Annotated in this window: 59 protein-coding genes, 2 tRNA genes and 2 pseudogenes (2 of these 63 cut by a window edge); 44 read left to right on the forward strand and 19 right to left on the reverse strand. The window is 64.8% G+C overall.

Annotation, left to right across the window (positions count from 1 at the left end):
• On the reverse strand, positions 1-980 hold the 5' portion of the coding sequence (locus IVB28_RS02680; RefSeq protein ID WP_247524511.1) for an O-acetylhomoserine aminocarboxypropyltransferase. The gene continues 316 nt to the left of window position 1, outside the view; only the first 980 of its 1296 coding nucleotides appear in the window; its start codon is at positions 978-980; its stop codon lies beyond the left edge, outside the window.
• 81 nt (positions 981-1061) lie between these two features.
• Positions 1062-1853 carry an IclR family transcriptional regulator gene (locus IVB28_RS02685; protein ID WP_247524512.1) on the reverse strand — a complete coding sequence of 264 codons (792 nt, stop codon included), beginning with the start codon at positions 1851-1853 and terminating at the stop codon, positions 1062-1064.
• 128 nt (positions 1854-1981) lie between these two features.
• Between IVB28_RS02685 and IVB28_RS02690 the strand changes: the two genes are divergently transcribed.
• The 6 genes from IVB28_RS02690 to IVB28_RS02715 are packed head-to-tail and all read left to right on the forward strand — an operon-like array spanning position 1982 to position 6586.
• Positions 1982-2944 carry a tripartite tricarboxylate transporter substrate binding protein gene (locus IVB28_RS02690; protein ID WP_247524513.1) on the forward strand — a complete coding sequence of 321 codons (963 nt, stop codon included), beginning with the start codon at positions 1982-1984 and terminating at the stop codon, positions 2942-2944.
• Positions 2945-2947: 3 nt separating this feature from the next.
• A complete protein-coding gene (locus tag IVB28_RS02695) occupies positions 2948-3565 on the forward strand; it encodes a flavin reductase family protein (protein WP_247524514.1) in 618 nt (205 codons plus the stop codon).
• A 43-nt stretch (positions 3566-3608) separates the two neighbouring features.
• Positions 3609-4469: a fumarylacetoacetate hydrolase family protein gene (locus tag IVB28_RS02700; RefSeq protein WP_247524515.1), complete on the forward strand. Its 861-nt coding sequence runs from the start codon at positions 3609-3611 to the stop codon at positions 4467-4469.
• A 3-nt stretch (positions 4470-4472) separates the two neighbouring features.
• Positions 4473-5276, forward strand: coding sequence for a 2-oxo-hept-4-ene-1,7-dioate hydratase (hpaH, locus tag IVB28_RS02705; RefSeq protein WP_247524516.1), 804 nt, complete (start codon positions 4473-4475; stop codon positions 5274-5276).
• Positions 5277-5301: 25 nt separating this feature from the next.
• Positions 5302-5697: a RidA family protein gene (locus IVB28_RS02710; RefSeq protein WP_247524517.1), complete on the forward strand. Its 396-nt coding sequence runs from the start codon at positions 5302-5304 to the stop codon at positions 5695-5697.
• A 13-nt stretch (positions 5698-5710) separates the two neighbouring features.
• On the forward strand, positions 5711-6586 hold the full coding sequence (locus IVB28_RS02715) for an amidohydrolase family protein (protein ID WP_247524518.1): 876 nt from the start codon (positions 5711-5713) through the stop codon (positions 6584-6586).
• Positions 6587-6694: 108 nt separating this feature from the next.
• Here the strand turns inward: IVB28_RS02715 and IVB28_RS02720 are convergent, their stop codons facing one another.
• Positions 6695-7690, reverse strand: coding sequence for an LLM class flavin-dependent oxidoreductase (locus IVB28_RS02720; protein ID WP_247524519.1), 996 nt, complete (start codon positions 7688-7690; stop codon positions 6695-6697).
• A 548-nt stretch (positions 7691-8238) separates the two neighbouring features.
• Here IVB28_RS02720 and IVB28_RS02725 point away from each other — a divergent pair.
• The 7 genes from IVB28_RS02725 (at position 8239) to IVB28_RS02755 (ending at position 13037) form a co-directional block, all read left to right on the forward strand.
• Positions 8239-9381: a hypothetical protein gene (locus IVB28_RS02725; protein WP_247524520.1), complete on the forward strand. Its 1143-nt coding sequence runs from the start codon at positions 8239-8241 to the stop codon at positions 9379-9381.
• 3 nt (positions 9382-9384) lie between these two features.
• Complete coding sequence (locus tag IVB28_RS02730; protein ID WP_247524521.1) at positions 9385-9669, forward strand: hypothetical protein; 285 nt, start codon at positions 9385-9387, stop codon at positions 9667-9669.
• An 80-nt stretch (positions 9670-9749) separates the two neighbouring features.
• On the forward strand, positions 9750-10295 hold the full coding sequence (locus tag IVB28_RS02735) for a hypothetical protein (protein ID WP_247524522.1): 546 nt from the start codon (positions 9750-9752) through the stop codon (positions 10293-10295).
• A 12-nt stretch (positions 10296-10307) separates the two neighbouring features.
• A complete protein-coding gene (locus IVB28_RS02740) occupies positions 10308-11069 on the forward strand; it encodes a metalloprotease (protein ID WP_247524523.1) in 762 nt (253 codons plus the stop codon).
• A 127-nt stretch (positions 11070-11196) separates the two neighbouring features.
• Entirely contained in the window at positions 11197-11700 is a 504-nt protein-coding gene (locus IVB28_RS02745; RefSeq protein ID WP_247524524.1) for a Twin-arginine translocation pathway signal, read from the forward strand.
• A 12-nt stretch (positions 11701-11712) separates the two neighbouring features.
• On the forward strand, positions 11713-12351 hold the full coding sequence (locus IVB28_RS02750; RefSeq protein WP_247524525.1) for a ferric reductase-like transmembrane domain-containing protein: 639 nt from the start codon (positions 11713-11715) through the stop codon (positions 12349-12351).
• Between the two features lie 209 nt (positions 12352-12560).
• Complete coding sequence (locus tag IVB28_RS02755; protein ID WP_247524527.1) at positions 12561-13037, forward strand: cyclic nucleotide-binding domain-containing protein; 477 nt, start codon at positions 12561-12563, stop codon at positions 13035-13037.
• Between the two features lie 1172 nt (positions 13038-14209).
• Here the strand turns inward: IVB28_RS02755 and IVB28_RS02760 are convergent.
• Together IVB28_RS02760 and IVB28_RS02765 are read right to left on the reverse strand one after the other, a co-directional pair.
• Complete coding sequence (locus tag IVB28_RS02760) at positions 14210-14560, reverse strand: RidA family protein (protein WP_247524528.1); 351 nt, start codon at positions 14558-14560, stop codon at positions 14210-14212.
• Between the two features lie 64 nt (positions 14561-14624).
• Positions 14625-14699 (reverse strand) — tRNA-Thr (locus IVB28_RS02765).
• A 314-nt stretch (positions 14700-15013) separates the two neighbouring features.
• On the opposite strand from IVB28_RS02765, the gene IVB28_RS02770 reads away from it, so the two are divergent.
• The 5 genes from IVB28_RS02770 (at position 15014) to IVB28_RS02790 (ending at position 19277) form a co-directional block, all read left to right on the forward strand.
• A complete protein-coding gene (locus IVB28_RS02770; protein ID WP_247524529.1) occupies positions 15014-15202 on the forward strand; it encodes a hypothetical protein in 189 nt (62 codons plus the stop codon).
• A 124-nt stretch (positions 15203-15326) separates the two neighbouring features.
• The gene (locus IVB28_RS02775; protein WP_247525326.1) at positions 15327-17033 is read left to right on the forward strand and encodes an FAD-dependent oxidoreductase; all 1707 of its coding nucleotides are present in this window, start codon (positions 15327-15329) and stop codon (positions 17031-17033) included.
• A gap of 226 nt (positions 17034-17259) precedes the next feature.
• Positions 17260-17568: an EthD family reductase gene (locus IVB28_RS02780; RefSeq protein ID WP_247524530.1), complete on the forward strand. Its 309-nt coding sequence runs from the start codon at positions 17260-17262 to the stop codon at positions 17566-17568.
• 220 nt (positions 17569-17788) lie between these two features.
• On the forward strand, positions 17789-18298 hold the full coding sequence (locus IVB28_RS02785; RefSeq protein ID WP_247524531.1) for a hypothetical protein: 510 nt from the start codon (positions 17789-17791) through the stop codon (positions 18296-18298).
• A 154-nt stretch (positions 18299-18452) separates the two neighbouring features.
• Entirely contained in the window at positions 18453-19277 is an 825-nt protein-coding gene (locus IVB28_RS02790) for an alpha/beta hydrolase (protein WP_247524532.1), read from the forward strand.
• A 6-nt stretch (positions 19278-19283) separates the two neighbouring features.
• On the opposite strand, the pseudogene IVB28_RS29475 reads toward IVB28_RS02790, so the two are convergent.
• Positions 19284-19385, reverse strand: a pseudogene (locus IVB28_RS29475) (TetR family transcriptional regulator); the annotation flags it as partial.
• Between the two features lie 99 nt (positions 19386-19484).
• Between IVB28_RS29475 and IVB28_RS02800 the strand changes: the two are divergent.
• The 12 genes and pseudogenes from IVB28_RS02800 to IVB28_RS02855 all read left to right on the forward strand — a co-directional run bounded on the left by IVB28_RS02800 (position 19485) and on the right by IVB28_RS02855 (position 27943).
• The gene (locus IVB28_RS02800) at positions 19485-20144 is read left to right on the forward strand and encodes an epimerase (RefSeq protein ID WP_247524534.1); all 660 of its coding nucleotides are present in this window, start codon (positions 19485-19487) and stop codon (positions 20142-20144) included.
• A gap of 82 nt (positions 20145-20226) precedes the next feature.
• Positions 20227-20676, forward strand: a complete 450-nt coding sequence (locus IVB28_RS02805) for a DUF2948 family protein (RefSeq protein WP_247524535.1) — start codon at positions 20227-20229, stop codon at positions 20674-20676.
• Between the two features lie 145 nt (positions 20677-20821).
• Positions 20822-22117 carry a histidinol dehydrogenase gene (gene hisD / locus IVB28_RS02810; RefSeq protein WP_247524536.1) on the forward strand — a complete coding sequence of 432 codons (1296 nt, stop codon included), beginning with the start codon at positions 20822-20824 and terminating at the stop codon, positions 22115-22117.
• Positions 22114-22611 (forward strand): UPF0262 family protein, encoded by a 498-nt coding sequence (locus IVB28_RS02815; protein WP_247524537.1) that lies wholly within the window; start codon positions 22114-22116, stop codon positions 22609-22611. The genes hisD and IVB28_RS02815 overlap by 4 nt, the downstream gene beginning before the upstream one ends.
• A gap of 133 nt (positions 22612-22744) precedes the next feature.
• The gene (locus IVB28_RS02820; RefSeq protein WP_247524538.1) at positions 22745-23212 is read left to right on the forward strand and encodes a low molecular weight phosphatase family protein; all 468 of its coding nucleotides are present in this window, start codon (positions 22745-22747) and stop codon (positions 23210-23212) included.
• Positions 23213-23492: 280 nt separating this feature from the next.
• Positions 23493-24125, forward strand: a complete 633-nt coding sequence (locus IVB28_RS02825; RefSeq protein ID WP_247524539.1) for a Maf-like protein — start codon at positions 23493-23495, stop codon at positions 24123-24125.
• Positions 24126-24271: 146 nt separating this feature from the next.
• On the forward strand, positions 24272-24454 hold the full coding sequence (gene yacG / locus IVB28_RS02830) for a DNA gyrase inhibitor YacG (protein WP_247525327.1): 183 nt from the start codon (positions 24272-24274) through the stop codon (positions 24452-24454).
• 185 nt (positions 24455-24639) lie between these two features.
• Positions 24640-24715 (forward strand) — tRNA-Phe (locus IVB28_RS02835).
• A 282-nt stretch (positions 24716-24997) separates the two neighbouring features.
• The gene (locus tag IVB28_RS02840; protein ID WP_247524540.1) at positions 24998-25246 is read left to right on the forward strand and encodes a hypothetical protein; all 249 of its coding nucleotides are present in this window, start codon (positions 24998-25000) and stop codon (positions 25244-25246) included.
• Between the two features lie 405 nt (positions 25247-25651).
• A pseudogene (locus IVB28_RS02845) lies at positions 25652-25900 on the forward strand (FABP family protein); the annotation flags it as partial.
• 51 nt (positions 25901-25951) lie between these two features.
• Complete coding sequence (locus IVB28_RS02850) at positions 25952-26662, forward strand: dihydrofolate reductase family protein (protein WP_247525328.1); 711 nt, start codon at positions 25952-25954, stop codon at positions 26660-26662.
• A 9-nt stretch (positions 26663-26671) separates the two neighbouring features.
• On the forward strand, positions 26672-27943 hold the full coding sequence (locus tag IVB28_RS02855) for an NAD(P)/FAD-dependent oxidoreductase (RefSeq protein ID WP_247524541.1): 1272 nt from the start codon (positions 26672-26674) through the stop codon (positions 27941-27943).
• 65 nt (positions 27944-28008) lie between these two features.
• Here the strand turns inward: IVB28_RS02855 and IVB28_RS02860 are convergent, their stop codons facing one another.
• From IVB28_RS02860 to IVB28_RS02885, 6 genes are all read right to left on the reverse strand, one after another.
• Complete coding sequence (locus IVB28_RS02860; protein ID WP_247524542.1) at positions 28009-28326, reverse strand: hypothetical protein; 318 nt, start codon at positions 28324-28326, stop codon at positions 28009-28011.
• 254 nt (positions 28327-28580) lie between these two features.
• On the reverse strand, positions 28581-28928 hold the full coding sequence (locus IVB28_RS02865; RefSeq protein WP_247524543.1) for a DUF3088 domain-containing protein: 348 nt from the start codon (positions 28926-28928) through the stop codon (positions 28581-28583).
• Positions 28929-28987: 59 nt separating this feature from the next.
• Positions 28988-29581, reverse strand: a complete 594-nt coding sequence (locus tag IVB28_RS02870; protein WP_247524544.1) for a hypothetical protein — start codon at positions 29579-29581, stop codon at positions 28988-28990.
• A 196-nt stretch (positions 29582-29777) separates the two neighbouring features.
• Entirely contained in the window at positions 29778-31091 is a 1314-nt protein-coding gene (locus tag IVB28_RS02875) for a tetratricopeptide repeat protein (protein ID WP_247524545.1), read from the reverse strand.
• A gap of 15 nt (positions 31092-31106) precedes the next feature.
• Entirely contained in the window at positions 31107-32129 is a 1023-nt protein-coding gene (locus IVB28_RS02880; RefSeq protein WP_247524546.1) for an aldo/keto reductase, read from the reverse strand.
• 143 nt (positions 32130-32272) lie between these two features.
• Positions 32273-32698 (reverse strand): PaaI family thioesterase, encoded by a 426-nt coding sequence (locus tag IVB28_RS02885; RefSeq protein ID WP_247524547.1) that lies wholly within the window; start codon positions 32696-32698, stop codon positions 32273-32275.
• A 71-nt stretch (positions 32699-32769) separates the two neighbouring features.
• On the opposite strand from IVB28_RS02885, the gene IVB28_RS02890 reads away from it, so the two are divergent.
• Both IVB28_RS02890 and IVB28_RS02895 read left to right on the forward strand, forming a co-directional pair.
• Positions 32770-33393 carry a CoA pyrophosphatase gene (locus tag IVB28_RS02890; protein ID WP_247524548.1) on the forward strand — a complete coding sequence of 208 codons (624 nt, stop codon included), beginning with the start codon at positions 32770-32772 and terminating at the stop codon, positions 33391-33393.
• 72 nt (positions 33394-33465) lie between these two features.
• On the forward strand, positions 33466-34695 hold the full coding sequence (locus IVB28_RS02895) for a hypothetical protein (protein ID WP_247524549.1): 1230 nt from the start codon (positions 33466-33468) through the stop codon (positions 34693-34695).
• Positions 34696-34826: 131 nt separating this feature from the next.
• Here the strand turns inward: IVB28_RS02895 and IVB28_RS02900 are convergent, their stop codons facing one another.
• The gene (locus tag IVB28_RS02900) at positions 34827-35129 is read right to left on the reverse strand and encodes a hypothetical protein (RefSeq protein WP_247524550.1); all 303 of its coding nucleotides are present in this window, start codon (positions 35127-35129) and stop codon (positions 34827-34829) included.
• A gap of 194 nt (positions 35130-35323) precedes the next feature.
• Between IVB28_RS02900 and IVB28_RS02905 the strand changes: the two genes are divergently transcribed.
• From IVB28_RS02905 to IVB28_RS02925, 5 genes are all read left to right on the forward strand, one after another.
• Positions 35324-35800 (forward strand): hypothetical protein, encoded by a 477-nt coding sequence (locus IVB28_RS02905; RefSeq protein WP_247524551.1) that lies wholly within the window; start codon positions 35324-35326, stop codon positions 35798-35800.
• Between the two features lie 191 nt (positions 35801-35991).
• A complete protein-coding gene (locus IVB28_RS02910) occupies positions 35992-36945 on the forward strand; it encodes a TAXI family TRAP transporter solute-binding subunit (protein ID WP_247524552.1) in 954 nt (317 codons plus the stop codon).
• Between the two features lie 149 nt (positions 36946-37094).
• Complete coding sequence (locus tag IVB28_RS02915; protein ID WP_247524553.1) at positions 37095-39206, forward strand: TRAP transporter permease; 2112 nt, start codon at positions 37095-37097, stop codon at positions 39204-39206.
• Positions 39167-39580, forward strand: a complete 414-nt coding sequence (locus IVB28_RS02920) for a DUF1850 domain-containing protein (RefSeq protein WP_247524554.1) — start codon at positions 39167-39169, stop codon at positions 39578-39580. The genes IVB28_RS02915 and IVB28_RS02920 overlap by 40 nt, the downstream gene beginning before the upstream one ends.
• A gap of 59 nt (positions 39581-39639) precedes the next feature.
• Positions 39640-40446 (forward strand): glucose 1-dehydrogenase, encoded by an 807-nt coding sequence (locus tag IVB28_RS02925; protein ID WP_247524555.1) that lies wholly within the window; start codon positions 39640-39642, stop codon positions 40444-40446.
• Between the two features lie 71 nt (positions 40447-40517).
• On the opposite strand, the gene IVB28_RS02930 is transcribed toward IVB28_RS02925, so the two are convergent.
• Together IVB28_RS02930 and IVB28_RS02935 are read right to left on the reverse strand one after the other, a co-directional pair.
• Positions 40518-41288 carry a hypothetical protein gene (locus IVB28_RS02930; RefSeq protein ID WP_247524556.1) on the reverse strand — a complete coding sequence of 257 codons (771 nt, stop codon included), beginning with the start codon at positions 41286-41288 and terminating at the stop codon, positions 40518-40520.
• A gap of 77 nt (positions 41289-41365) precedes the next feature.
• Positions 41366-42943, reverse strand: a complete 1578-nt coding sequence (locus IVB28_RS02935; protein WP_247524557.1) for a sodium:proton antiporter — start codon at positions 42941-42943, stop codon at positions 41366-41368.
• A gap of 103 nt (positions 42944-43046) precedes the next feature.
• Here IVB28_RS02935 and IVB28_RS02940 point away from each other — a divergent pair, with 103 nt between their 5' ends.
• The 4 genes from IVB28_RS02940 to IVB28_RS02955 all read left to right on the forward strand — a co-directional run bounded on the left by IVB28_RS02940 (position 43047) and on the right by IVB28_RS02955 (position 48106).
• Positions 43047-43811 (forward strand): tetratricopeptide repeat protein, encoded by a 765-nt coding sequence (locus IVB28_RS02940; protein WP_247524558.1) that lies wholly within the window; start codon positions 43047-43049, stop codon positions 43809-43811.
• A 168-nt stretch (positions 43812-43979) separates the two neighbouring features.
• The gene (locus IVB28_RS02945) at positions 43980-45365 is read left to right on the forward strand and encodes a tetratricopeptide repeat protein (protein WP_247524559.1); all 1386 of its coding nucleotides are present in this window, start codon (positions 43980-43982) and stop codon (positions 45363-45365) included.
• Positions 45366-45775: 410 nt separating this feature from the next.
• Positions 45776-47686: a propionyl-CoA synthetase gene (locus IVB28_RS02950; protein WP_247524560.1), complete on the forward strand. Its 1911-nt coding sequence runs from the start codon at positions 45776-45778 to the stop codon at positions 47684-47686.
• A gap of 153 nt (positions 47687-47839) precedes the next feature.
• Positions 47840-48106 (forward strand): hypothetical protein, encoded by a 267-nt coding sequence (locus IVB28_RS02955; RefSeq protein WP_247524561.1) that lies wholly within the window; start codon positions 47840-47842, stop codon positions 48104-48106.
• Positions 48107-48282: 176 nt separating this feature from the next.
• On the opposite strand, the gene IVB28_RS02960 is transcribed toward IVB28_RS02955, so the two are convergent.
• Positions 48283-48978 carry a cell cycle transcriptional regulator TrcR gene (locus IVB28_RS02960; RefSeq protein ID WP_247524562.1) on the reverse strand — a complete coding sequence of 232 codons (696 nt, stop codon included), beginning with the start codon at positions 48976-48978 and terminating at the stop codon, positions 48283-48285.
• A 243-nt stretch (positions 48979-49221) separates the two neighbouring features.
• Between IVB28_RS02960 and ispH the strand changes: the two genes are divergently transcribed.
• From ispH to rnhA, 3 genes are read left to right on the forward strand one after another with little or no spacing between them, the layout of a single operon-like run.
• Positions 49222-50190 (forward strand): 4-hydroxy-3-methylbut-2-enyl diphosphate reductase, encoded by a 969-nt coding sequence (gene ispH, locus IVB28_RS02965; protein ID WP_247524563.1) that lies wholly within the window; start codon positions 49222-49224, stop codon positions 50188-50190.
• Between the two features lie 6 nt (positions 50191-50196).
• A complete protein-coding gene (locus tag IVB28_RS02970; protein ID WP_247524564.1) occupies positions 50197-51180 on the forward strand; it encodes a homoserine kinase in 984 nt (327 codons plus the stop codon).
• On the forward strand, positions 51177-51641 hold the full coding sequence (gene rnhA / locus IVB28_RS02975) for a ribonuclease HI (protein ID WP_247524565.1): 465 nt from the start codon (positions 51177-51179) through the stop codon (positions 51639-51641). The genes IVB28_RS02970 and rnhA overlap by 4 nt, the downstream gene beginning before the upstream one ends.
• Positions 51642-51782: 141 nt before the next feature.
• On the opposite strand, the gene IVB28_RS02980 is transcribed toward rnhA, so the two are convergent.
• From IVB28_RS02980 to IVB28_RS02990, 3 genes are all read right to left on the reverse strand, one after another.
• Positions 51783-52268 carry a peroxiredoxin gene (locus IVB28_RS02980; protein ID WP_247524566.1) on the reverse strand — a complete coding sequence of 162 codons (486 nt, stop codon included), beginning with the start codon at positions 52266-52268 and terminating at the stop codon, positions 51783-51785.
• Positions 52269-52387: 119 nt separating this feature from the next.
• Positions 52388-52942, reverse strand: a complete 555-nt coding sequence (locus IVB28_RS02985) for a DUF924 family protein (protein ID WP_247524567.1) — start codon at positions 52940-52942, stop codon at positions 52388-52390.
• A 12-nt stretch (positions 52943-52954) separates the two neighbouring features.
• A protein-coding gene (locus IVB28_RS02990) for a long-chain fatty acid--CoA ligase (protein ID WP_247524568.1) crosses the window boundary here: on the reverse strand, positions 52955-54294 show its 3' portion. 346 nt of this gene lie beyond the right edge of the window; 1340 of the gene's 1686 nt are visible here — the last part of the coding sequence; the start codon falls outside the window, past its right edge; it ends in the stop codon at positions 52955-52957.

Below are 54294 nucleotides of genomic sequence, written 5' to 3' on the forward strand. Positions count from 1 at the left end.
TGCGTCTCCAGCGAGGGATGCAGCACCCAATCCACGGCCTTGTTGGACTTCAGGGCTTCCAGCACGAGGTGCGTGTTCTGCATGTGGCGGTCCATGCGCACGCCCAGCGTCTCGACGCCCTGCAGCAGCTGGAACGCATTGGTCGGCGACAGGCAGGCGCCGAAATCGCGCAGCCCTTCGGTGCGCGCGCGCATGATGAAGGCGGCTGTGCCGAACTGCTCGTCGAAGACGATGCCGTGATAGCCGCCATAAGGCTCGGTGAGCACGGCGAACTTGCCGGACCGGCGCCAATCGAAACGGCCGCCATCGACAATGGCACCGCCGATCGCGATGCCGTGGCCGCCGATCCATTTGGTCGCCGAATGCATCACGATGTCGGCGCCCAGTTCGATCGGACGGCTGAGATAGGGCGTGGCAAAGGTGTTGTCGATCAGCAGCGGAATCTTCGCGTCATGCGCGATGGCCGCCACCTTTGGAATGTCCAGCACCTCGAGGCCGGGATTGCCGATGGTCTCACCGATCACCAGCTTCGTGTTCGGCTTGATGGCGCTGCGGAACGCGTCGAGATCGCGCGGCTTGACGAAAGTGGTGGTGATGCCGAAGCGCGGCAGCGTGTGCGCCAGCAGGTTGATGGTGCCGCCATAGAGCGAGCTCGACGCCACGATGTGATCGCCGGCGTTGAGGAGTGTCGCGATGGCCAGATGCAGTGCGGCCATGCCGCTCGCGGTGCAGATCGCGCCGACGCCGCCCTCCAGCGCCGCGAGCCGCTCCTCCAGCACGCCGGTGGTCGGATTGGAGATGCGCGTATAGATGTGGCCGGCGCGCTCCAGATTGAACAGCGCAGCCGCATGATCGGAGTCCTGAAACACGTAGGACGTGGTCTGGTAGATCGGCACCGCGCGGGCCCCCGTCGCGGGGTCCGGATGCTGGCCCGCATGCAGGCTCAGGGTCTCGAAGGCGGGCGGTTTTGGCGCGGGCATGCGTGGCCTCGTTGGTCGGTCGGCGGAGGCGGCTCTTGTGCCACAAAATGACGGGGAACGTCAGCCCATTGACAGCGACGCTTAGCCTCTGATTGCCTCCTCGATCGCGCGCGCCTCCCGCAGCAATATCTCCGCGACCTCCTGTTCGCGCCGCGGGCCGAGCCTCGTTCGAACGGCAGAGACGGTGATCGCCGCGGCCGGCTGTCCGTCCGGCGTCTTGATCCAGGTCGACATTGATTTCGTGCCTTGCACCAGGCCGATCTCCCGCATGTTGTATCCCCGCCGTCTCGCGGCGGTGACCTGGCCGAGCACCGTCGCGACGTCGGTCCGGTAGGCCTCGAACCTCTTTTCGTTGGCTGCGACGATCTTTCGCGCCTCCTGCGCCGGCATCGCGGCGAGAATGGCGACGCCAGCGCTGGAGACACCGAGCGGCCGGCGCGCGCCGATCTCGATCGACAGCACCTGGATCGGATAGACACCGATCCTGCGATCGACGCAGAGCGTGTCGTTGCCGGTGCGCATCGTCAGGAACAGCGTGTCGCCGATCTCGGCGGAGGCACGTTGCAGCGACGGACTGGCGGCGATCAGCAGCCGCGACGGCCGCGGCCGCGCCAGCGCCAGCTCCGGCACCTGGTTGCCGATCGCGAAGCGGCCGCTCCGCTCGTTCCGTTCCACGATGCCTTCCTCGATCAGCACGTGCACGATGCGATGCACGGTCGGTCGGGTGAGCCCGGTCGCGCGCACGACCTCGGCCAATGGGACACCGGCCTCGCGGCCTGCGGCCAGAATGCGCAGCACCGCGAGCGCGCGCCTGATTGCCTGCGCACCCTGTCGCGGTTCTATCGCGTGGCGGGCGACCCTGGTTCTGTCCATACTATGGACAAGAACGCCACAATTCGCTCGACAGGTAAAGCACCTATCTGGAGATTGCTCCGATCGCGCTGCCGTGCATGACGTCAGGGAACTCGGCATGGAATTGGAAGCGCCGCCGGGAGGTCAACATGAGATTCATCTGGATTGCGATAGCTGCCGCAGTCGCGATGCTGGGTCCCGCGATGGGCCAGCAATGGCCGGCACGCAGCGTCAAGCTGATCGTGCCTTATCCCGCCGGCGGCAATGTCGACAGCGCCGCGCGGATCGTCGCTGACAAGCTGCAGGAAAAGCTCGGCCAGCCGTTCGTGATCGAGAACAAGGCGGGCGCCGGCGGCATGATCGCGGGCGAGGCCTTCGCGCAATCGGCGCCGGACGGCTACACGTTGTTCGTCGGCGCGAACGGCCCGGTGCTGTTCGCGCCCGAGATCAACAAGCGCGACGTGTATAACTGGAAAAAGGACTTTCTGCCGATCTCGACGATCTCGATGACGCCGCTGGTGCTCGAGGTTCATCCGTCGGTGCAGGCGACGACGTTCAAGGAGTTTCTCGACCTTGCCAAGCGCGAGCCCCGCAAGCTGACGATGGCCTCGCCCGGTCCCGGCACCACCAACCATCTGCTCAGCGAGCTGATGCAATCCAGCCTCGAGGTGCAATGGGTCACCGCGCATTACCGCGGCAACGCGCCGGCGATCAACGATCTGCTCGGTGGCCAGGTGCAGTTCGCGTTCGACCAGCTCACGGTCAGTCTCCAGCACATCAAGGCCGGCCTGTTCCGTGCGCTCGCGGTCACCAGCCCGCACCGGCTGAAGTCGCTGCCCGACGTGCCGACCTTCACTGAGCTCGGTTACAAGGACTTTGACGGTCAGACCTTCACCGGCCTGTTCGCACCGGCCGGCACGCCGGCGCCCGTGATCGACAAGCTGCACGAGGCACTGACCGCGATCCTGAAGGACCCCGCCGTGGTCGACAAGTTCGAGAAGCTCGGCGGCGAAGCCGTCGCGATGACGCCTGACGAATTCAAGGCCTATCTCGAGCGCGAGGATGCCAAATGGATTCCGATCGTGCGCAAGGCCAACATCAAGGCGGATTGATCGATGCGGATCGACCCCACCGAGCTCGGCGCCGAGCGCATCTACCGCCTGATGACCGGCATCGTGGTGCCGCGTCCGATCGCCTGGGTGACCAGCCTATCGCGATCCGGCGTGCTCAACCTCGCCCCGTTCAGCGCCTTCACCTTCGTCTCGCAGAAGCCGCCGATGCTCGCCATCAGCGTCGGCCGCAAGGGCGCCGATTACAAGGACACCGCGCACAACATCCTCGATACCGAGGAGTACGTGATCCACATCGCCGATGCGCCGCTGATGTCAGCGGTGCACGATTCGTCGGTCGAGCATCCGCCTGAAATAAGCGAGGTCGAACATCTCGGGCTCGAGACGCTGGCCTGCGAGCTCATCAAGGTGCGCCGGCTGGCGGCAGCGCCGGTCGCGATGGAATGTCGCTTCCGGCAGTGCCTGGAATTCGGCGATGCCAGGAGCCGGCTCCTCGTCGGCGAGGTCGTGATGTTCCACATCCGCGACGGCCTCGTGAATGACGGCAAGGTCGAGACCTCAGCGCTGGACCCGATCGCCCGCATCGGCGGTCCCCGTTACGCCCGGCTCGGCGAGATTGTGACGCTGAAGACCGTATTCCAGACCCCGAAATCGAAAGACTGAGCGCCGCCCCGCCGCGCTGCCCGAACACCATTGGAGAACGACCATGCGCCTCGTAAGCTATCTCGTCGATGGAGAGCCGCGCTACGGTGCGGCCGTCGAAGGCGGTGTGATCGACCTGACCAAGCGGATCGGCCGCGCCTTCTCCGATGCCCGCGCGCTGATCGCGGCCAACGCGCTCGCCGATGCGCAGGAAGCGACGGCCGGCGCCAAGCCCGACTACACGCTTGAAGACCTCGTCCTGCTGCCGCCGGTGCTCGCGCCGGAAAAGCTCTGGTGCATCGGCGTCAACTACGCTGAGCGCAACGCCGAGTACAAGGACAACTCGGACCTGCCCAAATATCCGAGCCTGTTCGTGCGCAGCATGTCGTCGATGACGGGCTCGGGCCAGCCGCTGGAGAAGCCGAAGGTTTCGGAGCAGCTCGACTATGAGGGCGAGCTCGTCATCGTGGTCGGCCAGGGCGGCCGACACATCCCGCGCGAAAAGGCATGGTCGCATATCTTCGGCATGACGCTATGCAACGAGGGCACGATCCGCGACTGGCTGCGTCACGGGAAGTTCAACGTGACCCAAGGCAAGAATTTCGATCGCTCCGGTAGCATCGGCCCGTGGATCGTCACGTCGGACGAGCTCGATCCGCGCGGGCCTCATGATATCACCACGCGCGTCAATGGCGAGGTGCGGCAGCAGGACACGACCGAGCGGCTGATGTTCCCGTTCGATTTCCTGATCTCCTATCTCTCCACTTTCGCAACCCTCAAGCCGGGCGACATGATCGTGACCGGCACGCCGACCGGCGCGGGCGCCCGCTTCGATCCGCCGCGCTGGCTCAGGGACGGCGACGTCGTCGAGGTCGAGTCGAGCCGCATCGGTGTGCTCCGCAACACCGTAGCGGCGGAGAGATAGATCATGCTGGATGCCGCAACGATCGAACGGCTTGCTGCCCGCCTCGATGAAGCCGAGCGTACGAAATCGCTGATCCCGATGTTCACAAAGGACCATCCAGATTTCAGCATCGAGGATGCCTACGCGGTCCAGCGCGCCTGGACCAAGCTCCAGCTCGGCCGCGGCCGCATCATCAGGGGTCACAAGATCGGCCTGACCTCGAAGGCGATGCAGAACGCGGTCGGCATCTCCGAGCCCGACTACGGCGTGCTGTTCGCCGACATGTTCTATGCCGATGCGACGCCGATTCCGTTCGACCGCTTCCACGCGCCGCGCATCGAGGTCGAGCTCGCCTTCGTGCTGAAGGCGCCGCTGCGCGGGCCCGATTGCACCATCTTTGACGTGCTCAACGCCACCGATTACGTCACGCCCGCGCTCGAAATCCTGGAGACGCGCATGCATCGCGTCGATCCTGAGACGGGCAAGACGCGAAAGGTCATGGACACGATCTCGGACAACGCGGCAAACGCCGCGCTGGTGCTCGGCGGCCGGCCGTTTCGCCCCTTGGACGCCGATCTGCGCTGGATCGGTGCGCTCTTGTTCCGCAACGGCGAGGTCGAGGAGACCGGCCTTGCCGCCGGCGTGCTCAATCATCCCGCGAATGGCATCGCCTGGCTCGCCAACCGTCTTGCGCCGCATGACGAACATCTCGCCGCCGGCGAGGTGGTGCTGGCAGGATCGTTCACGCGTCCGGTCGACATCCGCCGCGGCGACACCTTCCATGCCGACTACGGCGCGTTCGGCTCGGTGTCCTGCCAGTTCGTCTGAACCAACAACAATGAGGAAGCGCATCATGAGTGGTCATACGCGGCGCAAGAGCATCCATATCGGCGGCTTCAAGCATGCCAACCCGATTCCGAACGCCTGTCGCATCGGCAGCCTCGTGATGTCCGGCGTCATCCTCGGTCGCGATGGCGCGACCGGCGTCATGCCGGAGAGCCTGGACGCGCAATGCGCCAACATGTTCGCGCATATGAAGGGGACGGTGGAAGCCGCCGGCGGCAGCACGGACGACATCATCAAGATGACGGTATGGTTGAAGAACCGCAACGACCGCAGCCCCGTCAATGTCGAGTGGCTCAAAATGTTTCCGGACGAGCATTCGCGCCCGGCGCGCCACGCGCTGCCGATGGACAACATGGACGGCGGCGCGCTGGTGCAGTGCGACTTCACCGCCGTGATCGACTGAAGGAGTTTTGCGCATGCCGACCTATCTGCCGTTCGACCCCAATCCGCGCCGCCCGATCAAGGCGCCGCCGCCGAAGACCATCGACAGCCAGTTTCACGTGCTGGGGCCCGTCGACAAATATCCGGAGCGCCCCGGCGCGGCCTATCGGATGCCGAGTGCGACCTGGGAAGCGGCGCTGCGCATGCACAAGGCGCTCGGCATCGAGCGCGGCATCATCGTGCAGACCACGACCTACGGCGCCGATCATGCCGTCGTGCTCGACGGCCTCGCCGCGATGGGCCCGAACTATCGCGGCTGCGCCAATGCGCTGGTGTTCGCTGAGGCGAACGATGCTTATCTCGCCAAGCTGCATGATGCAGGCGTGCGCGGCGCGCGCTTCAGCTTCCGCCAAGAGCTCGGCGCGGTGCTGTCGGACGCCGATTTCGCCCGCGCCATCGCGCGCATTCGCGAGCTCGGCTGGTACGTCAAGATCCAGCCGGAGAAGGACGGCATCGTCTCAAGCGTCGCCAAGTACGAGAACCTCGACGTTCCCGTGCTGATCGACCACATGGCGCGTCCCGATCCTGAAGCCGGCAACAACGATCCGAATCTGCGCAAGATGCTCGAGCTGCTCGACAAGGGCAATTTCTGGGTGATGCTGTCGCTCGGCGAGAAGACCTCGAAGCTTGGTGCGCCCTACGACGACGTCATCCCGATCGCGCGTGCCTATATCGAGGCGGCCGTCGACCGCTGCGTCTGGGCCAGCGACTGGCCGCATCCGGTCTCGGTGAAGCAGCCGCCGAACGATGCCGATCTGCTAGAGCTGATGTACCGCTACGCGCCCGACCAGACGGAGCTGGAGAAGATATTGGTGCACAATCCGGCCAAGCTGTTCGGCTTTGCGGATTAGCGCCTGTTGAGTTGAGGCCCCGTTGAGTTCTCGACCTCTCTCCGTTCCCTCCCCCACAAGGGGGGAGGGATCAGACCTCCGGGGGACGAACCGCGCTCACCCCACTGCTCACCCCGCCAGCCGATCCCGCACCTCGGCCGCGATCTCGAACGAGCGCAGCCGCGCGGCGTGGTCGTAGATCTGGCCCGTGGTCATCAATTCGTCCGCGCCGGTCTCGGCGATCAGCGCCTTCAATCTCTCTTCGACCACGTTAGGCGAGCCGACCGCGGAGCAGGACAGCGACTGGCCGACCATCGCCTTCTCCACCGGCGACCACAGCGCGTCCATATCGTCCACCGGCGGCGGCAGCGGTCCCGGCGTGCCGCGGCGTAAGTTGATGAACTGCTGCTGCAGCGAGGAAAACATCGGCCGCGCCTCCGCGTCGGAGTCCGCCGCAAACACGTTGACGCCGATCATCGCATAAGGCTTATGGAGCTGTGCCGACGGCTCGAAGCGCGCGCGATATTCGCGCAGCGCCGGCATCATCATCTGCGGCGCGAAGTGCGAGGCGAACGCGAACGGCAGGCCCAGCATCGCGGCGAGCTGCGCGCCAAAGGTGCTGGATCCCAGGATCCACAGCGGCACCTTGGTCCCCATGCCGGGCACGGCGCGGATCGTCTGGTTCGGCTTGATATCGCCGAGCAGCGCCTGCAGCTCCAGCACGTCATGCGGAAAGTTCTCGGAACTGGTGGCGAGGTCGCGCCGCAGCGCCCGCGCGGTGAACTGGTCGGTGCCCGGCGCCCGGCCGAGCCCGAGATCGATCCGCCCGGGATAGAGCGATTCCAGCGTGCCGAACTGCTCGGCGATGACCAGCGGCGAATGGTTCGGCAGCATGATCCCGCCGGACCCGACGCGGATCGTTGTCGTCCCGCCCGCGATGTGCCCGATCACCACGGACGTCGCCGCACTGGCGATCCCCGTCATGTTGTGATGCTCGGCGAGCCAGAACCGCTTGAAGCCCCACTTCTCAGCATGCTGCGCCAGATCAAGTGAATTGCGGAACGCCTGCGCGGCGTCGCTACCCTGGCAAATCGGCGCGAGGTCGAGCACGGAGAAGGGGATCATGGGGAGGGTACCGGTGAGTGGATGCGCATTGGGCTTTCACATGTAGTGCCCGTCCATGGGAATGTTAGCGCCGCCCCGCAATGGTTGAAGATGTCGGTCAAGCACGAACGGATATGGATCGTATTGAAATAGTTAGCGTTCTTAGGCGCCGGGTAAGACTCCCTGGCGTTGCCGCCGATGGGCGCTGGCAGGGCATCGTTGTGGAGCTCCAATCTCCCTCACGCGGAGCAGGACCTGCAGGCCAGCGATACGGCCGCGACGATGGTTGGGCCTGCGTGCGTCATTACGACCCGCCCCCAGCCGCGCGGCAGGACCGCCAATTCCGGGATTGTCCGAATTGCCAGTGGCAACCCCCGCGAGTTTCATGTTTAGTGACGAGATTGTTTGAAGGCGTGTTTTCGCAAACGAAGCGGCATCCTGAGACGCGGTTGATTGTCGATGGAGCGCCGTCGTGAGCGAGCACCAGTAAAGCTGGGCTCGCTGAAAATATATTGGCAAGGCGTCCCAGCCGCAGGCTGCGCCGCATAACGGATATAGAGAGTTGGATCATGGGTGGTCCTCCCGGCGAAGTGGCTCCCCCGGCTGACGAAGCGCCTGCCCCTGCAAAGAAGGGGTCCAAGACCTGGATTGTGGTGGTGGGCTTCATCGGTGTGGCAGCCGCGACATTCGCTTTGGTGCGTTGGGCCGGGACCGGTGAGCAACCCAAGCTCTCGGTCGCAAAGCAATGGAATGAGGCGATCCAGAAACTCGGTTTCGAGCCGGTCTATCCACCCGTCGAGGACATCCAGGTTGGCGATGTCTTTGCGATGATCTCCGACGACGCGGTCAGCGATTCGGCGACGGACGAGCCCTTCGCGGGGCGCTCGATCAAATTGCTGCATCTCGATATGACCTCGGAAATCGAGGATGCCTATCGGGCGGTCTATCAGTTCCCCGCCACGAATGCCCGCCCAGACCGTGACGGACAGGTTTGGCCGCAGACGGTCTCCACCGACTCGCTATTCAAGCCGCCCGCGACCCGGACCACCCTTCCGCTCGTGCTGTTTCCGCGCTTCACCATTACCAATGTGAAGCGGGCAAGCGGCGGGGCCAGCGCGATGTCCCAGTTGTTGAGCGGCGGGTTTGGTGCCGATGCAAGCTCGACCGAAACGGTCGAGGTCAGATTTTCAGCCACCGAAACCTACGGTGTTCCGGCGGTACCGGCGGAGCTTCGGTTGCTCGACTTCTGCGAAGATGACGCAACGAAAGGGTTCTGCTCGCAGCAAGGGTTGCGCAAACAGCTTTCGATCCTGATCGGCAAGAGGATCGACGACAAGGTGAAGGATCGCAAGACGGGCGTTGAGCGGCCGCGCTTCTCGGTCGAGCTCGCGCTCGTCAGCCGCGTGTTCCTGGCCCGCTCGATTCAAACCAGCATGGGCGAGGATGGCGGCACGCGGGGGAACGTGGGGGTGAACCAGCAGGCTGTATTGCCGGCGGCGGCAGCGCAGGCGGCCCCGGCGGCTGCAGGCGCGAGCGGCGACGGCAAGCCGCAGTCCCCCGCTCCGACGCCGCAGGCCGGGCCAAACGATGCGCCGGGCGGGGCGATCGCCTTCGAGCGCCGCGCGGCGTCGAACGTGCTGTTGCCGGATACGCTGCTGCCGCGCCCGGTCGTGGTCGGTTTCAAGAGCGTTCGATTGAGGCCTGGGGAGTGAAGGATGAGCACACGCAAGACACTGTTGCTGGCCAGCCTGGCGCTGATCGCGTTTCCGCTACCCCGCGCTGAGTTGTTCAGCCGGATCGCCGAAGGCTGCAACTGCGACCGAAGCAAGATGGCGTGCAGGATCCAATGCTCCGACATCGGGTCGGGAACCGGTACGGGCGGTGGGTCGAGTACGTTCAGGATTGCCCCTGATGCCGATCGTCCAGTCCCGGAGCGGCCGATCGTCGTGCCTCCGACGGTGCCGGATATCAGGAGTTCGACCGGGCAGATCAACAGGTGATCGGCTGACTGATTGATCGAGATGCCGGTGGGGCATCGGGCATTTGGCGGCTTTGGCTTCGTAGCGTGGGGTGCAGGGGAATGCAGATGATGTCGAAGGGATCAATCCGGTTTTTGATTGCAGCAATGTTGGGGTGCCTGCTTCAAGTGCAGGGTACGCGAACTGCGTCGGCGCAGGCTGACCCGCGGCAAATCCTGATGGCCGTCATCCAGCAATTGCAGACGGGCACACCGAATTGGACTTGGTACGGCCCGCAACTCTGGCAGACGATCGCGATGCAGACGGGCAACAGCGGCGTCTACCCGCAACTGGTCCAACTCGGGCAGGTGACCAATGTGGTTCTGAACGGACAGTCCCAGCTCCCTGCGGGACCGGTGTATTCCCTGGTCGCGCAGCATCAGCAGGGCGTGTCGACCTGGCTCTTGGGCATCAGCCTCTATACCAACCGGATCGAATACGCGAACTTCAACATCGGCTCCGCGCCTCAGCAACTGCCGGCCCCACCCGTGCCGCTTCCGCAAACCGGGGCTCCGACTCCCGGAAGCGTGCCAAATCCGCCGGCGAATCCCCCGCCGCAGACCAGCGGCACCTCAGAGGCTTGTAAGAGGTTTCCAAATCTCTGCTAGGGAGACATGCAGATGCTGACACGACGATGTTGCATCGGCTGCGGCCTTCTTCTCTTCGGCGGCGTCGCAGCGCGGGCCGCCGACGGTCGCCACAATCCGGCCTATGGCTGCAGTCTGACAGGGAGCGAGGCCAGCAACATTCTCGGCGACAAGCAGGATGGGCAGGGCGGCAGCGTGCGCGAGATGCCATCAATACCCAAGTCGGGCGACAGGGATTTCGACCGGGCGCTGGCGGAAACGCTGGTCAGGATTTCTGATTGTCTGAATGTCACGCCCAGCTTCGCCTATTTCGACGACCGTGAGTCGCCGAACGCGTTTGCATTGCGCGAGAAGCGCGTGGCCGGTACCGATGGCACAGTGCTGTTCGGCCAACGGCTCCTGAAGCAATTGATGGCAGACCCTGAGGCAGGAGATGCCGCGGTCGCCGGCATCTGTGCCCATGAGTTTGGACACGTGCTGCAGTGGAAGGTGGGGGTGGACGAAATTCTCCTTGATGGGCAGCCCACCGTCAAACGAGTGGAACTGCACGCGGATTTCCTTGCCGGTTACTTCGCAGGCGTTCGCAAATTGCAGCAATCGAGCTTCAACGCCGCCGTGATCGCCCTGACGCAATTCAACTCGGGCGACAACATGCTCAAGCACCCGAAACATCACGGCACTCCGAAAGAACGCGGGGATGCGATCGTCAAGGGTTACCAGACCGGACACGACGACAGGAAGTCGCTGCTGGACGCCCTCAACATCGGCGAGAATTTCGTCAAGGCGAACTTCTGAGGCGGCTCTCTTTGCTTTCACAACAGCGTTATTGCGACCCGGGGCGCCCTTCGTCGTAACTGGGCGTCGGGCGTCTGTTGCTGTAGTCTCGGTGGTAGTACTGCATTGCTCGCCCGGAGGAACCGACATGACCATGGTCGTATTCAACCGCCGCCACTTCCTCGCCGCCGGCGGCTCCGTTCTCGCAACCGGCTTCTTGGCATCCGGCGTTTCCGGCCTCCTGCTGCCCGCCCGCGCGGCAGGCCTCGCGCCGACCGAAACGATGTCCGGCGGAGCGAACAACTATCGCAAGGGCGCGCAGATCGTGGAGCGCATCGGCAAGGGCGGCTTCTGGATGAGCGGCACCGTCCGCCGCGCCGGCGACGGGGCTCCGCTTGCCGGGCAGCGCATCCAGATCTGGGCGCACACGGTCGAAGGGCAGGAGCACGAGCCGCAGAGCCATGGCGCCACGCTCACCGACAAGGACGGCAAGTTCCGGCTGGAGATGCCGCAGATCATTCCGATCTTCGGCCAGCCGCATGGCCACCTTGCCTATGACAGCGGTGAGTTCAAAACCGTCTTCCTGCGGCCGGTGATGCGGAGCGCAAAGGAAACCAGCCTCGAGGCGCACTTCGTCCTGCAGCCGGCCTGACCGGGCCGGCGAATGACGGGGTGGAGATCGGCGCGGGTGATCCTGATCTGGGTCGCGCTCGCTTTGGCCCTCGGCGTGCCGATCGCGCTGGCTGCAACAAGCGAGCAGCTCGCATGGCGCGGTCCGGTCTACATCCTCGCGGGGTTCGCCGGGATCGTTGCCCTCGGCCTCGTGCTTGCTCAGCCCCTGCTGATCGGCGGCTATCTGCCGGGACTGACGGCCTATCGCGGACGGCGCGCCCATCGCTGGATCGGTGGCGCGCTGGCGCTGGCCGTGGTGATCCACGTCGCCGGCCTCTGGATCACCAGCCCGCCTGATATGATCGACGCGCTGACCTATTCATCGCCGACGCCGTTCTCGCCTTTCGGCGTGACCGCGATGTGGGCCATCTTCGTCGTCGCGATTTTGGCCGCGTTGCGCCGGCGATTGGGACTGCGCCTGCGAACCTGGCGCGTCGTTCATATCCCTCTCGCTATCGTCATCGTCGCAGGCAGCGTGGTCCATTGCCTGCTGATCGAAGGGACGATGGAGACGGCTTCGAAGGCCGTGCTATGCGCAGCTGTCCTCGCAGCGACCATCAAGGTCATGGTTGATCTGCAGGTCTGGCGAAAGCGAAGGACGCTGCGCGGGGAAAGTATCGCGCGGCAGTAGCCGAGAGGCGATGATCTCTCCACGCGTCGATGCGAGGAGCTCTTGCGACGAAGCAATCCGGACTGTCGCTGCGAAGAGACTCTGGATTGCAGCAAAGGATATCCATCTCACTTTGCCGACGCGGGAGCATGATGGGTTTCGCAAGTGCTCTACCCATCCTCCGGTTTCCTCCGCTTGCCGCAGTTGCCGGCCGGGCGTAACCTCCCGCAATGACCGTCACTGCCCCCGATCTGAAAGCGTTCCTGCTCGCGACGCCGTTCTTCGGCGGCCTTTCGGACGGAGGCCTCGATCTGCTGATGTCAATGCTGGTCGAGCGCCGCTTGGACGCCGGCGTGACCGTCGTGGCGGAAGGCGAGCCGGGACGCTCGATGTTCATCGTCAAGTCCGGCCGGCTGGCGGTGAGCAAGCGGGCGAATGCAGGAAGCCCCATCCCGATTTCGGTTCTGCAGCCGGGTGATTTCTTCGGCGAGATGACGCTGATCGAAATGCAAAACCGCTCCGCCACGGTGGTCGCGGAGGCGCCGACGATGTTGTACGAGCTGACGGCGCAAAATCTCTACGCCTGCTACAAGACCGACATCCACGCCTATGTGGTCGTCCTGCAGAACATCAACCGCGAACTGTGCCGGCGGCTCCGGCGGGCCGACAATCGCTTCACCGGACTCCAGGCGGAGCACGACAATTGATAGTGAGCGCTGCGTAGGATGGGTAGAGCCCTTGCGAAACCCATCATGCTTCGTCTGAACGCGATATCGATGGGTTTCGCTTCGCTCTACCCATCCTACGAGCTATTCGTAACGGCTACAGCAACGCCATCGCGTGCAGGGAGTTTCTATGAAAGCCGAAGGCAACGATGCCGGAGAGAAGCAACGCAATTCCAGTCACGATCAGGCAAGACGCAAACACTATCGGAGCCCCTGGTTCATCAACTACGGCAAAGACGATAATAGATAAAACTTTACCGACAATCGAAAGGAAGGATTAACCTTACCTGCGCGAGCCAAATCGCGACCCGTCGGGCAAAACACCAAATTCCGTCAACTCCTCTTTTCAAAAATATTCCACCGAAATTCGGAATTGCGGCATATTCGCGCCATCCCGGCCCGAGGAGAGGGGCGATCGTACGTCGCAACGAACGTGGGCTGGGGTGCGGTGGACGCGGCTGCGTCGGGCACGGGAAGGCGGGACCAGGGCGGGTGAACCTCGTGAGGTCCTTCTCCGTGCGACGAACGGCGCAACTGCGTACGGCAAAACCATGTCGTCCTGGCTGTCGTTGCTACAGCCAAGCTTTCGCGAAGATGCACCGGCCAACCGGACGCGGTGCATCAGTTTTCGCGAGGTGACGGAGGCCAGAAGGAACTCGGCTCCGGGGAGAGCAGGCATAAGCCGTCAACCCATCGCGCAGGGAAGGCCGGGTGTTTTCCGGCCCACCTGTTGTCCGCCTGCGCATTTGCGTGTGCAAATTTTTCGCGCAGCGGGTCATAGGTGCCAGCCGGCACCCGGTCTTCCCTGCGCCTTCTTCAAAGAAGACGGCGACACAGGCGAGCAAAACTCGGACGCTTCGCGCCGCGAGAACGTTGCTTCATGTGTTGGACACAAGACCGTCCGAGCGTTCTCGCCCTGCCGGTGCCGCCGCCCGTCACGGCACGCAGGCCAATCGCATATGGAGGCGACTTCCCCTGCACCCATCCTTCGAGACGCCCGCCGTTGGCGGGCCCTCAGGATGAGGACCGTATTCGTGGCCGTAGGTTCAACGAGCATATGCTGCTTAGCCTCATCCTGAGGAGACCGCGAAGCGGTCGTCTCGAAGGACGAGGCGCGCGCTCAGGTCGCGCAAAATCCCATATGCAATAGGCCATCAGCGGCGGGCGGCGATCGCCGTCAGCTCCAGCCTGACGCCTGGGCCGAGATCCGCAACCCCGAGGGCGGCGCGCGCCGGCAGATGGTCCGCGGTGAAATAGCGCTTCCACACCTGGTTGAACGCCGCCTTGTCGGCGAGATCAGCCATAAAGATAGTCACCTGCAGAACGCAGGAGAGATCGGAGCCGGCCCCATCGAGCAACGTCTTCAACTGGCGAAGCACATCGTCGGCCTGGCCTGCCATGTCGAGTCCCGAATCCTCGGGAACGATGCCGCCGAGATAGAGCACGCCATTATGCTCCACGATCTCGTGGAGCAGTCCTTCATAGGGCAGGGAACGTTTGATCACGATGGCGTCTGTTGGAAGTTGCGGACTCGCAGGTCGGGGTGAAGGCTCGCTTCAATGGGGAAGCTGGTGCTGCCAGACAGGATTGAACTGTCGACCTCTCCATTACCAATGGAGTGCTCTACCACTGAGCTACGGCAGCATGTGCTGGTGAAGAATCGGGCGCCCGAGGGGGCCAACCAAGCGGGCCGATATCTGCCACAAGCCCCCCTCCTGCGCAAGCTTGCTCGGCCCGTCAAAACGAGAAAATCGAGCCGATATCAGGGCCAAAGTGGCCGTTTGGGCTCGAAACCTCCGGCTTTCCGTCGATTCAGCTCCGTATCCCCGCCCAACTGGCCAGTGGCCTGAAAGCTCGCGCTGGATCCATTTCGCGTTTGGCACGACCTGATCGCGCGGGCCTCTTGAGCTGCCGTATTCCTCGGGCATGGTATCACCGATGAAACCGAGTGGACCGGGATGGCTGACGACACCGAGAAGAGCACGAGACAGGCGAGGGCGTCCCGCGACGACCGGCTGAAATCGGCGCTGCGCGAAAACCTGAAGCGGCGGAAGCTGCAGGCGCGCGAACGCGCCGCAAGTCCTGAGCTCTCGCAGAACGAGGATGGTTCCTTAAGTAAGGGGACCGCCGGGAAAGCCGGCAGCTAAAGCATGATCCGGAGAAGTGCGCAGCGGTTTTCCCAAAAGATCATGCTTAAACAACAACCAAAGCGCGATGGCGATTCATCCTGATCGCATCGCGCTTTAGAATTTGGAATGAGTGAGAATGACGATGGGGCAGGACGGACAACAACGAGATGACGGTGGCGCGCTGATGTCGCGCTTCACGCGCCCCGAGCAGACCTTTCCGACGTTGATCCCGGCCGAGATCGAGCGGATCAGGCATTTCGGCGAGGTCCGCAGTTACAAGGACGGCGAGTTCCTGTTCGAGACCGGCAAGCCCGGGCCCGGCATGTTCGTCGTGCTGAAGGGCCATGTCGCCATCACCCAGCGCGACGGCCTCGGTCACGTCACCCCGGTGATCGACCAGGGACCCGGGCAATTCCTGGCCGAGCTCAGCCAGCTCTCGGGACAGCCGGCGCTGGTCGACGGCCGCGCCGAGGGCGATGTCGAGACGCTGCTGCTGCCGCCGGACCGGCTGCGCGCGCTGCTGGTCGCCGAGGCCGAGCTCGGCGAGCGCATCATGCGCGCGCTGATCCTGCGCCGGGTCAATCTCATTCAGGGCGGCATCGGCGGCCCCGTGCTGATCGGGCCGTCAAACTCCGCCGGCGTGGTGCGGTTGCAGGGTTTCCTCACCCGCAACGGCCAGCCGCATCATCTGCTCGATCCCGAGCGCGATCGTGACGCCGCCGAGTTGATCGCGCGTTATTCCCCGAAGCCCGAGGATTGGCCGCTGGTCGTCGCCGCAAGCGGCGCGGTGCTGCGCAATCCCAGTGAGACCGAGCTTGCCCGCGCCATCGGCATGATCGGCGGGGCCAAGGATGGCCGCATCTACGACGTTGCGGTCGTCGGCTGCGGACCGGCCGGGCTCGCCACCGCCGTGTATGCGGCGTCAGAAGGATTGTCCGTTGCCGTGCTCGACATCCGCGCCTTCGGCGGCCAGGCCGGCGCCAGCGCGCGCATCGAAAACTATCTGGGCTTTCCGACCGGCATCTCGGGCCAGGCCCTGACCGCGCGCGCCTTCACCCAGGCCCAGAAGTTCGGCGCCGATATCATGATTCCTGTCACGGTGAAGTCGCTCGACTGCACGCGTAAGGACGGCGCGTTCGCGGTGGCGCTCGACGGCTGCGATCCGCTGCGTTCGCGCGCGGTCGTGGTCGCCAGCGGCGCGCGCTATCGCCGGCCCGAAATCGAGAACCTCGACAAGTTCGAGGGCCGCGGCGTCTGGTACTGGGCCTCGCCGGTCGAGGCGAGGCTCTGCGCCGGCGAGGAGGTGGCTCTGGTCGGCGCCGGAAATTCGGCAGGCCAGGCCGCCGTGTTCCTGTCGGGGCACGCCAAGAAGGTGCTGATGATCATCCGCGGCGGCGGCTTAGGGGCCAGCATGTCGCGCTATCTTATCGAGCGCATCGAAGCGACCCCGAACATCGAATTGATGTTCAACACCGAGATCACGGCGCTCGAAGGCGACGAGGCCTCGCTGCTGCGGCGCATCCGCTGGAGGAGCCGCTTGTCGAGCGACGAGGATTCCGCCGACATCCGCAATCTATTTTTGTTCGTCGGCGCCGATCCCGCCACCTCCTGGCTCGACGGCTGCGGCGTGACGCTCGATCGCGGCGGCTTCGTCGTGACAGGCGCGCAGTCCGAGCAGAACCAGGGCCGGCTGGTGGCGCCGCTGGAGACCTCCGTGCCCGGCGTCTACGCCGTCGGCGACGTCCGCTCCGGCTCGGTCAAGCGCGTCGGCGGCGCCATCGGCGAGGGCGCGCAGGTCGTGGCCTCCCTGCACGGCTATCTCGGCGACGCCGCAAAGCCGACGCTTTAGTCAAGTAGAACACAAGCAGATGGCAAGGCGAATGTGACTTGCCATCTTGCGTTATCATACGTGACTATCCCCTCATCCTGAGGAGCGCGCTCTTGCGCGCGTCTCGAAGGATGAAGGCCCGGATGCAACAGCCGGGCCGTCATGGTTCGAGACGCGTGCTTCGCACGCTCCTCACCATGAGGATCGAGCAGACCGAACGAACAAAAGATTCAAAAGGGAGGACTAAATGGCTGAAATCGTCGTGCTCTACAAGACACCCCAGGATGCTGCCGCCTTCGACAAGTACTATGCCGAGACGCATATTCCGCTCGCCAAGAAGCTTCCCGGCCTGAAGAAATATGCCATCAGCAAAGGGCCGGTCGCATCTCCCGCCGGTCCCTCCGGAATCCACCTCGTCGCCATCCTCACCTTCGACAGCGTGGCCGACATTCAGGCGGCATTCGGCAGTCCGGAGGGCAAGGCGACCGGCGCGGACGTGCCGAAGTTCGCCAGCGGCGGCGCCGACCTCTTGATCTTCGACACCAAGGAAGTGTGACGAATCGATTCAACTTTCGTCGAAAGCCTCGATCTCGTCTCTGATACAAACAGACACTGCCTTTGTTTGTGACAGCGATGCAAAAAATTCAGCCATGCGTTTGTCGATTCGCACGATGACGCATGGCTGCGCACATACATGCGGCGACAACGCATTGGCAATTCCATGAGCACCGTAATACACCTCTCGCTATCTCAACGCGCAGAGTAGGAGAGATGTCATGGTTCTTGGGTTGAGCTTGCCCGCCTTCACGTTAGTCCATGTCATCATCAGCCTGATCGGCATCGCCGCCGGCCTCGTCGTGATGTTCGGCCTGCTCGGCTCGAAGTCGATGCCGCGCCTCACCGCGATCTTCCTAGCTTTCACGATCCTGACCAGCGCCACCGGCTTCTTGTTTCCGTTCGAGAAGGTGCTGCCCTCGCACATCATCGGCATCATCTCGCTGGTCCTGCTCGCGATCGCCTGCGTCGCGCTGTACGCCATGAAGCTCACAGGCATCTGGCGTCCGGTCTACATCGTGACCGCGATGATCTCGCTTTATTTCAACGCCTTCGTGCTGGTGATCCAGTCGTTCCTCAAGGTGCCGGCGCTCGCCGCGCTCGCACCCGCCGTGGCGCCGGCGCCGCCCTCGGGCCCGGTATTCGCCGTGGTGCAGGGGCTCGTGCTGGTGTTCTTCGTCGTGCTCACCATCAGCGCCTGGCGCCGCTTCAGGCCGATGGCGTTTGCCTGATCGATCGCGAACACATTCACCGTCATTCCGGGGCATCGCGCAGCGATGAACTATGGTGCGCTCTTGCGCACATGAGAATCTCGATTGAACAATCTCCAGATTCCGGCTTCGCTTCGCGCGCCCGGAATGACGTTTCGCTCAAAGGAGTCCCATAATGCCCACCATCACCACCAAAGACGGCGTCGAGATCTTCTACAAGGATTGGGGAAGTGGTCAGCCGATCGTGTTCAGCCATGGCTGGCCATTGTCAGCGGACGACTGGGACGCGCAGATGATTTTCTTCGTCAACAACGGCTACCGCGTCATCGCCCATGACCGCCGCGGCCACGGCCGCTCGTCGCAGGTCTCCGACGGCCATGACATGGACCACTATGCCGACGACCTCGCGGCCGTCACCGCGCATCTCGACCTCAAGAACGCCATTCATGTCGGCCATTCCACCGGTGGCGGCGAGGTCGTGCATTACATCGCGCGCCACGGCGAGAGCCGGGTGGCGAAGGCAGCGATCCTCTCCGCGGTGCCGCCGCTGATGGTGCAGACTGCAGCCAATCCCGGTGGCCTGCCGAAGAGCGTGTTCGAGGATCTCCAGAAGCAGCTCGCCGCCAGCCGCACGCAATTCTATCGCGATCTCCCGGCCGGCCCGTTCTACGGCTACAATCGTCCCGGCGCAAAACCATCGGAAGCGGTTATCCAGAACTGGTGGCGCCAGGGCATGATGGGTGGCGCGAAAGCGCATTACGACGGCATCGTCGCGTTCTCCCAGACCGACTTCACCGAAGACCTCAAGAAGATCAACGTGCCCGTGCTGGTGATGCACGGCGACGACGACCAGATCGTGCCTCACGCCGATTCCGCCCCGCTCTCGGCCAAGCTGCTGAAGAACGGCACGCTGAAAACCTACAGGGGCTTCCCGCACGGCATGCCGACCACGCACGCCGAAACCATCAACGCGGACCTCCTGGCGTTCTTCAGGGAGTGAGGCACCTCACTTCAAGATGGCCCTGATCGCATCGAAGGTGCGCTTGACGAAAGTCTCCGGCTTCTCCCGCGCGCCGTCGCCGATCCAGCTTTCGCCGCCGACGCGCAGAACTGGTCTGTTGTGGGATGTCTCGGCGACATTGACCTGTGTATCCTTCGGCGAGATCGCGGCCGCCGCATGAGCCGCGAACCTGTTGGGGACGTCCCGATGCAAGTCATTATCTTCGGCGCGACCGGCATGGTCGGGCAGGGCGTCTTGCGCGAATGCCTGATCGATGCCGGCATCGACCGTGTGCTCGTGGTCGGCCGCAGCCCGACGGGCGTGCGCAACGCCAAGCTCGTCGAGATCATCCACGACAATTTTCTGGACTATTCGAAGATCGAAACGCAGCTCACCGGCTTTGACGCCTGCTTCTTCTGCCTCGGCGTCTCCTCGATCGGCATGAGCGAGCAGCGCTACCGGCATCTCACCTATGACCTCACGCTCGCGGCAGCGACGACGCTGGCGCGCCTCAACCCGCAGATGACCTTCACCTACGTCACGGGGGCCGGCACAGATTCCACCGAGCAGGGTTCGCGGATGTGGGCGCGGATCAAGGGCAAGACCGAGAACGATCTGCTCAAGCTGCCGTTCAGGGCTGCCTATATGTTCCGGCCCGGCGCGATCCAGCCCCTGCACGGCGCCCGTTCCAAGACCGCCTGGGTGCAGGCGGTCTATACGGCAAGCTGGCCCCTCTGGTCGGTGCTGCGCCGGCTCTCGCCGCGGCTCGTCACCTCCACCGAGCAGATCGGCCGCGCCATGATCCACGTCGCCCGGGAGGGGTATCCGCGGAAGGTGCTGGAGATGGAGGATATCAATAGCCTCTAACCGGCCGGCCCGTTAATTTGGACGGAAATTTCGGGGCCTGTGCGCGTTGAGCCGGGTCCACTCCGAAGGAGAAGCGTCGGCGATGCCGCCCCAGCTCAAACTGATCGCACTCGACGCCGACGATCTCGCCGTGATCTCGACCCATGTCCAGGACGCCCGCGTCCACGCCTCCGACATCATCTGGCGGCAAAGCGAGAAGCGGCTCGTTGTCGGGATGAGCCGGCTGGACTGGGAGCAGACGCTGGAGGGCGAGAGCGAGCCGCGCCGGCTGGTCGCCGCGCTCCGCTTCGACCGCGTGCTCGCCTGCAAGTCGCGTAACATCGACATGGCTGCTCCCGAGACGGTCCTCGACCTCGTCGGCATCGAATTTCACCCCAGGGACGGGCGCGACGAGGAGCCCGCCGGCAGCGCCCTGCTTCTGTTCGCCCAGGGTGGCGCCATCCGGCTCGACGTCGAATGCCTGGAATGCGAGTTGACTGACCTCGGGGCGGACGCATTCGGAACGGGGTTGGAGATCGAGGGGGAGGTGTGAGGTTGCCTGTATACCAGCCGCACCGCCTCGCCCTCCGTGCCAGAACGGCGCCTTGCGAGGGTTGACGCCGCTTCCCCGCCGCGCCATTGAGCAGGGGACCTGGTGCGCCAATCCGCCCCAAGACCAGCCAGAAGCCAAGCCAGACATGCCCGTTCGCCTCGACCGCAGCAGCGCCGATTTTGACCAGCGATTCGCGGCCTTCCTCGCCGCGAAGCGCGAGGCCTCGGCCGACGTCGAGGCCGCCGCGCGCGTGATCGTCGACGACGTCGCCAGGCGGGGCGACGTGGCGCTGCTCGAGGCCACGGCAAAGTTCGACCGGCTGACGCTGGATGCATCCAACCTTCGCGTCACCGCCGCCGAGATCGAAGCCGCGACAAAGGCCTGCGACGCCGCGACGCTGGACGCGCTCAAGCTCGCGCGCGACCGCATCGAGGCCTATCACCGTCGCCAGCTGCCCACGGACGAACGCTTCACAGACCCGCTCGGCGTCGAGCTCGGCTGGCGCTATACCGCAATCGAATCTGCCGGCCTCTATGTGCCGGGCGGCACCGCGGCCTATCCGTCGTCGGTGCTGATGAACGCAGTGCCCGCAAGAGTCGCGGGCGTCGCGCGCGTCGTGATGGTGGTGCCCTCGCCGGACGGCAAGCTCAATCCGCTGGTGCTGGCGGCGGCGCGTCTCGGCGGCGTCACCGAGATTTACCGCGTCGGCGGCGCGCAGGCCGTGGCTGCCCTTGCGCACGGCACCGCAACCATCGCGCCGGTCGCCAAGATCGTCGGCCCCGGCAATGCCTACGTCGCCGCCGCCAAGCGGCTGGTGTTCGGCAAGGTAGGCATCGACATGATCGCCGGTCCGTCCGAAGTGCTGGTGATTGCCGACGACACGGGCAATGCCGACTGGATCGCGGCCGATCTCCTCGCGCAGGCCGAGCACGATGCCAGCGCGCAGTCGATCCTGATCACTGACTCCGCACGGCTTGCCGCCGATGTCGAGAAGGCGGTGGATGCGCAGCTGAAGACGCTGCCGCGCGCCGCGATCGCCAGCGCGTCATGGGCCGAGTTCGGCGCCGTCATCATGGTGAATAACCTCGACGACGCCATCCCGCTCGCGGACGCCATCGCCGCCGAGCATCTCGAGATCATGACGCAAGATCCCGACGCGCTCGCGGCGAAGATCCGCAACGCGGGCGCGGTCTTCCTCGGCGCGCATACGCCCGAGGCGATCGGCGATTATGTCGGCGGCTCCAACCACGTGCTGCCGACGGCGCGCTCGGCGCGATTCTCCTCGGGGCTTTCGGTGCACGACTTCATGAAGCGCACCTCCATCCTGAAATGCGGCCCGGATCAGCTGCGCGCGCTGGGTCCGGCCGCGATGACGCTCGGCAAGGCGGAGGGGCTCGATGCCCATTCGCGTTCGATTGGATTGCGCCTCAATCTGTCATGACCCAGCCGCCCGAACAGGACGACTCGACCAATCGCATCGTCGGCGTCACGCTCGACGAAGAATCGATCGGCCGTTCCGGGCCCGATATCGAGCATGAGCGCGCGATCGCCATCTACGACCTCATCGAGCAGAACCTGTTCGCGCCGGATGGCGCCGAGGGGAAGGGTCCGTTCACGCTGCATATCGGCATCACCGGCAACCGGCTGATGTTCGACATCCGCCGCGAGGACGGTACGCCCGTCGTCGCGCATCTGTTGTCGCTGACGCCGTTCCGGCGGATCGTGAAGGACTATTTCATGATCTGCGACAGCTACTACCAGGCGATCCGCACCGCGACCCCCGACAAGATCGAGGCCATCGACATGGGCCGCCGCGGCATCCATGACGAGGGATCGCGCACGCTGCAGGAGCGGCTGAAGGGCAAGGTGCGGGTCGATTTCGAGACCTCGCGCCGGCTGTTCACGCTCATTACTGTCCTGCACTGGAAGGGTTAGGCGCATGATCCCGAAAAGTGGACACCGGTTTTCGGACCTGATCATGCGCAAGACAAAAGGCTTTATGGCCCGGAAAAGTGTGCAGCGGTTTTCCGACAAGGCCATGCCCTCCATCAAAACAGGCTAAGCCCGGATGGCTGCGCCCCCACGCGCACGCGATCCGCAATCGGTGCTGTTCGCCTGTGCGATGAACAGCGTGCGCTCGCCAATGGCCGAGAGCCTGCTGCAGCACATGTTTCCGCAGGGCCTCTACGTGAGATCGGCCGGCGCGAGGCGCGGCGAGCTCGATCCGTTTGCCGTTGCCGTGATGGCCGAGCTCGGCCAGGACATCGCCGCCCACAAGCCGCAGACCTTCGAGGAGCTTGAGGACTGGGAGGGGCTGAATTTCGACCTCATCATCACGCTCTCGCCCGAGGCGCACCACAAGGCGCTGGAACTGACACGGACACTCGCGGCCGACGTCGAATACTGGCCGACGCAGGATCCCACCACCATCGAGGGCAGCCGCGACCAGAAGCTTGCCGCGTATCGTGACGTCTGCGACCAGCTGCTGCTGCGCATCCGCCGGCGCTTCGCAAAGGTGGGCGCCGCGAGCGGGTAGCTCTCGTGCCCCGGACCAGCGTAGCGTACGAGGATGCGCTGCAGAGCAGGCGCGATCTCTCCGCAAGCGCAAGCTCCTGGGTCCCGGCTCAACGTCGCAGCGTTTCATGCCGCGCCGCGTCCGGGACGCGAGACCGGCGTAACACCCGCGTCACAGACTGAGGGCACAGCCATGTCGGAAACCTCGAATCACCAAACTGAGGTTCCCGGGTTGTGAAATCAGCCCCCTTCCGATAGGTTCCGCGCGCAATTCACCCCCGCTTCATCCCCCAAATTACCTGATGCTTGGCCGCCCCAAATTCGTACTTGCCTCCGGTTCGCCGCGACGGCTGTCGCTGCTCAACCAGGCCGGCATCGAGCCGGACGCGCTCCGGCCGGCCGACGTCGACGAGACGCCGAGGCGGGGCGAACTGCCGCGCGCCTGCGCCAATCGGCTTGCCCGCGCCAAGGCCGATGCGGCCCTGAAGTCGGTGCAACTCGACGACGAGCTGCGCGGCGCCTTCATACTCGCCGCCGATACCGTGGTGGCGGTCGGCCGCCGCATCCTGCCCAAGGCCAATCTGGTCGACGAAGCCGCGCAGTGCCTGCGCCTGCTGTCGGGCCGCAACCACCGCGTCTACACCGCGATCTGCCTCGTCACGCCGCGCGAGGCCTTCCGCCAGCGCTTGGTCGAGACCCGCGTCCGCTTCAAGCGCCTCTCGGAAGACGACATCCAGGCCTATATCGGCTCCGGCGAATGGCGCGGGAAAGCCGGCGGCTACGCCGTGCAGGGCATCGCCGGCTCCTTCGCGGTGAAGATGGTGGGCTCCTACACCAACGTGGTCGGCCTGCCGCTCTACGAGACCACCACGCTGCTCGGCGGCGAAGGCTTCCCGATCCGCTTCGGCTGGCTCAACGCCACCACCACGGTGTGAGCCGACAAGCCGCAGCCCAACAAAAATCGCGAAAACAACCCCATGCACAGTAGAATGGGCTTGCCGAGGGCATGCGCCGCAGCCTTGGGAACCCGTTTGCTGACGGGCACTTGCCCCCTTTCAGCCCCCTGCAAGCTGCCGACATCATGGACGACCAGATCAAAAATCCCGCCAGCCCGTTCAAAACCTGCCCGATCTGCGGCAAGCCGCAGTCGGAAGCCACCCGTCCGTTCTGCTCCTCGCGCTGCCGCGACGTCGACCTGAACCGCTGGCTGAAAGGTTCCTACGTCATCCCCGGCCGCGACGACGAGGTGGATGACGTCGAATAGTAAATCAAATCAATGTCTTGGTTGGATGACCAGCCTGCCGAGCGCCAGCCGCGGCAAGCCCGTCCCGCCCTGTGCACAACCGGGCGGCGCCCTGCGAAACCACTTGGCAAAGCCGGGTGGACAGGCCGCCCGGAGCCCACTATAAACCGCCCGCTCGATGGGCTTTGGCCCCTCTCTTGGAGCACGCCCAGGTAGCTCAGTTGGTAGAGCATGCGACTGAAAATCGCAGTGTCGGTGGTTCGATTCCGCCCCTGGGCACCATCCTCTTCGGCGTCAGCCTTGATCAATCCACTCGCGCCGTCTGCCGCGACCGCAGGTAGCCGCCGAGTGCGGCCAGAGCGGGGCTTAGCGGCAAGTAGAGAGCACGTTCAGCCATAGGTGGCCGGTGCCGTTGACCACGCGTAAACGCCGAGGCCGACGCACAGAATGGACGCAAGCGCGCCGTTCAGCCCAGACCGCGCCCTCCATTCCTGGCACTCCGCTTGCTCAGTCGAAGCCAAAGCGCGGTCTCAATAGAGAGGCCGTTTCAGGTTGAGGCAAGCGATGCAGGAAGTGTCCCGTTCTGGTGCTGCCGGTGAACTCCGGCTCGACGCGCTGATCGCCGATTTGTGGTGGCGCGTTCGGCTCTTGAATACCGATATTCTCGAGCTGGAGGCGAAATCCGGCCTGTTTGACGTGCATCAGCCGACTTATCCGCTGCTTGCACTTAACCTTCGCGCGCGACGGGACAATCTGGTCTCCACGATCGGCGTGCTCGAGGAACGTGCGAAATCGGTATCCGAAGCGGCTTGAGAGCGGTCTCTGGCACAATCTCACCGACGCCGGCAACGGCCGCCCCGAACTCGGACGTCGCGAAGCTTGCCAAGCTCGCCGCCACCACGAGCGACTGCGTCGGCGGCTGCCAGTCGAGCTTCAGGTCGGGCGACAAGCCCTGGGTTGGTGGCATCGCCACCGGCGGCGTGTACTCGGCAACGTGTCGCAATGTCGGCAACTACAAGAGCTACGACGAGTGCAAGGAAGCCGGGCGCGTCACCGGCTGGCCATTGGGCGAGACCTCGGCGTATTGCAGCAGCGTGGGTTGTCAGCGGGCTGGCGCTGAAATGGCGGGGCGGCTGGCGTTGGAGGCCGGCTTGCGGGGCGCACGAGACATGCGAGATCGTGTCGGTCGCGGCGTGGCCTCTCGGCCTCATGACAGGAATATCTCCGTCACCGAAACGCGGCGACACCGCCTAGGGGATCTGCTCGACCGATTTCTGGAACAAGCCTTCCGCACCGATGCGTACCGCTGCGACATCACCTTCAACGATGACGGCAGCTGGACCTATCTGATCCAGACCGAGTTGTTCGTACGCGGCGCGCCGTTCAATCACCGACACCAACACGCTGCAGCTGGTCGCGCCGCCGAAGCTCAATCCGCTGGCGGCGATCGTGAACGATCGCGCCAGGGAGAGTGAGGCGGCGATTGACCCGCGGCCTGAGCACAGCCCGGAGAATTGCATGAAACCGTATGTCATCTGTCTGATGCACTCCAGCCTCGATGGCCGCACCCACCCCAGCCGTTGGCGCCCGAAGGGGGCGGGGACGGACTGGTTCGAGAAGGTCCACGACGAGCTCGGCGGCGATGCATGGATGATCGGCCGCGTCACCGGGTCGGAGTTCGCCAAGGGCAAGCCCTATCCCGCGATGAATGACGTGAGACTGCCGCGTGAAAACTGGTTCGCGCGGCGCGATGCGAAAACCTACGGCGTCGTGCTCGATGGGCAAGGCAAGATCGGCTGGGGCCGCTCCGATATCGGGGGTGATCCAATCGTGGTGGTGCTGACCGAAAGCGTGCCGGATGCGCATCTCGCCGGCCTGCGTGGCGACCGCGTGTCCTACGTCTTCGCCGGCAAGTCCGAAATCGACCTGGCGCTGACACTCGACGTTCTCAACCGTGAGCTCGGAGTGAAGCGCCTGCTGGTGGAAGGCGGCGGCGTTGCCAATGGCGCGTTTCTGCGGGCCGGTCTCATCGACGAACTCAACCTGATCCTCAGCCCCGCGATCGACGGCGCAACGGGCGCGCCGTTCGTGTTCTCCTCGACTGAGGCGGACAGCGACAAGCGCGCGCCGATCGCCGCGCTGACGCTGGAGAGCACCCGCGAGCTCGGCGGCGGTGTTCTGCTGCTGCGCTATTTGATCAGGAACGATCCGCAAGCCGCGAGCCGGTAAAGCGCGGCCATGTCCGAGAGACCGGAGCACATCGTCATCGTCGGCGCAGGCGCCGCCGGCCTGATGGCGGCGCGCGAGTTGGCGCAGGCCGGCCGGAAGGTGACAGTGCTGGAGGCGCGGGGGCGCTGCGGCGGCCGCATCCATCCGCTGCCGGCCTCGGAATTCGGCTACCCCGCCGGTGGCGGGGCCGAATTCGTCCATGGCGAGGCGCCCGTCACGCGCGGATTGCTGCGCGAGGCCGGCCTGTCCCTTCAGGAGATCGAGGGCGAGCAGTGGAGCTTTGACGGCACGGCGCTCTCGCGCGAACAGCGCGACGATCCGCACAAGGCAGAGCTTCAGGCCGTGCTACGCGACTTGAAGGACGATCTCTCCGTCGCCGAGTTCCTGCGCCGGCATTTTGCCGGGGACCATTATGCGCCCATGCGCCAGCGGATCGAGCGGATGGTCGAGGGCTATGACGCGGCCGACCCCGAGCGCGCCTCGACCCTGGCGCTGCGTGAGGAATGGATGGATGGCGGGCACGCTCTGCAGGCGCGCATCGAAGGCGGCTATGGCGCGCTGATCGATTTTCTGGCGAGCGACTGCCGCAGGCTGGGCGTCACTATCCATCTCGGCTGCGTGGTGTCGGCGATTGAAGAGAACGGCGCCACAGTGGCCGTTCACTGCACCGGCGGGGATGTTCATGGCTGCGACCGCGTGGTCCTCACCGTGCCGCTGCCGCTGTTGCGCGAGATGGCGCTGCCGGCGAGCGCGCACGCCAAGCTTGCAGCTGCCGACGACATCGGCTTCGGCAATGTCATCAAGATCCTGCTGCGCTTCGCGCGGCCATGGTGGCGGGAGCGAGGCGGGGATCTCGCAGGCATGACGTTCCTGTTGTCGGATCAGATGATCCCGGTGTGGTGGACGCAATATCCGAGCGAGCATGCCGTGCTCACTGGCTGGTTTGGCGGCCCGCGCACGGCGGAGCTGGAAAGCCTCGACCCGCAAGCACTGATCGAGGCCGGGCTCGGTTCGCTCGCCGCCGTTTTCAAGCTATCGCGCGAAGACATCGCGCGCGAGCTCGTGGCAGCGACGGCGACCAATTGGGCGCACGATCCCTTCGCCCGCGGCGCCTATTCCTGGGCGATGCCGCAAACGCGCGCGGCACAAGCAATCCTCGCGCGCGCCGATGGCGCGGTGCTGTTCTCCGGCGAGGCGCTCTATCGCGGAGCCGACATGGGCACGGTGGAAGCGGCGCTGGCGAGCGGCCTGGAAACTGCGGGGATCATTTTGCGGAGCTGAAAAAAGAGGCCCGCATCTCTGCGGGCCTCTTGTCTCGTGCGGTATCTGTCTCGCCGGCGTCTGTCTTACCAGCGTCCGCCGCCGAAGCTGAACGTCACGCCGGGACCGCCACCGTAATATCCGTACGGCCCGCCGCCGTAATAGCCGTGGTGCCGGGGATAGTAGCCGCCGTAGCTTCTGTAGTGGGGCCGGAAATGGCTGTGGTGATGGCGCCAATGATGATGGTGACCGTGCCAGCGATGGTGCCTGCGGTGCGCGCTGATGTCGGTGGACTGGCTTTCCTGCGCGGTCTGCTTGGCGCTGCCGCTGCCGGCCGCGTTCGCTGCCGCTCCGCTGGCGATCGCCGCGGCTCCGACCGCCATCGCGACAATGAGATACTTCATGGTGTCATCACTCCAGTTGAATGTCGTGTGACAACAGATGGCCGCCCGCCACGTTCCTGCCAGTGTGGGCGTCGAAACGACGCAGTGGAATCAGGTCCGATGAACGCGCGTTCACGTGTGTGAATGATTGAGCGCGCGCGTTTCATTCGCATGACACGCGGCCGCCTCACTGTCGCTCATGCCACGCTGTTCCGAACGATGATGCGAACACGACATCGGTGGCAACGCTGCGCGTGAACTCGCGGCGATTCGGCTCATGGATGCGGATCGGGAAAGCCGTGGCGCTCGGAGAGCGCGGCGAGGATCGCGTCCTTGTCGGCGATGAAGGCGCGGCCCTGATGAGTGCCGGTCTGGTGCGGCGAGGTCGCTCCGTCAGCCAGAACCAGCAACGGCAGCGACTGGTTCTCCTCGCCGAGAAGCGCGATCACCGGCTGCCTGGGGCGCGACCATGCGATGCGCTCGACATCCAGCTTTGCGGCGAGCGGCGGAAACGAGGCCAGCACGCCCTCGATCAGCGCGCAATGCCAGCAATAGAACAGCCGCCCCGGAAAGGCCGGATCCTCGAAACCGGGGCGCAGCAGAAACAGGCGGTCGCGCGTCATGGATCGCTCCGAAGCCTGCGGTCCTTTTCGCGACGTTGCAAAAGGCCTTCGCGTGACGGCTACTTGAATGGATCCTGGATCGACGGCGAGGACTGCCGGATGCGGCGCACGCTGACCGGCGTGCCGTCGGAGACGAACAGCAATTCGTAGCGCCGTCCCTCGCTGTCGGTGGCGGAGCAGGTGACGTCGTTCACCTTCCTGGCGGCGAAATTGCCGGTCTGGCGACAGAGACCGGTGGAGGCCTGCTCAGCCGGCACCGGCAGGCCGTCGACCTTGGGGCGGTCCTTGGAGTTGAGCAGCATGCGGTCGATCGGCAGCTCGTAGGAATTGTCATCGGCGCGCTTGCCGTTCTCACCGGAGAACGACACCACGTGGCTGTCGTCGGAGGGATCGTCGACCGCAACCGCGAAATTGACCCGGCCCTTGTCGCCATGGGCGTAGGCCACCGTCTTGCAGGCGAAGGTGCGGCCGGCGACGTTGAACGTCTTGCAGTGACCGGACATCAGCGCCAGCAGGTCGACAAAAGCGTTCGGCGCCGGCGGATTGTTGACCGGGATCGGCTTGGAAGCGTCGGCAAAACAAGGGCTTAGCGAAACGGCAAGCGTGGTGGCCAAAGCAAGCATGGCGGCCAGCGGCGGTCGGCAGAGGCGCATCGGAGGGCTCACGTGCCAGGGAACCACGCACAAGCTCCGGACCATAACCATTGAACAGCCAATTGGTTGCGATCCCGTTTGTCTTGCCGACCCCGTCTGGAATACCACCGCGCCACCCCCAACGGCGATTCGCCCCAATCGCCCAACCCGTCCCGCGGGAACTTGCCGTCAGGCCGGTGTTTTTTTCGTGGCGGAGCTACCCCATCGCCGCCTGCCAGAGCTTGTCGCGCAGGGACGGGCGGCGGTGCAGGCGGGCATTTAGCAGGGCGCGGGCGCGGGGCAGCTCACCACTGCGCATGAGTGCGACGACAAAACTGTCTTCGATCAGCTCGCGCTGAGCATGGCTGCCGCCGATGCGCACCACCTGGTCAAGCACGGGCGCGAGCGTTTGCACGCATGATGCGTAATCCCCATCCGCAAAGGCCGCCAGCGCCCGGAAGATCGCCGGCACCACGGGGCCGGCCGGCAGCTTGCCCTCGGCGAGCCGCTGCTCGATGGTCGCAAGCCGCGCGGTGAGCGCCTCGCGGTTTTGCGTCGCGGCCGCGAACAGCGCCATGTGGACGTCGGCGAAAGACAGGCTCGACTTTGGAAACAGCTTTTGCGCGGCGTTGTCGGCTTCCTGCCACAGCGTCTTCGGCACGGTGTGGCCGTAGGCCGACAGGCGCCAGAGCAGCGAGGCGGAGTCGGTGATGACGTTGAGCGGCGGCGCCTGCGTGGCTGAGGGTTGCAGCACGTCGGCATAGATCGACAGCGCGCGCGCCGCATCGCCATGCTCGAGTTCGCCGAGCGCCTGATGCCAGCGGATATGGCCGTGCAGGATTCCGGCGCGATCGTAAGAGGGAATCCAGTCGTCGACGAGGCGGTCAGCCGCTTCGATCGAGCCGTCCTCGAACATCGCATGCAGCACCGCGTGCGCGGCATGGGCGTTGGCCCGGCGGAGGTTGAAGCCGCGCTCCGTCACGCCGCGGCCGCGCGCGACATCGCCGTTCTCGGTCATGGCCCAGCCATACATGGTCAGGAACCACCAGTCCTCGCCGTAATGCTGCGCGAGCCGCTCGCACAGCTCATGCCGTGCGCGATCGTGGTCGGCCATGCCGGAGAACGCGAACAGGCCGAATGCGCCGAGCGGCAGCGACAGCACCATTGCATCGCGGGGCCATTCGTCGACGTGCTTCAGCGTCGCTGCGATCGCTTCTGGCAACCGGCCTTCGATCGCGAGCGCCAGCGTCTCGACATGCGAGCGCTCGCGCGCGGTGCCGCGCTTCGCCGCCAGCTTGCGCGCGAGTGCCGCCTTGCTTCGGGCGAGATCGCCCTGCTGGTAGAAGGCGTGCACGCGGGCGCGCGCGATATGGGAAAGCGCAAAATCCGGGTCAGCCGCAACCGCGCGCTCCAGCGCCTCCGCCGTGCCTGTCCAGCCCGACAGCATGAGGTCGACGCCTTCGCGATAGGCGCTTGCTGCCGCATCGGATTCGGTGGAGAGCGGCAGGCCGTAGCGATCCTGATGCGCCATCGTCGTCTCCGAAGTTCACGCGGTCCGCGCGCGGCGGCCTTCGATCGGGTAGGCGGGATCGTTGTAGCCCGGCGTCGAGGGATGGCCCGGGACGACCAGCCTGTCGATGAGTGCCTCGTCATCAGCTGTGAAGGGATAGTCGAGCGCACCGACGTAGCCGTCCCACTGCTCCTCGGTGCGCGGGCCCGCGACGATCGAGGAGACGAAGGCGGAGTTGAGCACCCAGGCCACCGCGAACTGGCCCGCGGTGATGCCCTTCTTCTCGGCGTGAACCTTGATCTCCTGCGCGAGCTGGAGCGACTCCGGCCGCCATTCGGTCTGCATCATGCGGGTGTCGTTGCGCCCCGCGCGCGTCTCCTTGTCCGGAGCTGCATCTGGCTTGTACTTGCCGGTGAGCACGCCGCGCGCCAAGGGGCTATAGGGCACGATGCCGAGGCCGTAATGGGAGCAGGCCGGAAAGTGCTCGACCTCGGGCATGCGGTTCATGGCGTTGTAATAGGGCTGGCTCACCGCGGGACGGTCGATGCCGAGGCGATCGCAGATGTTGCAGATCTCGGCGACGCGCCAGGCGCGGTAGTTCGAGACGCCGAAATAGCGCGCCTTGCCCGCGCGGATCAAATCGCCCATCGCGCGCACCGTCTCCTCCAGCGGCGTCGCATGATCTTCCTTGTGCAGATAGTAGACGTCGATGTGGTCGGTGCCGAGCCGCCTCAGGCTCTCGTCGACGGCCTGCAACACCCAGCGCCGCGACAGCCCGCCGCGGTTGGGATCACTGCCCGTTGAGGTGTTCATGGGGTTGGCGAGCTTCGTGGCGAGCACCCAGGCGTGACGATTGCGAGCAATGGCGCGGCCCACGACCTCCTCGGAGGCGCCCTTCGAATACGCATCCGCCGTATCGATGAAATTGATTCCGGCATCGCGTGCCTTGGCGATGATCCGCGTTGATGCGGCTTCATCGGTCGGTCCGCCGAACATCATGGTGCCCAGACAAATCGGCGACACTTTCAGGCCGCTGCGGCCGAGCTGACGGTATTGCATGGGCTGTTTCCTCAGTGCTTAATTGGCCCCAGCATAGCCAGCTACCCCCGTCATTGCGAGCGCAGCGAAGCAATCCAGAGTCCCTCCGCGGAAAGATTCTGGATGCTTCGCTCCGCTCGCAATGACGAGATCTGGCGTGGAGCCTACCCCGGCCCCTTCAATATCTTGAACACGCCATTCGCCATCACGATGCAGCGGCCATCCACCGTCACCTCCGTGCTCATGAAGACCAGGCTTCGCGTCGAACGGACCACGCGCGGGCGGGAGATCAGGATGTCACCGATCTGGCCGGCCTCGACGAAATGAGTGTCGAGCTGCACAGTCGCCATGAATTCCTTGCCGGAGACGTAACGGGCGGTCATGCCGCAGGTGCGGTCGGCGAATGTCATCATCACGCCGCCCTGGACCATGCCGCGGCGGTTGTGGTGCTTGTCCTCGGTGGCGAGCGCGAATTCGTAGTGGCCGTCGACCTTGCGCTCCCACAGGGGCCCGATCAGGTGCATGAAGCCCGTGGTCTCCATGATGCTCCAGCCGTCTGATTTGAGCCTTGCGGCGGCCTTGCTGGTCATGTCGTCGTCCGTTCCTGTGCGGTCCCTGCGATCTCGTTTCATCGGGGCCGCAGGTGGTGTAGTCAAGCATCATGAGACCGTTCGACGATGCCACACGGCGGAATATCGCGGCTGCCTGCGCCGCCTTCACGCGCCTGCCTGAGGAAAAAGCACCAATGGCATTGAAGCGCGCCGCGGTGGCGATTGCGCTGACCGCGAGCGAGGGAGACGACACCGCATTCCTGCTCACGCTGCGCGCATCGCACTTGCGTGCCCATCGCGGACAATGGGCGCTGCCCGGCGGTCGCTGCGATGCCGGCGAGACGCCGGTCGAAGCGGCGCTGCGCGAGCTCGACGAGGAGCTTGGTCTCCGCCTCACGGATGCCGAGGTGCTCGGCACGCTCGACGACTATCCGACGCGCTCGGGCTATCTGATCACGCCGGTGGTGGTGTGGGCCGCCGCCAGTGCCGCGATCAGACCGAACCCGGACGAGGTCGCTTCCGTCCATCGCATTGCGCTCGACACCATCGAGCGCGATGACGCCTTCGATTTCGTCGCGATCCCCGAGAGCGCGCGCCGCGTGATCCGCTTCCATCACCAGACAAGCCTGATCCACGCGCCAACCGCGGCGCTGATCTACCAGTTCCGCGAGGTGCTTGCGGGCCGGCACACCCGCGTGACCGAGCTGGAACAGCCGGTGTTCGCCTGGAAGTGACGCAAGGGGCGAAAAAATTAGGTAAACGGCGCGTTAACGTGACGGTTACCGGATGCCTGCTAGGAGGGCAGCATGCATCATTCGATTCGAAATAGCCTCTCTCGACGCAGCCTTGCGCTGGTTCCACTCGCGCTCGCCTTGCTCGCGCCCGCCGCGCGAGGCGGCGAGGCCGAGGCTCTGCCGCCCGCGGTCCGCGATGCCAACGCCCAGTTGCTGTCGCAGTTTTTTGCGCAAGGCGGCGCCTCGCCGGCCGTGCTCAAATATCGCCGCAAGCTCGCCGAATATCAGGCCGCGCGTGCCGCCTTCGACGCCGAGGCCGGCGCCTATTGGAGCCAGATCTCGGAGAAGCGGAAAGGCCGCAACGCCAAACGGCGCAGTGGGCAGCAGGTCACGCTCGATGATTACGTGCTGGAGCATCCGCCACTCTATAACGGGCCAAAGCGGCCGGCGAATCCGGAGCCTGAGGAAACGCCGGACCGTCCCGCCAAAAAGCCGATCCCCGTTGTCGCCGACTTCCTGCGCGCGGCGCAGGAGCTCTACCAGTTCACGCCGCAGCGCCCGGCGAGCGAGGTCGAGTTCAAGCGCGCCTATGCGCGCTACGCGCTCGCCTCCGGGCTGACGCGCGAGCAGGCGGTGCGGGTCTATGCGTTCGAGACCGGCGGCACCGGCAGTCACGACGTGCAGGCGGGTATCGAGCATGGCGGCAAGCGCGCGATCTCGACCGCGATGGGCTACAACCAGCTCCTGACGACCAACAGCGTCGAGCTGCTGGCCGAACAGGGCCACGAACTCATTCGCGCCCTCGCCGAGAAGGTGGCGCGCACGTCGGGACCGGCCCGACAGGCACTCGAGCACAAGCTCGTCGTGTTGAAGAAAATGGTGGCGCATGCCAAGTCGGTGCCGGACACCTGGTCGGAGCACGAGAAGATCGGCAACACCGCGCAGGGCTGGGCGATGCATGCGATGGTGATCGACATCGATGTCGGTCCGATGCTGCAGACGCATAAGCTCCTGACGTCGGTGCTGTTCGCCCGCGCCAAGGGCTACAGCCGTCCGCTCACCGCGGCCGAGCTCGAGATGATGAACCTCACCGGCGACGGCACCGGCCTCGACATGGTGACGATGCCGCAGCCGATGCGCGAGCAGGTGCCGACCTCGAACTTCTTCCAGCGCGGCGGCTACGAGCGCAACCCGGTCGCAATCCGCCACAACACGGTTGCCAAGCTGCTCGCGGTGACGGATGAGCGGATGGACGTGAACAGCGGCAAACCCGGCGCAAGGGAGCTGGCAGGAGCGTTTTAACAGCGCCGCCCTGGGGCAAAGCGAATCGTGCGCACTATTTTCGATCAGGGCGCGCCGATAAAAGTTGGGCACGGCGCAAACGCGCCTTTGGCCAGCCTACGGCAGCATCGTCGTGGCGAGGTGCACGTCCCCTACTGATCCGGGCCGAACTTGAACTTGCCGTCGCCTTCCAGATACGGGCCGCTGCGCATGTAGAGCTGGCCGTTGTGACCGATGAAGAACAGGGTGCCCTTCGGCACCTTCTTGGCGCCCTTCAGCAGTTCGCCGGCGTTGCTGGTGCCCATCTTGTAGGAAAAGGTCTTGCCTTCCTTGTCATAGGCGTAGCCCGTGTCGGGCTTGAGCTCCCACGGCGTTGCCGGGACTTGCGCCAATGCGGGCGCGGCAAAGGCGCCGAGCGCGACTGCAATTGCAAATGGCTTGATTAATGCCGTCATTCCCATCCTCCCACGGTCGGGACATTCCGGGCTTGAACAAATCACGAACGGCATGTCCTGGTCAATTTGCGAAAGCGCCGCAGCGCATCAACTCTTGCCCAGCAGTTTGTGATTTTCCCTTAGTCCCCTCGCGACTATGTTCCGCTTTCCGTCTAGAACGCAACTCGACAAAATTATGGGTAGGGATGATTCGAATGCGCCATGTGATTAAGCTTTGCTGGGCTGCTGCATTGTCGTTGACGGCGCTGGCGCCGGCCCGGGCCGATGATTACCAGCTCAGCCACAACCAGCGCATCTCGTGCAGCCGCGGCCTTGCGCCGGGCAAGCTGAACACGGCGACCTGCAAGTCGTACACTTATCTCTTCAACACCAAGACCTCGGAATATTTCCGCTGTCAGGTCTCGCTGGCGCTGACCCGGGACAACAAGGAAGTCATCAACGTCCAGACCGACGGCGGCTGTACCAAGAAGCCGCGCATCTTCGAGACCGACGGGAAGTATGATTTCGATGCGACGGAGACCGAGCCGCCGAACACCAACTCGTTCTTCGGGCCCGGCGGCTATTCGATCTGGGCCGCCGACGTCAGCGCGCAGAAGGTCCGCGGCTGCGTCACCATCTCCTCCGGCCTCGGCTCCGACATCTCCAAGTGCCTCGACATGACGTTCCAGTGAGATCGAGCGGTTCGAACCTCATGGGTTCGGTGGTGCATCGCAACGCGGCTGCGCCATGTCGCCGCAGCCGCCAAGTTCCCGAAATCGAGCCGGAACGGCCATCTACCGCAGTCCTGTTTTGCCTTTTGGATGGGTTGACCGGCCCCTCTCATCCGGCCAATTTCCCCGCCGGTTTGGGGAGTACAACAATCATGAAACGGACGATTTTCGCCGCGGCCGCGGCCGCGGCTCTTGCTCTGGCGGCGTCGGCACCTTGCGCGCAGGCGCAATCCTTCATCAACGTGCTGACCGGCGGCAGCTCGGGCGTCTATTATCCGCTCGGCGTCGCGATCGGGAAGATCTACGGCGACAAGATTCCGAACGTGAAGACGCAGGTGCAGGCCACCAAGGCGTCGGTCGAGAATCTGATCCTGCTGCAGCAGGGCCGCGGCGAGCTGGCATTCACGCTGGGCGATTCGCTCAAGGCCGCCTGGAACGGCGAGGAGGAAGCGGGCTTTAAGGCCAAGCTCGACAAGCTCAGGACCATCGGTGCGATCTATCCGAACTACATCCAGATCGTCGCGACGACTGAGTCCGGCATCAAGACGCTAGCCGACCTGAAGGGCAAGAGCCTCTCTGTCGGTGCGCCGAAGTCGGGCACGGAGCTGAATTCGCGCGCAATCCTCAGCGCTGCCGGCATGAGCTACAAGGATCTCGGCAAGGTCGAGTACCTGCCGTTCGCCGAATCGGTCGATCTCATGAAGAACCGGCAGCTCGCCGCCACCCTGCAATCGGCCGGGCTCGGCGTCGCGTCGCTGAAGGACCTGTCGACCTCGAGCCCGATCACCGTGGTGTCGGTGCCGAAGGAGACCGTCGACAAGATCGGCCCGCCCTTCATCTCCGCGATCATTCCGGCCAACACCTATGCAGGCCAGGACAAGGATGTGCCGACGGCTGCCGTCGTGAACTACCTCGTCACCAGCTCGGCGGTGTCGGACGATCTCGCCTACCAGATGACGAAACTGGTTTACGAGTCCCTGCCGGAGCTCGCCAACGCGCATGCGGCGGGCAAGGAGATCAAGCTCGAGGCCGCCCCCAATGGCAGCCCGGTTCCGCTGCACCCCGGCGCGATCCGCTATTACAAGGAAAAAGGGCTGATCAAGTAAGGTCGGTCTCGCAGTAGGGCGTCATGGCCGGGCTTGTCCCGGCCATCCACGTTCTGGAGCAAGGCGAGAAAGATCGTGGATGCCCGGGCATGACGGCGCGGGTGGACCGTGCCAAGCTATAAGCGCTGGACGGCTGGGAACGAATTAAAATGCTAGAAAAGGCAGAGGCCACTGAGGCCCCCATCAAAGTCGAGTTCGACAATTTCGAGCACGGCTTTCCCGAAGGCTTTGGTCCGGGCTGGTGGGGCCAGCTCGCCTACTGGATCGGCATCGCCTTCGCCACCTTCCAGCTCTATGTCGCCGCCTTCAACTATCTGCCGAGCCAGGTGGTGCGCGGCGTTCATGTCGGCTTCCTCATCCTGCTCACCTTCGGCCTGATCGCAAACTTCACCGCGAAGAGCAATTTCGGCCGCGCGCTCGGCTGGGTGGTCGGCGGCGCCGGCTTTCTGTGCGGGCTCTACCAGTGGATATTCTACGCCGATTTGATCGCGCGCGACGGCGACCCGACGCGGCTCGATCTCGTGGTCGGCACGGTGCTGGCGGTGCTGATCTTCGAAGGCACGCGGCGGCTGATGGGCGCGGCGCTGCCGCTGATGTGCGGCGCGTGCCTCGTCTACTGGTTCTTCGGCCAGTACCTGCCGTCGCCACTCAGTCATCGCGGCTATGATTTCGACCAGATCGTCACGCATTTGTCGTTCGGCACCGAGGGCTTCTACGCCGTGCCGATCTACGTGTCGGCGACTTACATCTTCCTGTTCATCCTGTTCGGCTCGTTCCTGGAGCGCGCCGGCATGATCCAGCTGTTCACCGACGTCTCGCTCGGCCTGTTCGGCCGAACCCGCGGCGGACCTGCGAAAGTCGCGGTGTTCGCCTCGGGCATGATGGGCACGATCTCCGGCTCGGGCGTCGCCAATGTCGTGACCGTCGGCCAGTTCACGATCCCCTTGATGATCAGGTTCGGCTATCGCCGCGCGTTCGCCGCCGGCGTCGAGGCCACGGCCTCGATGGGCGGACAGATCATGCCGCCGGTGATGGGTGCGGTTGCCTTCATCATGGCCGAGACGCTGGGCGTGCAATATTCGGAGATCGTGAAGGCGGCGGCGATCCCGGCGATGCTCTACTTCGCTTCCGCGTTCTGGATGGTGCATCTGGAAGCCGGCAAGCACGGTCTCGTCGGCATGAAGCGCTCGGAAATCCCGAGTGCCTGGAAGGCGCTGGTGACGCGCTGGTACCTCGTGCTGCCGCTCGGGGCCCTGATCTACATGCTGTTCGAGGGCTTCACGCCGCTCTATGCCGGCAGCATGGGCCTCGCGCTGACCGTGGCGCTGATTCTTGGCACTGCCATCACGGCCGGCGTCTCGGCGACGGCCATCCGCTATATCTTCTGGATCGGACTTGCGCTCGTTGTCGCCGCGCTCTCGCGTGACGGCCTGAAGATCGTGCCGGTCGCGAGCGTCGTCGTCGGATTGATCGTGATCACCGCCTTCGTCCGCGGCGGCTTTGCGGCGTTGCGTGCCTGCCGCGACGCGCTGGCCGAGAGCGCGAAATCCGCCATCACTGTCGGCATGGCCTGCGCCATTGTCGGCGTCATCATCGGCATGATGTCGCAGACCGGCGTCGGCACCATCTTCGGCGGCTGGGTGATCGGGCTCGGCGAGAAGAGCCTGTTCCTGGCGCTGATCATGACCATGCTGCTGTCGATCCTGCTCGGCACCGGCATCCCGACCATCCCGACCTATATCATCACCGCCGCGCTCGCCGCGCCGGCGCTCGCGAAGTTAGGAGTGCCGTTGATCGCGAGCCACATGTTCGCGTTCTACTACGGCATCATGGCCGACCTCTCGCCGCCGGTGGCGCTGGCGGCGCTCGCGGCGGCGCCGATCGCCAAGGAGAACCCGGACAAGATCGGCTGGGAGGCGATGCGCATCGCGCTCGCCGGTTACGTCATCCCCTTCATCTTCGTCTATTCGCCGGCATTGATGCTGCAGGCCGGCGATCCCATGGAGGCCAGGCTTGGCTTCTACGGCGCGGTGGCGCTCGCGACCTTGAAGGCGCTGGTGGCGATCGCGCTGTTCGGCATGGCGGCGATCGGCTTCCTGTTCACGCGGCTGACGCTGATCGAGCGCCTGGTCACGCTCGGCGCCGCGTTCTGCCTGCTCGGCGATTTCGCGTTCAGCGACACTGCGGGCTTCGTGCTCGCGGCGGCGATCGTGCTGTGGCAATGGCGGCAGCGCCCGCCGGCGCCTGTCGAGGCGGCGTGAGCCTCTGCTTGGCAACAGCGGGTGGCGTGAAGGCGCTGGCGCTCACGGCCTTCACGCTGGTCTGGACGCATTCGATCGCGAAGGTCGATTGGCAGGAAGACTGGCGCGTCACGCCCGCCGGCCTCGAACTGGTACAGGCCCGAGTCAAGGGCACCGGTCCCGGCATGGAGCCGCCGCCCGAGGCGCGGCTGGTCGACGGCTGGTTTCAGTGGCAGCCGCAGCGCGAAGCCATGCAAGAGGTCGTGCTCGGCAATTCGGGCGCAGCGGGGGAGTGGCGGCTGTGCCATGAGGGACAGTGCCGGACGCTGTCGCAGATTGTCGGGCATCCCATTGGTGCCAACGTCACGACGATGAAAGTCTGCAACGATCCGTAGCCCGGATTGCGCTGCGCTCCATCCGGGCTACAACAAGAACAACAACAAGGAGACACGCGATGGATCGGCTCAAGGGCAAGGTTGCGATGGTCGTGGGGGCCGGTTCGATCGGCCCCGGCTGGGGTAACGGCAAGGCGACCGCGGTGACCTTCGCGCGCGAGGGCGCGCAGGTGTTTTGCATCGATCGCAACGGCACTGCGGCCGAGGAGACCGCAAAAATTATCACCGGCGAAGGCGGCAAGGCGACCGCGTTCACGGCCGACGTCTCGCGGGCGAGCGAGATCGAGGCGATGGTGGCGGCATGCCTGAAGACCTATGGCCGCATCGACGTGCTCGACAACAATGTCGGCATCGCCGAGATGGGCAGCGTGGTCGAGGTGACTGAGGAGAGCTGGGACCGCGTCTTCAGCGTCAACCTCAAGAGCGCCTATTTCGCCATGAAGCACGTCATCCCCGTCATGGTGAAGCAGGGCGGCGGCTCGATCATCAACATCTCCTCGATCGCCTCGATCCGCCACATGGGCATCTCCTACGTGACCTACGGCACCTCGAAGGCGGCGATGAACCAGATGACGCGCACCACGGCGATCGAGTTCGCGCGCCACCACGTGCGCGTCAACGCGATCCTGCCCGGCCTGATGAAGACGCCGATGGTCGAACATTCCGCAGGACTTGCCGCCAGCTACGCCAAGGGCGACGTCGAGGCGATGTGGCGCGCGCGCGACGCCCAGGTGCCGATGGGGCACATGGGCGATGCCTTCGACGTCGCCAACGCCGCGCTGTTCCTGGCGTCGGACGAGTCGAAATATGTGACGGGGATCGAGCTCGTGGTCGACGGCGGGATCACCTGCAAGGCGGGGGCGTAGCCCCAATCTCTGCTGTGGTCCCGGATCTGCGCTGAGCCTATCCGAGGCGACAGGCGGGAGTGTTTGGCGACCTATTGCGCCAGCGCGAGAATCCCGCCGGCAAACGCATGCCAGGCCGCCGTCTCGCTGATCGGCCAGTTCAGCACCTTCACCGTCAGCAGCGCGAGCGTGCCGAAGATATAGACCGGGTGCACGCGGCCTTCGCTGCGCCAGTCGCGCACCATGGCGACGGCGAGCAGAAGGGAGGCGACGACAGCCGGCGCGATCGTCACCGGCACCGGCGGCGGGCCCGGCGGTCCGGGAGGCGCCAGGAAGGTTAGGAACCAGCGTGCGATCGCGGCATCGAGGATCGAGACCGCGGCCAGCAGCATCAGGCGCTTGTGAATTGCGGGCCTGCGCGTATTCATGATCGCCAGCACGAACACCCCTGCGAAGAACGCGATCCCGCTCATCGGCACGATCGAGAAAGCGATGCCGGCCTCGCGCTGCCCGAGTGCTGCGGCATGCTGCATCACGTGCACGGAGGCGAGGAAGCCGAAGATCGTCATCGCAGTCGCGAGCGACACGCCGGCGATGCCGAGCGCGCGGTGATTGACCACGCGGCCCGAGGCCGCGAGCCAGGTCTGGAGCACGAAATAGAAAGACCAGGTGAAGAACAAGAGCCCGTGAAAGTGAATCACCGGGCTTGCGGACAACGTCCGGTTGGCGAGCGGAATCCAATAGGTCGGTGCGAAGCCGAGAAATGCGGTGGCCGCGCAGGCCAGAGACATATGCAGATAAAAATATCGTGCAGGCGACGCATCTCGCGCGCGTACACGACGGTCGTCGGTCAGGGTCGTCATCAGGAGTGAGTCTGGGAAGAAGGGGTTTGGTTCAAAGCTCTCCCTCTCCCCGCAAGCGGGGCGAGGTAAAGAAGCTCTCATCCCCCCGCGCTCAATTCTGCGCGATCGAGCTCCTCTTCGATCCGGTGGAAGGCGTCATCGCCGATCACCTCGGTGGCGCGGAGTTCGACGATCGATTTGCGCGCGGCCTCGATGGCGCGGCGGCGCAGGGGATCGGCTGGCAGCTCGCCATTGGCGATGCCCCCGCTGGGATCGGTCTCCGCCTGCATCAGGATGGCGCGATATTCGAGGCGCAGGATCTCCGCCTCCTCGGACGGATCGCTCTCGATTGCGTCGAGCGCGGCGCGATAGGCGATGGCGCGGGCGTGCGCGACCTCGGTGCCGACGGGATCATCGTCCTTGAGGCCGAACGCCAGAATCAACGGCCGCAGCGTCAGCCCCTGGATCACCAGCGATCCCAGCACCACCGCAAAGGCGGTGAAGACGATGAAGTCGCGATAGGGAAAATTCTCCGGTAGCGCGAAAGCAGTGGCGAGCGTGACGAGGCCGCGCATGCCGCACCAGGAGATGATGAGGCCGCCCTTGGCCGAGGCGACCTGCTTCGGATCCTTCGGATGATAGATCCCCTGCGCGACAAGCACACGCAAGGTCGTGCGGTAGAACGTCACCCAGAGCAGCCGGACCAGCACCACGGTGAGCAGGATCCAGGCGGCCGCCACGCAATATTCCCAGCGCACGTCCGCGTCCAGCCGCATCCAGATCGGCCGCATCTGCATGCCGATCAGCATGAAGGCGAGCACGTTGAGCACGAACACCATCGTCTCCCAGACCGCATAGGATGGCACCCGCAGCCGCGCCGGCATGCGCAACCCTGCCGAGCGCGCCATCGTCATCGCATAGACCACGATGGTGAGAATGCCGGAGAGGCCGAGATGCTCCGCGCCGATCCAGACCAGGAAGGTGGTGGCGAATTGCAGGATGATCGCGCTCGGGGCTTCCCTCACCCGCTCGATGAAGAGCGGAATGATGCGGCCCGCGACGAGCCCGGCGACGACGCTGCCGACCAGCGCCAGCGCCATGGTCGGCGCGACCTGGCTCCATGTCAGATGCTCGGCGGCGACCGCGCCGACAGCGATGCGATAGATCAGGAGCGCGGTGGCGTCGTTGAGCAGGCTTTCGCCTTCCAGGACCTGCACCATGCGGTGGGGCAGCTTGACCTGGCTCAGGATCGCGACCGCCGCGGCTGCATCGGGCGGCGCCACGATGGCCCCGAGCGCAACCGCCGCGGCCCACGGCATGCCGGGCATCAGCCGGTGCGCGACAAAGGCGACGCCGGCAGTGGTCAGGCCGACCGCGGCGACGACCAGGGTCGAGACGGGAACCCAGTTGTTGCGCAGATCGCGCAGCGAGGTGTCGAAGGCGGCGTCGAGCAGAACCGGTGCGACGAAAAGCGCCAATGCCAGGTCCGGCTCCAGCGCCCAGGACGGACTGGACGGCACGAAGGCGATCAGTGCGCCGCCGATGGCGAGAAAGGTCGGGTACGGGACCTTGATCCGCCGCGCCAGCGCCGATAAGGCAACGGCGCCGAGCAGAAGCGTGATGATCCATTCGAATGTCGACACGATGGTCCCCGAAGCCGATATGAGCGGCGCCACAAGTTAGCACCAATCCGGCCTATGATGGATAGTACGGCCCCGAGGCAAGAACTTAGGCAAGACTTAACGCAAGAGCGAAAGCAAGATTTCGACTGTAATGGGCATGCGTTTTAAAAAACTCATTCAATCGTCAGGTGCCGCATTGCTTTGCGCGCTCTCGCTCGCCGCCGCCCAGGCTGCGACCGGCGGCGAGCCGGCTGCGGTCATACAGCTCGATGTCGCCTCATGCCTCGCGGCGGCAGCGGCCGACGATATGGACAAGGCCGCCTCAGCCTGCGACGTCGTGATCGACAGTGAGAAGACGGCGAAGGCGGATCTGATCAAGGCGCTGATCGCGCGCGCGGCACTCCATGCGCGGCACGAGCAGATCGATCGCGCGATCGCCGACGACAGCCGCGCGCTCTTGCTCGACCCCATGCTTGCCGACATCTTCAATGCGCGCGGCGAGCTCTGGCTTAGGAAGGGCGATAAGCCCAAGGCGGTGCAGGACTTCGGCGCGGCACTGAAGATCGACCCGAACCACGAGAAGGCCAAGGCCAATCACAAGGCGATGGCGCGCGAGATCGAGCGGATCGGCGCGCAGATGGCCGTCGCCGGCAAGCCCAGCTTTAATTGCAGGCGTGCGGCCCGGGCCGTGGAGAAGGCGATCTGCGGCAATCGCGAGCTCGCCGATCTCGATCGGGAGATTTTTGGATCGAACGCGCGTGCGGTCCGGGAGGCGCGCAACGCGGGTGAGGCCAAAGCGCTCCAGCGCGAGCAGGACGAGTTCATCGCGCGCCGCAATGCCGGTTTCGGCCAGCCCGGCTATGATTTGAAGAAGGCGATGCTGGAGCGCTTGCAGCGGCTGAACGGGGTCGACGGGTATTGAGGTTCTTTGCATCCCGAGAGTGCCCGGGCATCCACGTTCCTAGTGCCGCGGATTAGACGTGGATGGCAGGGTCAAGCCCGGCCACGACGGCGTGGACTGGCTCGAATTGAACCCAGCCCTTGCCAGCCGCGACAATGGTGAGAACCCGACCTCACGGAGCACTCCGCCATGTGTGGCACGCAACCTTGCGCGCAAACCTCTTTGTTTGCCAAAACTTCGCTGCGCAACTTTCTCCTCAGCGCGGCAATGAGCCTCGTTCTCGCCGCCCCTGCCTCTGCCGGCACGGATTGCATGCTGGGCAGCAAGGCTGCTCCGGCAGAGTTGATCCCGGCCTGCAGCACCATCATCGACCAGGCCGCCAATCCCGCTTCCGACCGCGCCGCGGCCCTGCTGGTTCGGGCCGACGCCCATGCGCGTAGCTCGGGTGGTCTCACCCAGGCCCTGCGAGACATCGACCGCGCCATTGCGCTCGACGGCAAGGATGCAAGGGCATGGCGCCTGCGCGGCGACCTCCTGCGCGAGGCCGGCGGCGACCTCAACCGCGCCGCGGCTGACCTCAGCAAGGCCATCGAGCTCGATCCCGGGAATGCGGAGGCCTTTGAGCTGCGCGGTGTCGTCTACACCAATCAGCGCCGGCTCGACCGCGCACTCGCGGACTACGACAAGGCGATCAAGCTGAAGCCGGATTATGCGCAGGCCTGGTCCGACCGCGGCGCGACCTATTATCTCGGTGGTGACAACGAAAAGGCGATCAAGAATTTCGACGAGGCCTTGCGGCTCGACCCCGACCGGCCGCGCACCTACACCAACCGTGGCGCGGCCTGGAAGAAGCTCGGCCAGCTCGACAAGGCGGTCGCCGACGACAGCGAGGCGATCAGGCTCGATCCGAAAGTGCCGGAATATTACGACAACCGCGGGCTGACCTACGCTGCGATGGGCGAGTACGACAAGGCGATTGCCGACTACGACCAGGCGGTCAGGCGGGAGCGGCGCGCCAATTTCCTGACAAACCGCGGCGATTCCTATCAGTTCAAGGGCGAGCTCGGAGCTGCGCTGAGCGACTATGATGCCGCGCTCGAGCTCGATCCGAATTTCGCCAAGACCTACAACAATCGCGCCGTGCTCTACAAGAAGATGGGAGAGCGGAAGAAGGCGCTGGCCGATTATGAAACGGCGCTCAAGCTGGACCCCGGCAACGAGAATGCGGCGAACGGCCGCCGCAGCACGATGGCGGAGATCGCGAAGTTCGGCACGGAGCCGCCGCGGGCGCTGAATGCGGCGTCCGGCAACGGTCCGTCCTTCCCGTGCGCGACGGCCAAGCGCGAAGTCGAAAAGGTGATCTGCGCGGATCCGCAACTGGGCGTGCTCGACCGTCAGATCGCGGAAACCTTTGAGCGCGTCGTGAAATCCGCGGGCAAGCGCGGAGCTGGCGAGCTGCGCAAGACCCAGCGCGATTTCCTCAGCCTCCGTAACGCCAGCTTTGGCCGCCCCGGCTACGACCTCAAGAAGATCATGCAGGATCGCTTGCAGAAGCTGAATGCGATGGAGAGCTGAGACGCTCTTCGCCTCTCCCAACCAGTGCAATCATGTGGAGCGTGGCGGATAGCTCGCCCGCAGCCCATCCTTCGAGACGCCCGCCTATGGCGGGCCCTCAGGATGAGGGCGGAGTGCGCGGCAGCACTTTCGTTCGGCTCAGATGCTGGTTAGCCTCATCCTGAGGAGACCGCTGGAAGCGGTCGTCTCGAAGGACGAGGCGCTTGCTCAGGCCGCCACCAAGACGGCATCCGCACCAGTCCTCTCGTGGGAACGGGGAGAAGGAGAGCCCCTCCTTTTCAGCTTGAACGGCGGCGCGTTCCCGGGAAAATAGCCCTCAACAAGGCCGGCGATTGATCCTGGTCATGGCCGGACGTCTGTCCTGCCACAAGGTTCAGGGCCAGGCCGAATAAAGGGACGGGAGCGCGGGAATGAAGGTCGACGGTAAAGGTCGTTATCACGAGGTCCATGCGCGCTCTCTCGCCGACCCTGACGGCTTCTGGGCCGAGGCGGCGAAAGAGATCGACTGGATCGAGCCGCCTAAGAAAATCTTCGACGCCGCGCAGGGAACCTACGGCCGCTGGTTCACCGGCGGTGTCGTCAATACCTGCTACAACGCGCTCGACCGCCATGTCGAACGCGGCCGCGCCGACCAGGTCGCGCTGATCCATGATTCGCCGCTCGCGGGAAGCATCACCCGACTGACCTATGCCGAGCTGCTGAGCGAGGTACAGGCGCTTGGCGCCATCATGCAGGATTTTGGCGTCGCCAAGGGCGACCGTGTCATCCTCTACATGCCGATGGTGCCAGAGGCGGTGATCGCGATGCTCGCCTGCGCGCGGATCGGCGCGGTGCACTCAGTGGTGTTCGGCGGCTTTGCCGCGAAGGAGCTCGCCACCCGTATCGACGACGCGGAGCCGAAGCTCATTCTCTCCGCGAGCTGCGGCATCGAGCCCGGCCGAGTCGTGCAGTACAAGCCGCTGCTCGACGAGGCGATCAAGCTTGCCGTCAGCAAGCCGAAGGCCTGCATCGTGCTGCAACGTCCGCAGCTGACTTGCGACCTGGCCCCGGGCCGGGACTACGACTGGACGAGCCTGCGCCGCAAGGCGCTGAACGACGGCAAGAAGGCTTTTTGCGTGCCCGTTGCCGCGACCGATCCGCTCTACATCCTCTACACCTCCGGCACCACGGGCATCCCGAAGGGTGTCGTGCGCGACAATGGCGGCCATCTCGTCGCGGTCAAATGGTCGATGTTCAACCTTTATGGCGTCAAGCCGGGCGAGGTGTGGTGGTGCGGCTCCGACATCGGTTGGGTGGTCGGCCACAGCTACATCGTCTACGGTCCGCTGCTGCACGGCGCGACGACGATCATGTACGAGGGCAAGCCGGTCGGCACGCCCGACGCCGGTGCGTTCTGGCGTGTCATCTCGGAGCACAAGGCCGTTGCCTTCTTCACCGCGCCGACCGCGTTCCGCGCGATCCGGAAAGAGGATCCGGAAGGAAAGTTCATCCGGCGATACGATCTGTCGAAACTCCGCACGCTGTTCCTCGCCGGCGAGCGCGCCGATCCGCCGACGGTGGAATGGGCGGAGCAGCAATTGAAGGTGCCGGTGATCGACCATTGGTGGCAGACCGAGACCGGATGGTGCATCGCCGGCAACCCGGTCGGGCTCGGCATGTTGCCGGTGAAGCATGGCTCTCCCACCGTGCCGATGCCGGGCTACCAGGTGGATGTCGTCGACGAAGCGGCAAAGCCGGTGGGACCCAACACCATGGGCTCGATCGTCATCAAGCTGCCGATGCCGCCGGGCTGCCTGCCGACGCTGTGGAATCAGGACGAGCGCTTCAGCCAGGCTTATCTCACCGAATTCCCGGGCTACTACAAAACCTCGGATGCGGGCTACAAGGACGAGGACGGCTATGTCTTTGTCATGGGCCGCACCGACGACATCATCAACGTCGCCGGCCATCGGCTCTCCACCGGCAGCATGGAGGAGATCCTGGCCTCGCATCCCGATGTCGCCGAATGCGCCGTGCTGGGCGTCAAGGACGCGATCAAGGGCGAGGTGCCGTGCGGCTTCCTCGTGCTCAAGGCCGGCGTGAAGCGTGCGCCAGCCGAGATCGAGAAGGAGATCGTCGCGCTGGTGCGCGACAAGCTCGGCCCGGTCGCAGCCTTCAAGCTCGCGATCACCGTCGGCCGCCTGCCCAAGACGCGATCCGGCAAGATTCTGCGCGGCACCATCAAGAAGATCGCCGACGGCGAGTCCTGGACCATGCCGGCGACGATCGAAGATCCCAAGGCGCTCGACGAGATCGGCGAGGCGCTGAAGGGGAGGGTGTGAGGCAAAGCGTCATCCCGGGGCGGTCCGCAGGACCGAAACCGGGATCTCGAGATTCCTGGTCTGGTGCTTACGCACCATCCCGGAATGACGGTGTTGCCGGCTTACATTCTCCGCATTCCGCGCTAAACAAGGGCCGCCAACAAGGGACCTCGTATGCCAATCGCCGCGCCGCGCCTGCTTGCAGCCGTGCTGCTCGCCATCGCTCTCTCCGCCTGCTCCGCGCGCTACCAGACGCCGGTGGCGGTGGGCGGCGACGATGACCACGCGGTCTGCCAGAGTCGCGGCTATGCGGTAGGCTCGCCGGAATACGTGGCCTGCCGCAAGGACCGCGACGTCCAGCGCAACGCCGCCACCGCGCGCGCCGACCGCCGCCAGCGCGATCTCGGCGAATACATGCTGAACCATCCTGAGCGGCCGTAAGCGCCGCGCGCTGTTTCTACAATGTTGTCGCGGCGAAGGCCGAAGTCCGTACCGCGGAATCCATCGGCGAGGACCGTAGGCGCAAGCGCGCTGCTTCTCGGCAGAGGAGAAGCACAAACAAAGACGCGGCGGGTTGGCCCGCCGCGTTCGCGTCGATCATTATCGCAGGCGGAGGATTACTCCTCCTCCTGGTCCTGCTTCTTGCCGCCGAGCGTCTTCAGCTTGGCGAATACGGCGTCGAGGTTGAGGTCGTCGCTCGATCGCTCGGCCGGCTCGAACTCGTCCTTCTTAGTGGTCTCGGATGCCGGCAGCAGGGTTGCGCCGCCATAGGCTGCGTCGATCGGCTTCTCCTTGGCCGCGCGCGCCACCTCGAAATCGAGCTCCATCTGCGAGCAGAGGCCGAGGGTGACGGGGTCGATCGGGGTCAGCTGGGAAGTGTTCCAGTGGGTTCGGTCCCGCACGCTCGCAATCGTGCTCTTGGTGGTGCCGACCAGGCGCATGATCTGGGCGTCCTTGAGCTCGGCATGGTTGCGCAGCAGCCAGAGGATGGCGCTCGGACGCTCGTGACGGCGCGAAACCGGGGTGTAGCGCGGGCCCTTCCGCTTGGGCTGGGGCGGCAGCACCACCTTGCTCTCCTGGAGGCGGAGCCGGTAATCCGGATTCCTCTCGCCCTTCTCGATCTCCTCGCGGGTCAGCTGGCCGTTGGAGAGGGGATCCATGCCCTTGATGCCCTGGGCAGCATCGCCGTCGGCGATCGCGCGCACCTCGAGGGGATGCATCTTGGTGAAATCGGCGACCTGGTCGAAGGTCAGCGCGGTGTTGTCGAGCAGCCAGACGGCGGTCGCCTTGGGCATCAGAGGTGCGTTGCTCATGGCAAATCTCCTTTGTGCTTCGCCCACCCCTCTGGAGGCGAAACCGGTGGTCATCAGCGATGACTGGGAATTCGGGCTTTATAAGCCCGGAGGGGGTAGCCACGCAATGGTTCTGCTATAGATAGTGCCTTGACAGCGCCCGAAAGGGGGCCCAATTCCCTGTAAGCCCGTACCCAAGCCCTATTCCATCCATCGACCGCTTCCCGCCCATTTGGCGAGGTGATTCGGTCCCGAGATCACTCAATGTCAGCCAAACCAGACCTCAAGATCGTGCTTTGTTCTCCCCGAGGCTTTTGCGCCGGGGTGGTCCGGGCGATCGACACCGTGGAACGAGCGCTCGATAAATACGGTGCCCCGGTCTATGTTCGCCACGAGATTGTGCACAACAAGTACGTCGTCGATGGGTTGAAGAAAAAGGGCGCCATCTTCGTCGAGGAGCTCGCCGAAATCCCGGAAAACACCTCCGCGCCGGTGGTGTTCTCGGCCCATGGCGTGCCGAAATCGGTTCCGGCCGACGCCCAGTCCCGCAATCTGTTCTCGCTCGATGCGACCTGCCCGCTGGTGACCAAGGTGCACCGCGAGGCCGCGATCCACTTCAAGCGTGGCCGCGAGATCTTCCTGATCGGCCACTCCCATCACCCCGAAGTGGTCGGCACGCTCGGCCAGCTTCCGACCGGCGCCGTCACCTTGATCGAGACCGCCGAGGACGCCAAGACCATTGCGCCGAAGGATCCGAACAACCTCGCCTTTGTGACCCAGACCACGCTGTCGATCGACGACACCGCGGAGATCGTGGCGCTCCTGAAGGAGCGCTTTCCGAACATCAACGGGCCGCACAAGGAAGACATCTGCTACGCCACCACCAACCGCCAGCTCGCGGTGAAGAAGGTGGCCCCCGTGGTGGACGCCTTGATCGTGGTCGGTGCGCCGAACTCGTCGAACTCGCAGCGCCTGCGCGAGGTCGCCGAGCGCGAGGGCTGCGGGATCGCGGTGCTGGCGCAGCGCGCCACCGACATCGACTGGGACAAGTTCGGCAACATCACGAGCCTCGGCATCACCGCAGGCGCATCCGCGCCGGAGGTGATTGTCGAAGAGATCATGGACGCGTTCGCCGAGCGCTACACGCTGCATGTGGAGACGGTTTCGGCCGCGGAGGAGAACGAGTTCTTCCCGCTGCCGCGTCAGGTGCGCCCCGAAGCCGCCGCCGAGTAGACCTTCATGGCGGTCTACACCGACGTTGCCGCCGACGAGCTTGCGGATTTCCTGAAGCAATATGATCTCGGCGAAGTGCTCTCCTACAAGGGCATCGCCGAGGGGGTCGAGAACACAAACTTTCTGCTGCACACGAGTACGGGTTCGTTCATCCTCACGCTCTACGAGAAGCGCGTGGCGAAGAACGATTTGCCGTTCTTCCTGGCGCTGATGGCGCATCTGGCCGAGCACGGCATCAACTGCCCGCTGCCGGTGAAGGGAATAGACGGCGAGGCACTGCGCGAGCTGTCCGGGCGCCCCGCGGCCATCATCACCTTTCTCGAAGGCATGTGGCCGCGCAAGCCGAATGTGGCGCATTGCGCCGGCGTCGGTGCAGCGCTTGCGAAGATGCATCTGGCCGGCGCGAACTTTGCGATCAGGCGCGCCAACGCGCTGTCGGTCTCCGGCTGGCGGCCACTATTCGATGCGGCCTCACACCGCGCCGACGAGGTGCAGCCGGGCCTGCGCGCGTTTCTCGCGGCCGAGCTCGACCATCTCTCGAGCGGGGTCTGGCCGACCGATCTGCCGGAAGGCGTGATCCACGCCGACCTCTTCAACGACAACGTCTTCTTCCTCGGCGACAAGCTCTCCGGGATCATCGACTTCACTTTCGCCTGCAACGACATGCTGGCCTATGACGTCGCGATCTGCCTCAATGCCTGGTGCTTCGAGCCGGATCATTCCTTCAACGTCACCAAGGCGCGTGCCTTTCTCAACGCCTACGGCCGGGTGCGAAAGCTTTCGGATGCCGAAGAGGCCGCGCTGCCGCTGCTCGCGCGTGGCGCTGCGATCCGCTTCCTGCTGACGCGGCTGGTGGACTGGCTCAACGTGCCCGAAGGGGCGCTGGTCAAGCCGAAGGATCCGCTGGAATATGTCCGCAAGCTGCGCTTTCACCAGAGCGTGGCGAGCGTGCGCGACTATGGGCTGATGCCGTCGGGGCTGGTGGCGTGAGCGAGCTTCCCAATGTCACGATCTACACCGACGGCGCCTGCTCGGGAAATCCCGGGCCGGGCGGCTGGGGCGCGATCCTGAAGTTCGGCGACAAGGAGAAGGAGCTGAACGGCGGCGAGCGCCACACCACCAACAACCAGATGGAACTGATGGCGGCGATCTCGGCACTCGAGGCGCTGAAGAAGCCGTGCACCGTCGATCTCTACACCGACAGCCAGTATGTCCGGCAGGGCATCACGGGATGGATCTTCGGTTGGAAGCGCAACGGCTGGCGCACCGCCGCCAAGAAGCCGGTGAAGAACGTCGAGCTGTGGCAGCGCTTGGATGCCGCGCTGAAGCAGCACGATGTGCGCTGGCACTGGGTCAAGGGCCACGCCGGCCATCCCGAGAACGAACGCGCCGATCAACTCGCGCGCGACGGGATCGTGAAGGCGCGGTTGCAGCAGAGGGTCGCGGAGTAGGAGCGCGCAGTTGGCACCGGCTTCGTAGGGTGCGCAAAGCGAAGCGTGCCCACGACTTTTCTGAATCGAGGAAGAAGGTGGGCACGGCCCTGACGCGCCTTTGCCCACCCTACGACACTTCCCCCTTTGAAGTAGCCGCGCCTACAGCTGCCCCAGCAGCGTATCGCCGCCGGAGACCTCGACCTTCCCGGGCATCGCTTCGAGGTTCAGCTTCTTGACCACGCCGTCCTCGACCAGCATCGAATAGCGCTTGGAGCGGATGCCGAGGCCGTTGGCGGAGGCGTCCAGCTCCATGCCGATCGCCTTGGCGAACTCGGCGTTGCCGTCGGCAAGGAAGATGGCCTCGTCGCGCTGGTCGGTGTCGCGCTTCCAGGCGTTCATGACGAAGGCGTCGTTGACGGAGACGATGGCGATGGCGTCGACGCCCTTCTCCTTCAGGGCGTAGGCGTTGAGGAAGATGCTCGGCAGATGCATCTTGTGGCAGGTGCCGGTGTAGGCGCCGGGCACCGCGAACAGCGCCACCTTCTTGCCCTTGAAGATATCGTCGGTGGTCTTCACCTGCGGACCTTCCGCCGTCATCACCCGGAATTTCGCCTCGGGCAGCTTGTCGCCAGTCTGGATCGCCATCGTCAGTCTCCCTGAATATCGATCCCGCTTTTTAGACCGTGGCGCCGGCCCGCACAATATTGCCGGCGGCGTAAGCGGCGGGGCCTGGGCCTCTCTTTGGGCCGTTCACCGTGATGTCATCAGCCGGCGAAGCCGCCGCCGTCGAGGAAGGCCTGCTCTTGCTCGGTGGTGTCTCGGTTGAGGAGACGGTTGCGGTGGGGGAAGCGGCCGAACCGCTGGATGATGTCGGCGTGCTCGCGGGCGTATCTCAGGTTTTCGGTATTATCGGTGTTCTGAAACAGCGCCACGCAATGCAGCTGATCGGGCAGGTGCTCGGAATGCATGAAGGGCAAATAGAGGAATTGGAGCAGGATGGGATCGACCCTGCGATCTGTGCCCCTTTCGATGGCGCGGCGGGCAACGTCGCGCGCCAGCGCATCGCTGGCAAAGGCCTGCGGCGTGTCGCGAAACATGTTGCGGGGGAACTGGTCGAGCACGATGACCAGTGCGAGCGCGCCGTCATCACTTGCCTCCCATGATGCAAGCTCACCGGCGACCGCCCTCTGCCACAGCGCGAGAAAGCGGCGCCTGACCTCCGCGTCGAAAGCGTCGTCGCGCTTGTACCAGCGCTCGCGGCCGGCCTCGCGCCAGAAGGCGAGAATGCCTGCTGGCGAGATGTCGTCGATGCCCGGCATCAGCGGAACGGCTTACGCCGCCTCCGCCTTCTTCTCGTCGCGGAGCTGCCGGCGCAGGATCTTGCCGACATTGGTCTTGGGCAGGTCGGTGCGGAATTCGATGTGCTTGGGCACCTTGTAGCCGGTCAGCTGCTCCTGGCAGAACTTGATCACGGATTCCGCGGTGAGGTTCGGATCCTTCTTGACGATGAAGGCCTTCACCGCCTCGCCCGACTTGGAATCGGGGATCCCGATCACGGCGCATTCGAGCACGCCCGGATGGCTCGCGATCACTTCCTCGATCTCGTTGGGATAAACGTTGAAGCCGGAGACCAGGATCATGTCCTTCTTGCGATCGACGATCTTGGTGTAGCCCTTCTCGTCCATGATGCCGATGTCGCCGGTACGGAAATAACCGTCCGCGGTCATCACCTTGGCGGTCTCCTCCGGCCTATTCCAGTAACCCGACATCACTTGCGGACCCTTGGCGCAAATCTCGCCTGCCTGGCCGAGCGGGACTTCGTTGCCGTCGTCGTCGCGAATCGAGATGTAAGTCGAGGGCACGGGAAGGCCGATGGTGCCGGTGAATTCGGTCGCGGTCGCCGGGTTGCAGGTCAGCGTCGGCGAAGTCTCCGACAGGCCGTAACCCTCGGCAATGAAGCAACCGGTGATCGCTTTCCACTGGTCGGCAACAGGACGTTGGACGGCCATGCCGCCGCCGTTGGAGATCTTCAGCTTGGAGAAGTCGAGCTTCTTGAAATCAGGGTGGTGCATCAAACCGTTATAGAGCGTGTTCACGGCCGGGAAGCTGTTGACCTGGACCTTCGCCAGCTCCTTGACGAAGCCCGCGATGTCGCGCGGGTTGGGGATCAGGAGATTGCAGCCGCCGGCGCGCACCGCGAGCAGGTAGCAGGCCGTCAGCGCGAAGATGTGATAGAGCGGCAGCGCGCAGACGATCATGAGCTGATCGACATGCGGTGGCGTGGCCATCGCCGGCTGCAACCAGGCGTCGTTCTGCAAGACGTTGGCGACGATGTTGCGATGGAGCAGGGTGGCGCCCTTGGAGACGCCGGTGGTGCCGCCGGTGTATTGCAGGAACGCGACGTCGCCCGGCGAGAGCTTTGGCTTGTTGAAGGTCATGCCGCGACCGGCCGAGAGCGCGTCGTTGAAGGACACCGCGCCCGGCAGGGACCACGCCGGGACCATCTTCTTGACGCGGCGGACGACGAGATTGACGATCACGCCCTTGAAGCCGAGCAGGTCGCCCATACTCGCGACGATGACATGCTTCACCGCGGTCTTCGCGATCACCTGTTCGACGGTGTGGGCAAAGTTCTCCAGCACGATGATGGCTTCAGCACCGGAATCCCTAA

The sequence above is a fragment of the Bradyrhizobium sp. 199 genome (assembly GCF_023073355.1).
In the GTDB taxonomy this organism is placed as follows: Bacteria; Pseudomonadota; Alphaproteobacteria; order Rhizobiales; family Xanthobacteraceae; genus Bradyrhizobium.

Bases quoted from the DNA above. Each gene is read 5' to 3' on its own strand.
- IVB28_RS02685 (WP_247524512.1), bottom strand. From the start codon at position 1,853: ATGGACAGAACCAGGGTCGCCCGCCACGCGATAGAACCGCGACAGGGT.
- IVB28_RS02690 (WP_247524513.1), top strand. From the start codon at position 1,982: ATGAGATTCATCTGGATTGCGATAGCTGCCGCAGTCGCGATGCTGGGT.
- IVB28_RS02695 (WP_247524514.1), top strand. From the start codon at position 2,948: ATGCGGATCGACCCCACCGAGCTCGGCGCCGAGCGCATCTACCGCCTG.
- IVB28_RS02700 (WP_247524515.1), top strand. From the start codon at position 3,609: ATGCGCCTCGTAAGCTATCTCGTCGATGGAGAGCCGCGCTACGGTGCG.
- hpaH (WP_247524516.1), top strand. From the start codon at position 4,473: ATGCTGGATGCCGCAACGATCGAACGGCTTGCTGCCCGCCTCGATGAA.
- IVB28_RS02710 (WP_247524517.1), top strand. From the start codon at position 5,302: ATGAGTGGTCATACGCGGCGCAAGAGCATCCATATCGGCGGCTTCAAG.
- IVB28_RS02715 (WP_247524518.1), top strand. From the start codon at position 5,711: ATGCCGACCTATCTGCCGTTCGACCCCAATCCGCGCCGCCCGATCAAG.
- IVB28_RS02720 (WP_247524519.1), bottom strand. From the start codon at position 7,690: ATGATCCCCTTCTCCGTGCTCGACCTCGCGCCGATTTGCCAGGGTAGC.
- IVB28_RS02725 (WP_247524520.1), top strand. From the start codon at position 8,239: ATGGGTGGTCCTCCCGGCGAAGTGGCTCCCCCGGCTGACGAAGCGCCT.
- IVB28_RS02730 (WP_247524521.1), top strand. From the start codon at position 9,385: ATGAGCACACGCAAGACACTGTTGCTGGCCAGCCTGGCGCTGATCGCG.
- IVB28_RS02735 (WP_247524522.1), top strand. From the start codon at position 9,750: ATGCAGATGATGTCGAAGGGATCAATCCGGTTTTTGATTGCAGCAATG.
- IVB28_RS02740 (WP_247524523.1), top strand. From the start codon at position 10,308: ATGCTGACACGACGATGTTGCATCGGCTGCGGCCTTCTTCTCTTCGGC.
- IVB28_RS02745 (WP_247524524.1), top strand. From the start codon at position 11,197: ATGACCATGGTCGTATTCAACCGCCGCCACTTCCTCGCCGCCGGCGGC.
- IVB28_RS02750 (WP_247524525.1), top strand. From the start codon at position 11,713: ATGACGGGGTGGAGATCGGCGCGGGTGATCCTGATCTGGGTCGCGCTC.
- IVB28_RS02755 (WP_247524527.1), top strand. From the start codon at position 12,561: ATGACCGTCACTGCCCCCGATCTGAAAGCGTTCCTGCTCGCGACGCCG.
- IVB28_RS02770 (WP_247524529.1), top strand. From the start codon at position 15,014: ATGGCTGACGACACCGAGAAGAGCACGAGACAGGCGAGGGCGTCCCGC.
- IVB28_RS02775 (WP_247525326.1), top strand. From the start codon at position 15,327: ATGGGGCAGGACGGACAACAACGAGATGACGGTGGCGCGCTGATGTCG.
- IVB28_RS02780 (WP_247524530.1), top strand. From the start codon at position 17,260: ATGGCTGAAATCGTCGTGCTCTACAAGACACCCCAGGATGCTGCCGCC.
- IVB28_RS02785 (WP_247524531.1), top strand. From the start codon at position 17,789: ATGGTTCTTGGGTTGAGCTTGCCCGCCTTCACGTTAGTCCATGTCATC.
- IVB28_RS02790 (WP_247524532.1), top strand. From the start codon at position 18,453: ATGCCCACCATCACCACCAAAGACGGCGTCGAGATCTTCTACAAGGAT.
- IVB28_RS02800 (WP_247524534.1), top strand. From the start codon at position 19,485: ATGCAAGTCATTATCTTCGGCGCGACCGGCATGGTCGGGCAGGGCGTC.
- IVB28_RS02805 (WP_247524535.1), top strand. From the start codon at position 20,227: ATGCCGCCCCAGCTCAAACTGATCGCACTCGACGCCGACGATCTCGCC.
- hisD (WP_247524536.1), top strand. From the start codon at position 20,822: ATGCCCGTTCGCCTCGACCGCAGCAGCGCCGATTTTGACCAGCGATTC.
- IVB28_RS02815 (WP_247524537.1), top strand. From the start codon at position 22,114: ATGACCCAGCCGCCCGAACAGGACGACTCGACCAATCGCATCGTCGGC.
- IVB28_RS02820 (WP_247524538.1), top strand. From the start codon at position 22,745: ATGGCTGCGCCCCCACGCGCACGCGATCCGCAATCGGTGCTGTTCGCC.
- IVB28_RS02825 (WP_247524539.1), top strand. From the start codon at position 23,493: ATGCTTGGCCGCCCCAAATTCGTACTTGCCTCCGGTTCGCCGCGACGG.
- yacG (WP_247525327.1), top strand. From the start codon at position 24,272: ATGGACGACCAGATCAAAAATCCCGCCAGCCCGTTCAAAACCTGCCCG.
- IVB28_RS02840 (WP_247524540.1), top strand. From the start codon at position 24,998: ATGCAGGAAGTGTCCCGTTCTGGTGCTGCCGGTGAACTCCGGCTCGAC.
- IVB28_RS02850 (WP_247525328.1), top strand. From the start codon at position 25,952: ATGAAACCGTATGTCATCTGTCTGATGCACTCCAGCCTCGATGGCCGC.
- IVB28_RS02855 (WP_247524541.1), top strand. From the start codon at position 26,672: ATGTCCGAGAGACCGGAGCACATCGTCATCGTCGGCGCAGGCGCCGCC.
- IVB28_RS02860 (WP_247524542.1), bottom strand. From the start codon at position 28,326: ATGAAGTATCTCATTGTCGCGATGGCGGTCGGAGCCGCGGCGATCGCC.
- IVB28_RS02865 (WP_247524543.1), bottom strand. From the start codon at position 28,928: ATGACGCGCGACCGCCTGTTTCTGCTGCGCCCCGGTTTCGAGGATCCG.
- IVB28_RS02870 (WP_247524544.1), bottom strand. From the start codon at position 29,581: ATGCGCCTCTGCCGACCGCCGCTGGCCGCCATGCTTGCTTTGGCCACC.
- IVB28_RS02875 (WP_247524545.1), bottom strand. From the start codon at position 31,091: ATGGCGCATCAGGATCGCTACGGCCTGCCGCTCTCCACCGAATCCGAT.
- IVB28_RS02880 (WP_247524546.1), bottom strand. From the start codon at position 32,129: ATGCAATACCGTCAGCTCGGCCGCAGCGGCCTGAAAGTGTCGCCGATT.
- IVB28_RS02885 (WP_247524547.1), bottom strand. From the start codon at position 32,698: ATGACCAGCAAGGCCGCCGCAAGGCTCAAATCAGACGGCTGGAGCATC.
- IVB28_RS02890 (WP_247524548.1), top strand. From the start codon at position 32,770: ATGAGACCGTTCGACGATGCCACACGGCGGAATATCGCGGCTGCCTGC.
- IVB28_RS02895 (WP_247524549.1), top strand. From the start codon at position 33,466: ATGCATCATTCGATTCGAAATAGCCTCTCTCGACGCAGCCTTGCGCTG.
- IVB28_RS02900 (WP_247524550.1), bottom strand. From the start codon at position 35,129: ATGACGGCATTAATCAAGCCATTTGCAATTGCAGTCGCGCTCGGCGCC.
- IVB28_RS02905 (WP_247524551.1), top strand. From the start codon at position 35,324: ATGCGCCATGTGATTAAGCTTTGCTGGGCTGCTGCATTGTCGTTGACG.
- IVB28_RS02910 (WP_247524552.1), top strand. From the start codon at position 35,992: ATGAAACGGACGATTTTCGCCGCGGCCGCGGCCGCGGCTCTTGCTCTG.
- IVB28_RS02915 (WP_247524553.1), top strand. From the start codon at position 37,095: ATGCTAGAAAAGGCAGAGGCCACTGAGGCCCCCATCAAAGTCGAGTTC.
- IVB28_RS02920 (WP_247524554.1), top strand. From the start codon at position 39,167: ATGGCGGCAGCGCCCGCCGGCGCCTGTCGAGGCGGCGTGAGCCTCTGC.
- IVB28_RS02925 (WP_247524555.1), top strand. From the start codon at position 39,640: ATGGATCGGCTCAAGGGCAAGGTTGCGATGGTCGTGGGGGCCGGTTCG.
- IVB28_RS02930 (WP_247524556.1), bottom strand. From the start codon at position 41,288: ATGACGACCCTGACCGACGACCGTCGTGTACGCGCGCGAGATGCGTCG.
- IVB28_RS02940 (WP_247524558.1), top strand. From the start codon at position 43,047: ATGCGTTTTAAAAAACTCATTCAATCGTCAGGTGCCGCATTGCTTTGC.
- IVB28_RS02945 (WP_247524559.1), top strand. From the start codon at position 43,980: ATGTGTGGCACGCAACCTTGCGCGCAAACCTCTTTGTTTGCCAAAACT.
- IVB28_RS02950 (WP_247524560.1), top strand. From the start codon at position 45,776: ATGAAGGTCGACGGTAAAGGTCGTTATCACGAGGTCCATGCGCGCTCT.
- IVB28_RS02955 (WP_247524561.1), top strand. From the start codon at position 47,840: ATGCCAATCGCCGCGCCGCGCCTGCTTGCAGCCGTGCTGCTCGCCATC.
- IVB28_RS02960 (WP_247524562.1), bottom strand. From the start codon at position 48,978: ATGAGCAACGCACCTCTGATGCCCAAGGCGACCGCCGTCTGGCTGCTC.
- ispH (WP_247524563.1), top strand. From the start codon at position 49,222: ATGTCAGCCAAACCAGACCTCAAGATCGTGCTTTGTTCTCCCCGAGGC.
- IVB28_RS02970 (WP_247524564.1), top strand. From the start codon at position 50,197: ATGGCGGTCTACACCGACGTTGCCGCCGACGAGCTTGCGGATTTCCTG.
- IVB28_RS02980 (WP_247524566.1), bottom strand. From the start codon at position 52,268: ATGGCGATCCAGACTGGCGACAAGCTGCCCGAGGCGAAATTCCGGGTG.
- IVB28_RS02985 (WP_247524567.1), bottom strand. From the start codon at position 52,942: ATGCCGGGCATCGACGACATCTCGCCAGCAGGCATTCTCGCCTTCTGG.